This window comes from Streptomyces monomycini, assembly GCF_022271435.1.
Classification (GTDB): Bacteria; Actinomycetota; Actinomycetes; order Streptomycetales; family Streptomycetaceae; genus Streptomyces; species Streptomyces monomycini.
Genome location: NZ_JAFIQY010000031.1, coordinates 55,218 through 103,301, shown reverse-complemented (window position 1 = coordinate 103,301; position 48,084 = coordinate 55,218). Strand labels below are relative to the sequence as shown.

Below are 48,084 nucleotides of genomic sequence, written 5' to 3'. Positions count from 1 at the left end.
GGGCGGGCTGCCGCGCCGGGGGCGGCCGCCGAAGGCCGCCGGGCCGGAGGGCCCGGCAGGCACGGCGGGCGCGGCGGGCGCGGCGGACGGCGGGGAGCCGGAGCCGCCGGAACCGGAAGCAGCCAGTCCGGGCGGGTGAACACGAGGGGTGCCGGAGGCCCGGTCCGTACGCGGGCCTGGCCTCCGGCCGCTTCCGGCGTGGGTATACACCACAGGTATACACACCATGTAGAGTGGCGGACACGTCCTGCCGGGAAGCTCTCCGGGCGCCGTACCCGGCCCCCGCACCGCTCCCGCCGGCGGAGCCCCGTCCCCGCCGCCCGGACCGTCCCCGTCCGCACTTCCGGAGGCCCTCGTATGACCCCGGCCGGTTCCCTGCTCAAGGCCAGCGCGCTGTACAAGGCGTACGGCTCGACCAACGCGCTCGACGGCGCCGAGTTCTCCATCCACCCCGGCGAGGTCGTCGCCGTCATGGGCCCGTCCGGCTCCGGCAAGTCGACCCTGCTGCACTGCCTGGCCGGGATCGTCCGCCCGGACTCCGGCAGCGTCCTGTACGGCTCGCGCGACCTGACGCAGATGAGCGACGCCCAGCGCAGCGCCCTGCGCCGCGCCGACTTCGGCTTCGTCTTCCAGTTCGGCCAGCTCGTCCCCGAACTGACCTGCCTGGAGAACGTGGCCCTGCCGCTGCGTCTGAACGGCACCAAGCGCAAGGAGGCCGAGCAGCGCTCCCAGGAGTGGCTGGAGCGGCTGGAGGTCGGCGCGGTGGCGGCCAAACGGCCCGGCGAGGTCTCCGGCGGCCAGGGCCAGCGCGTCGCGGTGGCCCGCGCCCTCGCCGCCCGGCCCCGCGTGATCTTCGCCGACGAGCCCACCGGCGCCCTCGACAGCCTCAACGGCGAGCGTGTGATGACCCTGCTGACCGAGGCGGCCCGGGACACCAACGCCGCCGTCGTCCTGGTCACCCACGAGGCCCGGGTCGCCGCCTACTCCGACCGCGAGATCGTCGTCCGCGACGGGCAGGCCCGGGAAATGGCGGGCACCGTATGACCGCCGTCGAGAACCGCCCCGGCCCCACGGACCAGGAGGAGTCCCGGGCCAAGGCACCGGCCGGGATCGCCGTCTGGTTCCGCGACCTCGTCATGGGGATGCGCTTCGCGGTCGGCAGCGGCCGCGAGGGCTGGACCCGTACGCTGCTGACCGCCGTCGGTGTCGGCCTGGGCGTGGCCCTGCTGCTGGGCGCCTCCTCCGTACCGAGCCTGCTGGGCAACCGCACCGAGCGCAGCAACGCGCGGAACCTTCAGTTCGGAGAGCAGCCGCCGAAGCCCTCCGACAGCTCCTTCCTCTTCCACCGCGTGGGCTCCCAGTTCCGCGGCGAGAGCGTGGACGGCGTCCTGCTGCGTCCGGACGGCGGCCACCCGGTGCTGCCGCCCGGCGTGGACTCGATGCCCGGTCCGGGCGAGGCGGTCGTCTCCCCCTCGCTGAAGAAGCTGCTGGACTCCCCGGACGGCAGGCTGCTGCACGACCGGCTCCCCTACCGCGTGGTCGGCACCATCGGCCAAGCGGGCGTGATCGGTCCCAGCGAGCACTACTACTACGCGGGCAGCGACCAGCTGTCCCTGAAGGACAGCGGCACCAGCCGCGCCTCCGCCTACGGATGGCAGCTCCGGTCCTCCGACATGGATCCCATCCTGCTGGTCCTGATCCTGATCGGCTGCGTCGTCCTGCTGATGCCGGTGGCCATCTTCATCGCCACCGCCGTCCGCTTCGGCGGCGAGCGCCGCGACCGGCGGCTGGCCGCGCTGCGTCTGGTGGGCGCGGACAACCACATGGTGCGCCGGATCGCCGCCGGGGAGGCCCTGCTCGGCTCGCTGTTCGGGCTGGTCGTCGGCGCCGGGCTGTTCCTGTTCGGCCGGCAGTTCATCGGCGCGGTCGACATCAGCAGCCTCAACGCCTTCCCCACCGACCTGTCGCCGGTGCCCGCCCTGGCCGTCCTGATCCTGCTGGCCGTACCGGCGTCGGCCGTCGTCGTGACGCTCCTGGCGCTGCGCGGCATCGCCATCGAGCCGCTGGGCGTCGTCCGCAGCGCGGTACCGCGCCGCCGGCGCCTGTGGTGGCGGCTGCCGATCCCGGTCGTCGGGCTGGTGCTGCTGGCGATGTTCGGGACGGTCGACAAGGAGTCGGGGTCCGTCAACACGTACGCGATCGCCGGCGGCGCGGCACTGACGCTGCTGGGCCTGACCATGCTGCTGCCCTGGCTGGTGGAGGCGGTCGTGGCGCGCTTCAAGGGCGGCCCGGTCCCCTGGCAGCTGGCGGCCCGCCGGCTCCAGCTGAGCAGCAGCAGCGCGGCCCGCGCGGTCAGCGGCATCACGGTCGCCGTGGCCGGTGCCATCGCCCTGCAAATGCTGTTCTTCGCGGTCGGAGAGGACTTCACCAAGGACACCGGACAGGACACGTCCCGTGCGCAGATGCAGGCGATGCTGCCCGCCCGCGACGGCGCCACGACGCAGAAGATGATCGACGCGTTCGAGCACACCCAGGGCGTCAGCGGCGTCATCGCGACCATCGCGTCGCGGGTCTCCTCCCCCGGCCCGGAGCGCGGCGAGGGCGGCTATCCGCTGAACACCTCGGTCACGGTCGGCACCTGCGAGACGCTGCAGGAGGTCAGCCGGCCCGGCCCGTGCAAGGACGGCGACGTCTTCGTGATCAAGGGCAGCGGTCCCGACGCGTTCGTGGACGAGGACCTGCCCAAGGTCGTCCGTCCCGGCGCCCAGGTGCTGCTCAACGGCTTCGACGACGACGGCAAGATCAAGGGCAAGCCCAGCCGGTGGACCCTGCCCCGGACGATCCGCCCCGTCCAGGGCCGGCCCGACCCGACCGGCGAGCACGCCACCGGCCTGTACGCCACCATGGGCGCGGTCGACATCAAGAAGCTGGACGACCCCACGACCAAGGCCATGGTGCGGCTGGACCCGTCCGTCCCGGACGCCGCCGAGCACGCGCGCAACACCGCGGCCCGTTTCGACGTGACGGCCAGCGTCTTCCAGCTCACGGACACCACCGACGACCGGCGCTTCGTCAGCGTGCGCAACGGCCTGCTGATCGCTTCCGTCGCCACCATGACGCTGATCGCCGCCAGCATGCTGGTCACCACCCTGGAGCAGCTGCGCGAACGCCGCCGCCTGCTGTCGGTCCTGGTGGCCTTCGGCACCCGGCGCGGCACCCTCGCCTGGTCCGTGCTGTGGCAGACCGCCGTCCCGATGGTCCTCGGCCTGGCGCTCGCGGTGGCCGGCGGTCTCGGGCTCGGCCGGGTGCTGCTGAGTCTGGCGGACAAGACCGGCGTCGCATGGTCGGTGGTCTGGCCGCTGCCGCTGTTCGGCGCCGGTCTGATCCTGCTCGTGACGCTGCTCAGCATGCCGCCGCTGTGGCGGATGATGCGCGCGGACGGGCTGCGTTCGGAGTGATCCGGCACCGCCGTGTCCCGGGGCCCGCCACGGGCCCCGGGGCACGGCGACGCTATGCACGACGCGTATACACCACGGCTGTAGCGACGAAGTAAGGTGGTCGGCATGTCAATCGGTCATACGCTTCTGGGCCTCCTGGAATCCGGGCCCCGCCATGGCTACGACCTGAAGCGGGCGTTCGACGAGCACTTCGGCCACGACCGCCCGCTGCACTACGGACAGGTCTACTCGACCATGTCCCGCCTGCTGAAGAACGGCCTCGTCGAGGTGGACGGCGTCGAGGCGGGCGCGGGTCCGGAGCGCAAGCGGTACGCCATCACGGACGCCGGCGTCACCGACGTCGCCCAGTGGCTGGCCCGCCCCGAGAAGCCCGAACCGTACCTCCAGTCCACGCTCTACACGAAGGTGGTCCTGGCCCTGCTCACCGAGCGGGACGCCGCCGAGCTGCTCGACACCCAGCGCACCGAGCACCTGCGCCTGATGCGCGGCCTGACCGAGCGCAAGCGCAAGGGCGACCTCGCCGACCAGCTCATCTGCGACCACGCCCTGTTCCACCTGGAAGCCGACCTGCGCTGGCTGGAGCTGACCGCCGCCCGCCTGGACAAACTGGCCGCGGTGATCGGCCGGTGACGCCCGCGGGTTCGCTGCTGGTCGCCGAGGCCCTGCACAAGTCGTTCGGACAGACGCACGCGCTGGACGGGGTGGACTTCTCCATCCACCCCGGCGAGGTCGTCGCCGTCATGGGCCCGTCCGGCTCCGGCAAGTCGACCCTGCTGCACTGCCTGGCGGGCATCGTCCTGCCGGACTCCGGCACGGTCCGTTACGGCGACCACGAGGTGACGGGGATGAACGACGCCCAGCGCAGCGCCCTGCGCCGCGCCGACTTCGGCTTCGTCTTCCAATTCGGCCAGCTCGTCCCCGAACTGACCTGCCTGGAGAACGTCGCCCTCCCGCTGCGCCTGAACGGCGTCAAGCGCAAGGAGGCGCAGCGGCACGCCCGTGAGTGGCTGGAGCGCCTGGAGGTCGAGGACACCGGCGGCAAGCGGCCCGGCGAGGTCTCCGGCGGGCAGGGCCAGCGCGTCGCGGTGGCCCGCGCCCTCGCCGCCCGGCCCCGCGTGATCTTCGCCGACGAACCCACCGGCGCCCTCGACTCCCTCAACGGCGAACGCGTGATGACCCTGCTCACGGACGCCGCCCGGGACACCAACGCCGCCGTCGTCCTGGTCACCCACGAGGCCCGGGTCGCCGCCTACTCCGACCGCGAGATCGTCGTCCGCGACGGCAAGGTGAAGGACATGCTGGCGGGCCTGCGGTGACTCCGCCCGCCGCCCCCGCCGCACCCGGTCCGGGCAGGACCGCTGCCCCGATCGGCACCATCGGATGACGCTGCTCGGCCCGCGTACCAGGAACGGCCCCGCAGGTCCCGGCGGCCCGTCGGCCGCCCCCGGGGAGGCGGCCGTCTCCGGCTCACCTCCCGCCGGGCCCGCCGTCTGGGCCCGCGACCTCGTCACCGGGCTGCGCTTCGCCGCGGGCGGCGGCCGGGAGGGCTGGATCCGTACGGCGCTGACCGCCGTCGGCGTCGGTCTCGGCGTCGCCGTCCTGCTGCTCGGCTCGTCCGTGCCGTCCCTGATCGACTCCTGGCACGGCCGGGAGAAGGCCCGCGAGAACCTGGGCCAGGCGAACCCGCCGCGCCCCGCCGACGACACGCTGCTGTACGCCCACGCCGACACCCGGTACCACCACCAGAACATCCGCGGCCGACTCGTCGAACCCGACGGGAAGCACCCGCCGAAGCCGCCGGGCGTCGCCGCGCTCCCCGCCCCGGGGACCATGCTGGTCTCCCCTCGCCTCAAGGAGCTGCTGGACTCGCCCGACGGTACGGCGCTGCGCGAACGGCTCCCGTACCGCGTCGTGGGCACCGTCGGCGACGCCGGGCTCCAGGGGCCGGCCGAACTGACCTTCCTCGCGGGCAGCTCCGCACTGGACGAACGGCTCGGCGCCGACCGCATCGACCACTTCGGGCTGGAGTTCGTCCAGCGCCCGCTGCGGGCCCCCGCGGTGGTGCTGGTCATCATGACGTGCGTGGCGCTGCTGACGCCGGTCATGGTCTTCATCGGCACCTCCGTACGGTTCGGCAACGAACGCCGCGAACTGCGGCTCGCCGCGCTGCGCCTGGTCGGCGCCGACATCCGCACGACCCGGCGGATCGCCGCCGGGGAGACGCTGCTCGGCTCGCTGGCGGGCCTGGTGCTGGGCGCCGGGTTCTTCCTCGGCGGACGGCAGTTCGCCTCGCTGGTGACCCTGTGGGACATCAACGTCTTCCCCTCGGACATCACCCCGGACCCGGTGCTGGCCGCGCTGATCGCGGTGCTGGTGCCGTCCGCCGCCGTCCTGGTGACGCTGTTCGCGCAGCGCGGGGTGACGGTCGAGCCGCTGGGTGTCGTACGCAGCCGGCCGCCCGTCCGGCGCCGGCTGTGGTGGCGGCCGCTGGTGCCGCTGGCCGGGGCCGGGCTGCTGCTGACCGTCTCCCGGGACGCCGGCCAGGTGGACAGCGCGCTGAACACCACCCGGCTCGCCGTCGGCGCGACCCTGCTGCTGCTCGGCGTCACGGCGCTGCTGCCGTGGCTGGTCGACGCGGTGGTGCGGCGGCTGCACGGCGGCCCGGTGCCCTGGCAGCTGGCCACCCGGCGGCTCCAGCTGCACAGCGGGGCGGCCACCCGCGCGGTCGCCGGCATCACCGTCGCGGTCGCCGGGGCCATCGCCGTCCACATGACCTTCACCGGGATGCAGGCCGGGTTCGCCGCGAGCTACGCCCGCAACGGCCGCCCGGTGGTCGAGATGACCGGGGGCACGGAGGGCTGGGAGCAGACCCGGCAGGCGCTCGCGGTGCTGCGCGGCACCGAAGGGGTCAGCCGGGCGGACGGCGCGCTCGAATCCTCGGTGTCGGCCGCGGGCGACCCGGGCCGGCTGATGGAGGGCAGCGACTTCCGCATGGTGGACGGCGTGTTCGCCACCGTCGCCGACTGCGCCGGGCTGGCCCGGCTCGCCGAGATCGGCTCCTGCCGGGACGGTGACGTCTTCCGCACCGACAACCTCCCGGACGACACCTTCGCCACACCGGGCGCCCGGCTCAACCTCGACCCGCCCGAGGGCTTCCGCCCCACCCGCCCGCCGCAGGTGTGGACGCTGCCCGCCACGACCCGTACCGTCCGCGCGAAGACCGCCGACGACGGCCTGCCCGCCCGCGGCATCCTGATCACCCCGTCCGCGGTGGACGTGCACCGGATGCACCGCCCCCTGCTGCACCTGACGGTCCGCTACGACCCCGCCGCACCGGACGCGGTGGAGCGCATCCGTACCGCGGCGGCGCGCATCAACCCGTCGATGGCCGTGGTCTCGCTGGCCGAGAACCGGCACGACGGGCAGTACGACAGCCTGCGCACCGGCCTGTTCCTCGGCGCGGTGGTCACCCTGCTGCTGATCGGCGCGGGCCTGGTGATCTCCACCGTGGAGCAGCTGTACGAGCACCGGCGGCTGCTGTCGGTGCTGGACGCGTTCGGCACCCGGCGCCGCACGCTGGGCTGGTCCGTCCTGTGGCAGACCGCGATCCCCGTCGCGCTGGGCCTGGTGCTCGCCGTCGGGAGCGGGCTGGCCCTGGGCTCGCTGCTGCTGTGGCTGATCGACAGCGCGGTGTTCGTGGACTGGCCGGTGGTGGCGGCGATGGCGGGCGCCGGAGCCGGGGTGATCCTGCTGGTGACGGTGGCCAGTCTGCCGCCGCTGTGGCGCATGATGCGGCCGGACGGCCTACGGACGGAGTGAACGCAGGTGGAGAAGGACCGACGGCACCTGGTCGGGCGCTGGTGCCGTGACCTCGGCATGGGCGTGCGGTTCGCGGTCGGCGGCGGGCGCGAGGGATGGATCCGTACGGCGCTGACCGCGCTCGGCGTGGGGCTGGGCGTCGCGGTCCTGCTGACCGCCGCCGCCGTCCCGCACGCCGTGTCCACCGCCGTCGCCCGCGACCAGGCCCGCTCCGACACGTTCAGCCCCCGCTCGACCGCCGCCACCGACCGCACGCTGCTGGTCGCCCAGACCGACACCGCCTACCGGGACCGGTCCGTCCGCGGGCGCCTGGTGCGCCCGGACGGGGACCGGCCCGCCACCCCGCCCGGTGTGCCGCGCCTGCCGGGGCCCGGCGAGATGGTCGTCTCGCCCGCCCTCGCGGACCTGCTGGCCTCCTCGGACGGCGCGGACCTGCGCGACCGTTTCCGGGGCGTCCGTACGGTGGGACGGATCGGCGCCGAGGGACTGACCGGCCCGGACGAACTGGCGTACTACCAGGGGTCCGACCGGCTCACCGGTGTCCGCGCGGGCACCACGCGGATCACCTCCTTCGGCGGCGGTCCCGAGGCCGCCTTCCCCGCCACCGATCCCCAGCTGCTGCTGTCGGTCCTCGTCGGCAGCGTGGCTCTGCTGGTGCCCGTGGCCGTGTTCATCGCCGCCGCCGTGCGCTTCGGCGGGGAGCGCCGGGACCGGCGGCTGGCGGCGCTGCGGCTGGTGGGCACCGACCGTGCCACCACCCGGCGCATCGCGGCCGGCGAGGCGCTGGCCGGGGCGCTGCTGGGCCTGCTCATCGGCGCCGCCGTCTTCCTGGCCGCCCGTTATCCGCTGTCGGGGATACGGGTGCTGGACTTCGGGGTCTTCCCCTCCGACGTCGTACCCGACTGGCGGCTGGCCGCCCTCGTCGCGCTGGCCGTCCCCGCCTGCTCGGTGGGGGTCGCCCTGCTGACGATGCGCCGGATCACGGTCGAACCGCTCGGGGTGACGCGCTCGGCGCCGCCGGTGCGCCGGCGCCTGTGGTGGCGGCTGCTGCTGCCCGTCGCGGGTGCCGCGCTGCTGTGGCCCATGGCGGTCGGCGGCGTGGCGATGGTGGGCGTCTGGGCCGCGGCCCAGGTGGTCGCGGGCACCTCGCTGCTCCTGCTGGGTGTCGCGGCGCTGCTGCCGTGGCTGCTGGACGCGGTGGTCTCCCGGCTCGGCGCGGGCGGCGGGCCGTCGTGGCAGCTGGCCGTGCGGCGGCTCCAGCTGAGCACCACCGCGGCGGCGCGCTCGGTCAGCGGCATCACGGTGGCGGTCGCCGGTGTCGTCGCGGTGCAGCTGCTGCTGGCCGGCGTCCAGACCAACGAGCTGCCGGACCCGCTCCCGGCGCCCCGCGAGCACCAGATGGTGGTCGCGGACCGGGACGGGGAGCTGCCGGTGGCCGGCGCTCCCGGGATGTTCGAGCGGCTGCGGGAGACCAGGGGCGTGCGGAGCGTGTACGGCGCGCTGCTCAGCTATGCGGGGCCGCTGCCGTCCGAGGGGCACCGGGCACCCGCGGGGGGCGCCCCGGACGAGGAGTCCTACCCCGTGCGCTACCGGCTGGTCGTGGCCGACTGCGACGCGCTGCGCCAGATGGTCCGTACCGACCGGTGTGTCGACGGCGACACGTTCTACGCCCCTCCCAAAGTCTCCCGGGAGGACGGCACGGAAACCGGCCTGCTCGCCGCCGACGCACCCCCGGTCCCCCGTCCCGGCACCCGGCTGGCCGTCTCCCCGGACGCCGGAAACCGTCCGGCCGCCTGGACGGTTCCGCGCACCGTACGCACCGTCGACACGCTCCCCAACTTCTTCTCCCTGCACGAGGCCAACCTCCTCGCTACGCCCGGCGCCCTGGACCCCGCGCTGCTGCGGTCTCCCTCCACCGAGTTCGAGGTCCACCTCGACCCCGACCGGCCGGAAGCCGTCGAGTACGTACGCAACACGGCGGCGCAGACCGACCCGCGCCTGCAAGCCATGCCTCTGTGGGACACCTCCACCAGGAGCAGCGAGCGGCAACCCGAGCTGTACGACATCGTCCGCGCGGCGCTCCAGGCCGGTGCGGTGGGGGTGCTGTGCCTCATCGGGGCCGGCCTGCTCATCTCCGTACTGGAACAACTGCGCGAGCGACGGCTGTTGTTGTCGGCCCTGGACGCCTTCGGCACACCGCGCCGCACGCTCGGCCGGTCGGTGCTGTGGCAGACCGCCATACCCGTCGTCCTCGGCCTGGCCCTCGCGGTCGGCTGCGGCCTGTCGGCCGGTCTCCTGCTGCTGCACCTGGTGCACAAGCCGATGCTGCCGGACTGGCCGGGCATCGCCGCCCTCGCCGGTACGGCCGGGGCGGTGGTCCTCACGGTGACCGCGCTCAGCCTGCCGCTGCTGTGGCGGCTGATGCGGCCGGACGGGCTGCGTACGGAGTAGGCGGGGCGCCGGGGCGGGGGCTGTTAGGCCGGGCGCCGGCCACCGTACGCCCGGTCCGGCTCACTCGGCGATCCGTACCGGAAGGCCCTTCATCGCCTCGCGCAGCGCCGCCGCGAACTCCTCGAACTCGCCCTGGCGCGCCGCACCCGACCGCATGGCCAGCGCGATCCGCCGGGACGGCGCCGGGTCGGCGAAGTACCCGGTCGTGAGCTGGTCGTTGCGGGCCGTCTCGACCCGCAGCGCGGTGCGCGGCAGCAGCGTGACGCCCAGGCCGCCCGCGACCAGCTGGACCAGGGTCGACAGCCCGGCCGCGCTGGTGGTCACCGGCGCGCCCTCGTCGCGGCCCGCCTCCCGGCAGATGTCCAGCGCCTGGTCGCGCAGGCAGTGCCCCTCGTCCAGCAGCAGCAGGTCCATGTCCTTGAGCGCCTCGCGCGGGATGTCGCCGCGCCCGCCCAGCCAGTGGTCCGTCGGCGCGACCAGCACGAAGTCCTCGTCGAACAGCGGGAGTTCGGTGATGGTCGGGGCGCCCAGCGGCACGGCGAGCAGCAGCAGGTCCAGCCGCCCCTGCTGGAGGCCGTCCAGCAGCGACCCGGTCTGCTCCTCGTGGACCTGGAGCTCCAGGTCGGGGTACGTGTCGTGCACCAGTCGCAGGACGGTCGGCAGCAGGTACGGGGCGACGGTCGGGATCACCCCGAGCCGCAGTACGCCGGTGAACGGCGCACGGGCCGCCTCCGCCTCCTCCATCAGGTCACCCACCGCTTCCAGTACGGTACGGGCGCGGGCGGCGACCCGCTCCCCGGCGGGCGAGAGCAGCACCTTACGAGTCGTCCGCTCCAGCAGCTGCACCCCGAGAGTCTCCTCCAGGGCCGACACGGCACCGGACAGGGCGGGCTGGCTCATGCCGATCTCCGCCGCGGCCTCCCGGAAGTGCAGGTGCTCGGCCACCGCCGCAAAGGCCCGCAGCTGCGCCAGACTGGGCTGCCGCGGCCGGGCCCCGGGATTCGTGGGGGATGCCACCGATAGCCACCTCCGATCAGAGTGATCCAGTCTAATCGCGGGGCAGGCCCCTCCCCGGGGAAGGACTTTTCGGCGCAAGGGTCAGGAGCGCGGCGGCCGGGGTAATGCCCCTCCGTGTTACCGACGGGTTTCGGCGCGGGCGCCGGCGGGCACCTTCCAGCGGGCGCGCGGCGCGCATTTGGGGGCCGGGAATCCCGTCACCCTATTTCGGCGGCCGCCCGCGGGATTGCGGACCGGACGCCCGGTCGGATTCTCCCGGCCCGACAGCGTTTTCCTGCGCAGGGCACCGCAGGCGTCACACGGACACCCGCCGCCGACAGGATCGGGGATACGGCTCCGCGGGGATACCGCCGGAAGGGATACGGCCGCAGCGGGATACACCCTGTTCCCGGCAGCCGTGCCGCCGCATTTCCGGCAGCCGCGATCAGCCGCCGTCCGGAGGGCGGCAGCCGACGCCGAGAATCCGGCGCACCGGCTGCCACCAGCACCGTTCTCCAGGCCAGGGGCCTGGACCGGCCGAAATCCGTCCGCCGTCACGACGTCTTCGGCCGGCTCGGGCAACGCCTACTTGGTGGCGTTCTGGTACGCCTCACGGATATCTGCGGACACCCGGCCGCGCTCGTTCACCTCGTAGCCGTTCTCCTTGGCCCAGGCGCGGATCTTCGCGGTCTCACCCGAACCTGAAGCCGCGGCGGAGCCGCTCGCCTTGCGCGCCCCGGCGCCCGCCTTCACCCGTCCGGTACGGCGTCCGGCCTTCAGGAAGGGACCGATCGCCTCCAGCAGCTTGTCGTAGCTGTCCGGGGCGAGGTCGACCTCGTATGCAATACCGTCGACCGCGAGTGCGTGCGTGGCGACCTCCGTGGATTCTTCCCCGGTGAGGTCATCCGTGTAAATAGTGACGATCTTCTGTGCCATGCGGGTGATTGTACGTCTCGCGGCTCGCGCTGGGGCCATTCTTTGGCGAGGTGCGTGAACCGGGGAACATCGTTTCGGAGATAGCCGGTGGATTCCCCGGAATCCCGCCCCTTTTCGACCGATCCGGCATTGTTGTGCACGGCCGCGCATACCCCACGACGGCCCGGCCCGCCAGCGGAGCAGATCACTCCCGGCCGGATCGCCGCCGCCGGCCGCGCCCCGCCCACTGATAGCCAGCACCGATCAACACTTCTCGATCTGGCTATTTCCCCGATCAATGACCCCTGTGGCAGTGTAGGGAACCGTCCAACCCCTCGCGTAAGCCCTGTATCAGGACTTACGGCACACGAAGGAGAGCCTGTGCTCACTGTCGGTGACAAGTTCCCCGAGTTCGATCTGACCGCCTGCGTGTCGCTGGAGAGCGGCAAGGAGTTCGACCAGATCAACCACAAGACCTACGAAGGCAAGTGGAAGATCGTCTTCGCCTGGCCCAAGGACTTCACCTTCGTGTGCCCCACGGAGATCGCCGCCTTCGGCAAGCTGAACGACGAGTTCGCCGACCGCGACGCCCAGATCCTCGGCTTCTCCGGTGACTCCGAGTTCGTGCACCACGCCTGGCGCAAGGACCACCCGGACCTGACCGACCTGCCCTTCCCGATGCTGGCCGACTCCAAGCACGAGCTGATGCGCGCGCTCGGCATCGAGGGCGAGGACGGCTTCGCGCAGCGTGCCGTCTTCATCGTGGACCAGAACAACGAGATCCAGTTCACCATGGTGACCGCCGGTTCCGTCGGCCGTAACCCCAAGGAGGTCCTGCGGGTCCTCGACGCGCTGCAGACCGACGAGCTGTGCCCCTGCAACTGGAGCAAGGGCGACGAGACCCTCGACCCGGTCGCGCTGCTCTCGGGCGAGTGAAGCGCGGCTAGCAGCGAACCGGAAGGAGATCCGTCATGGCTCTCGATGAACTGAAGTCCGCCGTCCCGGACTTCGCCAAGGACCTGAAGCTGAACCTCGGTTCGGTGATCGGCAACAGCGAGCTGCCCAAGCAGCAGCTCTGGGGCACCGTCCTGGCCTGCGCGATCGCCTCGCGCTCGCCGAAGGTGCTGCGCGAGCTGGAGCCGGAGGCCAAGGCCAACCTCTCCGACGAGGCCTACGCCGCGGCCAAGTCCGCCGCCGCCATCATGGCGATGAACAACGTGTTCTACCGGACCCGGCACCTGCTGTCGGACCCGGAGTACGGCACGATGCGCGCCGGCCTGCGGATGAACGTCATCGGCAACCCGGGCGTGGAGAAGGTCGACTTCGAGCTGTGGTCGCTGGCCGTCTCGGCCATCAACGGCTGCGGCATGTGCCTGGACTCGCACGAGCAGGTGCTGCGCAAGGCGGGCGTGGACCGCGAGACGATCCTTGAGGCCATCAAGATCGCTTCCGTCCTCCAGGCCGTCGGCGCGACCCTCGACTCCGAGGCCACCCTCGCCGAATAGGTGAACCGGAGGCGTCCCCGCCGGGGCGCCCGGCCGGTACGGCAGAGCCCCGTGGACCACGTGTCCGCGGGGCTCTGCGCATAATGAGAGCACATGTCCGTTCTGCACCTCGTCGTCCGGTGGCTCAGACGTCCGTACTGGGACGCGCCGGACCCCGCCTGGGTCGTCCGCCGCTGGCCCGACCTCACCGCCTGCTGCGTCGCGGCGCTCTTCTTCTGGCTCTCCCTCACCCCGTCGCTGCTCCCCCGCCCCTGGTACCTCCAGGGGCTGATCGGCGGCATCACCGCGGCCATCGGCTACGCCGCGGGAGCCGCGGCGAGCGCCCTCTTCCGCGCCCTGTGCCGGTACCGCCCCGCCGAACGCACCCGCGCCCGCTGCTGGCTGGCCTTCCATGTCCTGGGCCTCGTGCTGTCCACGGCGGCCGTCTCCTGGAGCGCGCACGCCCAGCGCCGGCTGCGCCGCCTCCAGGAGGTCGAGCCCTCGCTGGTCTGGCACACCCCGATGATCATTTTGATCGCGGTGGCGGTCTGCGCGCTGTTCGTGCTGCTCGCCCGCTGCGTACGGCTGGTGGCCCGGCGGCTCGCCCGGTTCTTCGGCCGCTGGGTGCCGCGTCCGGCCGCGTACGTGATCGGTGCGGCGCTGACCGCCCTGCTGGTCGCCGTCGGCTCCAAGGACGTCCTGTACGAGCGCGGCTTCATCGACCTCGTCGACCGGATCTCCAAGGCCGCGAACCTGAGCACCGCCGACGGCATCACCCAGCCCGCCTCCGCGTACGTCTCCGGCGGCCCCACCTCCGTCGTCGACTGGGAAGAACTCGGGGCCGAGGGCCGCAACTTCATCGGCTCGGTGCCCCGCAAGCAGGACATCACCGCCTTCACCGGCCGCCCGGCCAAGGACCCGGTCCGCGTGTACATCGGCGAACAGGAGGGCGGTGACGCGCACTTCCGGCGCACCGCCGACCTCGCCGTACAGGAGCTGGAGCGCACCGGCGGCTTCGACCGCGAGGTGCTGGCCCTGCTGGGCACCACGGGCAGCGGCTGGGTGGACCCGCGGATGCCGGAGCCGCTGGAGTACATGTACGGCGGCGACTCCGCGATCGTCGCGACCCAGTACTCGTACCTGCCGTCCTGGATCTCCTTCCTCGTCGACAAGGAGAAGGCGGCGCGGGACGCCCGCGCGGTGTTCGACGCGGTGTACGCGAAGTGGTCCGCGCTGCCCGCCGACGACCGTCCCAAGCTGGTGGTGGGCGGCGAGAGTCTCGGCACGTACGCGACCGAGGCGGGCTTCGGCAGTCTGGACGACATGCTCGGCAAGGTGGACGGCGCGCTGCTGGCCGGGCCGCCCAACGTCAGTCCCGTCTGGCGGGAGGTGACCGCCGGGCGCGACCCCGGCAGCCCGGTGTGGCGTCCGGTGTACGACCACGGGCGGCACGTCCGCTTCGCGCAGTACCCGGAACGCGATCTGCGGCGCCCCGACGGCCCGTGGGAGCACCCCCGGGTGGTCTATCTCCAGAACGCCTCGGACCCGGTGGTGTGGTGGTCCCCCGACCTGCTCTTCCACCGTCCCGCGTGGCTGGACCGCCCGCTCGGCCCGGATGTCACCGACGAGATGCGCTTCTGGCCGGTCATCACCTTCTGGCAGACCACCGTCGATCTGGCGGTCTCCTTCGGCGCGCCGCCGCCGCACGGCCACCGCTACGGAACGGGCGCGGTGGACGGCTGGGCGGCGGTCGTCCCGCCGCCGGGCTGGACCGACCGGGACACGGCCCGGCTGCGGGCGTACGAGGGCGCGAAGGACGCGCCGTACTGAGACCGCCGTGCTGAGACCGCCGTACCGAGACGCCCCGTGCCGGGCGGGCGGCCGGCCGCCGTACCGAGCGGCCGGCCCGGGTCGCGGGTGTCCGGGGCCCGGGTGTCCGGGCCCCGGGTGTCCGGGGCCCGCCGCCGGGTCAGTCCTGCGGTGCGCTCCCCTTCGGCGGGGTCGGCGCGACGTCCAGCGCCGTGGCGCCGTGCGGGGACGGCGCCATCCGCAGGGCCTGTTCCCGTGAGTACGAGCGCAGATAGCCGACGACCGTGTTGGTGACCGCGACCAGCGGGACCGCGACGACCGCGCCGCCGATGCCGGCCACCAGGCCGCCCGCGGCCACCGACAGGATGACGGCGAGCGGGTGGACCCGTACCGCACGGCCCAGGATGAACGGCTGGAGGATGTGGCCCTCGATCTGCTGCACCGCCAGGACGACCGCGAGCACCATCAGCGCGGCGAAGACGCCCTGGGTCACCAGCGCGACCACGCACGCCAGCGCGCCCGAGACGACCGCGCCCACCAGCGGGATGAAGGCGAACAGGAAGATGAAGACGGCGAGCGGCACGGCCAGCGGCACGTCGAGGAAGTAGATGCCGATGCCGATGAAGATGGCGTCGATCAGCGCCACTATCACCGTCCCGCGCACATAGGCGGTCAGGGTGCGCCAGGCGCGCGGCCCGGCGCCCGCCACGCCCTCGCGCGCCGCACTCGGTACCAGCCTGAGCACCCAGTTCCAGATGCGCCGGCCGTCGTACAGCAGGAAGAGCGTGGTGAACATCGCCAGCAGGATGCCGGTGAGCACCTCCAGCACGACGGTGACACCCTCCAGGCCGGCCGAGGTGATGGCCTGTGTGTTGGCGCCGACGGCGTCCTGGAGGTTCTTGGCGATGTGGTTGATCTGGTCCTCGGTGACGTGGAACGGGCTCTTGAGGAGCCAGCCCTTCAGCTCGGTGATGCCTTCCTGGATCCGGCTGGACACCGAGTCAATGTTGTCCTGAACCTGCCATACGACGAACCATCCGACCAGGCCCATGATGACAAACCCGGCGATGAACGTGAGCGCCGTGGCGAGCCCCCGCGGCACGCCCCGGCGCTTGAGCCAGGCGACGGTCGGCTGGAGCAGCGCGGTGATCAGCAGCGCGGCGACGAACGCCAGCACGACGAGCTGGATGGAGGTGATGACCTTGGCCAGCACCCAGATCGCCGCGGCCAGGATCAGCAGCCGCCAGCTCGCCTCGGCCGCGACCCGGACACCCCACGGCACCGCGGCCACCGGGTCGGGGCGGGGCGCGACGGCGGGCGCGTACGTCGGCGGGGCCGGGACCGAGTCCGGCGGCCGGTGCGCGTCCTCCGGCGCGTCGGGCGCGACGGACGCGTCAGCCGCTTCGGGCGCGTGCGGCGCGTGGGGCGCGTGCGGCGCGTGCGGCGCGTTGGTGCCGCCGGACGGCCCGCCGTCGGGCTGCGCGCCGGTGTACGTACCGGCGTACGCGTCGTCGTGCGGCGCACGGGACCCGGCCGCGCGCCCGACAGGCCTCAGCTCTTCCGGGTCGCTCTCTTCCTCCGCCGCCTCCGCACGGCGGCGCTGGTCCTCCAGCCGCTGCGCGATCCGCGTCAGACCGGCGCCGAGGCCACCGACCCACTGAGGCAATCTGGACATGTCACTTCCTCTTCCCCTCCCGCCCCCCGGTGCTGTCAGGACGACGTTACCGGTGCGGGACGCACGAAACCCCCGACGCCGTCGCGGCCGGGGGTTTCGCGTACGAAGCGGAGAGGCGGACCACCTTACGCGGTGGTCCGCCCTCACGTTCCGGTACCTGCGGCTGTGCTCCGGAACCAGCGGTTCATCGCCGGTGCCGGTGGCCGTTCTAGTACCAGTGGTTGTTCTGCCAGAAGCCCCAGGCACCACAGGGGCTGTCGTAGCGGCTGTTCATGTAGTTCAGCCCCCACTTGATCTGGGTGGCCGGGTTGGTCCGCCAGTCGGAACCCGCGGAGGCCATCTTGGTGCCGGGCAGCGCCTGGACCAGGCCGTAGGCGCCGGAGGAGGCGTTGGTGGCGCGGTAGTTCCAGCCGGACTCGTGGTCCACGATGTTGCTGAAGCACTGGAACTGGTCGGCCGGCAGCATCTGCCGGGCGATGGCCTGCGTCTCGGCGATCGAGTACGACGCCTTGGCGGTGAAGGTGGACGCGTCGCGCGCGGCGGAGCGGGAGGCTTCCTTCTCCTTCTCGCGCTCCTTGGCGTCCTTCTCGGCCTTCGCCTTCTTGTCGGCCGCGTCCTTCTTGTCCTGCGCGTCCTGGGCGGCGGCCTTGCGGGCCGACTCCTGCGCGGACTTCAGCGCGGCGGCGTCCGCCTGGGTGGACGCCTCGTCCGCCTGCTGCGTAAGGGAGGCCGTCTGCACCTGGGCCTGGAGGCCCGCGGGTACGTCGGCGATCGTCGCGTCGGCCGCGGCGGCCTCGGTGTGGGCGACCGAGCCCTGCTCCTGGCCTGACGCGACGCCGACGACGGCGCCGACGGTGGTGACCGCGGTGGCGGAGGCCACGGCGAATCCCCGGACCGAAATCCGGCTCACACGCTTTCCTTCCAGCATCGTCCGCATAGGTGACCTCGCGGACGCAATCGTGCCCCTGGCGCTGGCCTCCCCTTGTTCCGCCCCCGTTTGAGCGGCGGGAACGGCTGGTCACGGGAGGCACGGGCCCGGTACGTCCCCCTCGGGGTCCGCGTGGTGCTCGGGCGGCATACGGCGACGCTATGCAGTTCTGGGGTTCCGCACCGCTGGGGGTGCTGGTGTGCCGTATGCGGGGCCTGACAGGACCCAGACTCTGCCCGAACCGGACGCGCGGAATCAATTCATCGTTGCGTGTGAAAGCTCACACCCCGTTTGCCGCGCGCGATCTGCGGAAAACCCCGCGCGACGCGGCGCCGCCCGGCTAAGCTCCTGCGCTTCTGCCGGGCGGCGCCGCGTTCGACAAACGGTCAGATCCTGCCGTCCTCCAGCATTTCGGTCACCAGGGCCGCGATCGGCGACCGCTCCGAGCGGGTGAGGGTGACGTGCGCGAACAGCGGATGGCCCTTCAGTTTCTCGACGACCGCCACCACCCCGTCGTACCGGCCGACCCGCAGGTTGTCGCGCTGCGCGACGTCATGGGTGAGCACGACACGCGAGTTGGCGCCGATCCGGGACAGCACCGTCAGCAGCACGTTGCGTTCCAGCGACTGCGCCTCATCGACGATGACGAACGCGTCGTGCAGGGACCGGCCGCGGATGTGGGTCAGCGGCAGTACCTCCAACATGCCGCGGCCCACCACCTCTTCGATGACGTCCGAGGTGGTCACCGCCGACAGCGTGTCGAAGACGGCCTGGGCCCACGGGCTCATCTTCTCCGCCTCGGTGCCCGGCAGATAGCCCAGCTCCTGCCCGCCGACCGCGTACAGCGGACGGAAGACCATCACCTTGCGGTGCTGCTGCCGCTCCAGCACCGCCTCCAGGCCCGCGCACAGCGCCAGCGCCGACTTGCCCGTACCGGCGCGCCCGCCCATCGAGACGATGCCGACCTCCGGGTCCAGCAGCAGGTCGAGCGCGACCCGCTGTTCGGCGCTGCGGCCGTGGATGCCGAACGCCTCCCGGTCGCCGCGAACCAGCCGTACGCTGCCGTCCGCCGTGACCCGGCCGAGCGCCTTGCCGCGCTCGGACTGGAGCACCAGCCCGGTGTGCACGGGCAGCTCGGCGGCCTCGGGCAGATACGCGGTCTCCTCGGCGAAGAGGCCGTCGATCTGCTCCGGCGTCGCGGTCAGCTCCGCCATGCCCGTCCAGCCGGAGTCCGTGATGGCCAGTTCGGCGCGGTACTCCTCCGCCAGCAGGCCCACCGCGGACGCCTTGATGCGCAGCGGCAGGTCCTTGGAGACGACCGTGACGTCGTAGCCCTCGGCCTGGAGGTTGCGGGCCACCGCGAGGATCCGCGAGTCGTTGTCGCCCAGGCGGAAGCCGGCGGGCAGTACGCCCGGGTCGGCGTGGTTCAGCTCGACCCGGAGGGATCCCCCCAGGTCCCCGATGGGGATCGGGGCGTCCAGCCGTCCGTGCCGTACCCGGTACTCGTCCAGGAGGCGCAGGGCCTGCCGGGCGAAATAGCCGAGTTCGGGATGATGCCTCTTCGCCTCCAGTTCGGTGACCACGACGACCGGCAGCACGACTTCGTGCTCGTCGAAGCGGGACATGGAGCCTGGATCCGCCAGCAGCACGCTGGTGTCGAGGACATAGGTGCGCCGGCCGTTCTCACGGCGCTGCTTGCTGTTCACCACGGGTGGACGTACCCCCTCGGATGAGGTCGGGGTGCGACGGCGTCGCGGAAGTGGAGCCGCCGCGCCGTCAGGCGGCGGGCGACGGGACCGGGCTCGGGCCACGCTGCACGGGCCGAACGCCGGCCCTCCGCGTCGTCCGTGCGGTCCGCACGGTCGTCCGTGATGTGCAAAGGGCCTCCCGGGCGGACGGCCCCGTGCCGTCCGCTGAGATACGGCATCCGATGACTGGTACTGCCGGATACCGACCTGGAAGGGATATTCCCGCGAACGTGCGCACCCATGCAATGGCATATGACGCACGGTCGGTGAACGCTTGGTTACGGATTTGGCGCGGGTGTGCTCCCGCGCCTGGAGGGGCGCCCCGGTTGGCCTAAAACCCGTAACGCCGGTGACGGGCGGCGTAGTCGCGCAGGGCGCGCAGGAAGTCCACCTTGCGGAAGGCCGGCCAGAAGACCTCGCAGAAGTAGTACTCCGAGTGGGCGCTCTGCCAGAGCATGAAGCCGGACAGCCGCTGCTCGCCGCTGGTGCGGATCACCAGGTCCGGGTCCGGCTGGCCGCGGGTGTAGAGGTGCTCGGAGATCAGGTCGATGTCGACGATGTCGGCCAGTTCCTCGAAGGAGGTGCCGCGCTCGGCGTGCTCCAGGAGCAGCGAGCGCACCGCGTCCGCGATCTCCTGCCGGCCTCCGTAGCCGACAGCGACGTTGACCAGGATGCCGGTGTGGTCGGCGGTGGCCTGCTCGGCCTCCTTGAGCACCTTCTGCGTGCCGTCGGGCAGCAGGTCGCGGTTGCCGACGTGGTGGACCCGCCAACGGCCGTCGGCGGCCAGGCCGCGCACGGTGTTCTCGATGATCCCCAGCAGCGGGTCGAGTTCCTTCGCGGGCCGGTCGAGGTTGTCCGTCGACAGCATCCAGAGCGTGACCACCTCGACGTCGGTCTCGGCGCACCAGCCCAGCAGCTCGCTGATCTTTTCGGCGCCGGCCTGGTGCCCCTGCACGGTGGTCCGGCCGTCGGCCCGCGCCCAGCGGCGGTTGCCGTCGAGGATGACGCCGATGTGCTTGGGGACCTGGTCATGGTCGAGGCGGCCTTCGACCCGGCGGGCGTAGAGCCTGTAGACGAGGTTGCGCAAAGCGGGCGGGTACGGGATGCGCACCCCGGAAGATCGCAGCATGTGTGGTCAAGCCCCTCCGTGCAAATGGCGGTCGCCCCCGTCGCCTCAAGTCGGCAACTTTACGTCGCTCACGTCCCGGCGGCCCAATCAGGTGTGTCACAACTCCGTGATAAGGAGATGACCATGACTGACGCCTCTGTCCACATTGCCGCGAATACGCGCTACGACTCCATGGAGTACCGCCGCACCGGCCGCAGCGGTCTCAAACTCCCCGCCGTCTCCCTGGGCCTGTGGCACAACTTCGGTGACGACCGTGCCCTGGCGTCCCAGCGGGCGATCCTGCGCCGCGCCTTCGACCTGGGCGTGACCCACTTCGACCTGGCGAACAACTACGGGCCGCCGCCCGGCTCGGCCGAGCTGAACTTCGGAAAGATCTTCGCGCAGGACTTCCGGCCCTACCGCGACGAGATCGTCCTCTCCACCAAGGCCGGATATCTCATGCACCCCGGCCCGTACGGCGAATGGGGTTCGCGCAAATATCTCCTCTCGTCGCTGGATGCCTCACTGAAGCGGATGGGTGTCGATTACGTCGACATCTTCTATTCGCACCGTTTCGACCCGGACACCCCGCTGGAGGAGACGATGGGCGCCCTGGCGTCCGCCGTCCAGCAGGGCAAGGCGCTGTACGTGGGCGTCTCGTCCTACTCCGCCGAGCAGACCCGCGAAGCCGCCCGCATCCTCAAGGAGATGGGCGTCCGGCCGCTGATCCACCAGCCTTCCTACTCGATGATCAACCGGTGGACGGAGGAGGACGCCCTCCTCGACACCCTGGAGGCGGAAGGCATGGGCTGCATCTCCTTCGCCCCCCTCGCCCAGGGCCTGCTCACCGACAAGTACCTGGACGGCATCCCGGAGGGCTCGCGCGCGTCGCAGGGCAAGTCGCTCGATCCGGGCCTGCTCTCGGACGACGTACGGCGGCGGCTGCGCGGCCTGAACGAGATCGCCGCACGCCGCGGCCAGTCCCTCGCCCAGCTGGCGCTCTCCTGGGTGCTGCGGGACGAGCGGATGACCTCGGCGCTGATCGGGGCGAGCAGCGTGGCGCAGCTGGAGGCCAATGTGGCGGCGGTGGGCGCTCCGAAGATCACGGATGCGGAGCTGTCCGAGATCGAAGAGTTCGCGAAGTCGACCGACGGTGTGAACATCTGGGCCAAGCGCGGCTGATTCTGTTCGGTCTCTGACGCCTTCGCGGGGCGCTCCCCGCGCCCCGCAGAGACGTTCGCACGATCCGTGTACGAAACCCGTCCCGCCATGATCATGGCGAGATCCGTACCAGGGGACAAAAAGCGGGCCGGTCCGTGGGGGGGATACGGACCGGCCCGAGGGGGGGGTTTCCACCATAACCCCGAAGAGGGGGTGCTCAGTGCAACTTCCGGTGGAACGGCGCGTCCGGTTTCTGGATCAAGGCGCCGCCGCGGCCCCGAGAAGCACCCCGAGCAACGCCCCGATGATCATGAAAGGGCCGTACGGCATGGCCGGTTCAGGCCCATCATCACGGGCTTCCGCGCCCCTGGCGCGCCGCAGCAGCAAGCCGCATCCGTAGAGCGCGCCGAGCAGCAACCCCAGGAATGCGCCAGTGATCAGAATTGCCCAGCCGTACCACCCAAGAGTGACCCCCAGCCCGATCGCCAGCTTGACGTCACCCAGCCCCATTCCCGCAGGATTGACCAAATATAGGACGAAATAAAATCCCCCGAGCCCGAGCCCCCCGAGCAGCGCCCCGCCCCACACCCCCGCCCCTCTCCCACCCAGCGCGACAAGCCCCAGCATCACCACGACACCGGCCGCCAGCGGCAGCGTCAGCACATCGGGCAGCCGCCGCACCCGCCAGTCCACGACGGCGAGCAGTACCGTCACAGGAACCACCGCGAGCCAGACCACCAATTCGGGCCGCGCACCGGTGGCGGCGGCGAGCAGTGCGCCGGCCAGCGCACCGGCCAGGGCAGTCCCCACCGCCCCAGGCCCGTACGGCCCACACCCGCGGCAACGCCCCGGCCCCGCCCAACCCCGCAGCGGCCCGCCGATGGACCGCCCGCACGGACACCGGCCACGCCACCCCTCCCCCGGCTCGACAGCCAGCCGATAGGCGGGCCGAGGCACGAGCACCCCGACCGCGCCCCCGTACACAGCGGCGAGAACCATCAACATCACAGCCACACGGCCGACCCTAGGCTGATAAAACGCTTCCCATGCCCCGCTGGCAGAACGGATCAGGAACGCTCCGCTTCGTACAGACCGACGCCGGAGAAACGACGCCCGCGAACGAACCACCGCCCCCCGGAACGACCGCCCCGACCACTCCCTCGGCCCCCGTGGCCATCCCCTTGGAGATCGCCGCCTCCTACCGGGCGCGCTCCCGCGGCCTGCTGGGCCGCGACGGCATCGACGGCGCCCTGCTCCTCACCCCGGCGAGCGGCGTACACACCTTCCGTATGCGCTTCGCCATCGACGTCGCGTACCTCACCCGCGACCTCACCGTGCTCGCCGTACACACCATGCGGCCGGGACGGCTCGGCCGCCCCCGCCTCCGCGCCCGGCACGTACTGGAGGCGGAAGCCGGCGCGATGCCCCGCTGGGGCCTGCGCCCCGGCACCCGCCTCACGATCGACACCCCCTGACCCTCCAGCCCGGCCTACCGGTCCGGCCCTTCGGCCCGACCCTCCGCCCACCCGACAATTCGGCACCGCCCGGACGCCGCATCAGCTGGTGGCTCGTCTCCCTGCCGCGGACCGGCCTCTCCCAGGGCAGGAGCAGGCAGGCAGGCCCGCGCGATGCGCTTCCAGCTGATCGCGTATGAGCGGTGCGAAAACGACCATAGGGCACATACCCGCATATGTACTATCTTCCAGCCCCAACTCACCTGCCTTAGCCACCCCAATTACCCCTTCCAGGCGCCACCCCCACCCACAACCCCCGGAAACAGCGCCCTCAGCCCGTCAACACGACCCTGACCACGCCACTCCGACCCGCATGGCGCGCCCGCCGGTACGCCTGTAGGACTATGCGCACACCGACCGCGCCGGAGTCCGCGACCTCATCGACCGATCACGTCACTCCGAACGGACCCGCACCAGTCCATCAAGCGCGACGGAGCTGACGCTGACTATTACCGGAGGGATCGTCGCTCTCGCGGATGAGCGCCGCGTCAGCAGTCGGCGCCGCGACTTCGACACAGTTGCTCGCGTTGCCACTGTACGAACTTCTGCCAGTTGGGTACGGACACGTTCGCTTCCTCTCAGAGGTCGTTGACGATGGTGTGGATGACGCCCCGTGAAGCGGACGCATCAAGCGCCATGGCTTCGAAGCGCCGCATGAACGTGCGGTACCTGTCCAGCTGGGCATCCGCGTACTCGAACATCGCCCCGTGCTCGGTGTCGAGTTGCACCGTGTCCAGCTGCGGGACCTGCCCCTCCGCGTAGGTCACCGTCTGTCCCGCACCCGGAAAGATCCCCGCCGAGAACGGAATCACCAGCACCGTGATCCGCTCTCGCTCGCCCATGGCGAGGATGTGTTCAAGCTGCTTCCGCGTAAGGGAGCGCCCACCGAACTCCATGCGCAACGCGGCCTCGTGAATGATTGCCGTGTATGGCACCGGAGACTGTCGATACAGAACCTCCTGCCGCTTGATCCGATGGGACACAAGGTGCTCCACATGCGGCGGAGAGGGCTCGGGAACATTCTGCAGAAAGGTCAGGCGAGCATAGTCAGCCGTCTGCAACAAGCCGGGCAGGTGCGACACTTGCGCAGTTCTTATGGCAGTCGCATTCTGCTCCATCTCCGCGAGGTCGAGCAGGCCCGGAAGCAACTTTTCCCGGTAATCCTCCCACCAGCCGCGCTTCCCGCCGGCCGCCACGGCGGCAAGCGCCTCCACAAGCGCGGCGTCGGCACAGCCGTAGGCTCGCGAATACAGCCTTCGGCTCCCTCAAAACCCCCTCAGCCCTGGCATCGCCCGCAGTACCGTGCGTCTCGTACTGGACCGGTACTCGCTCGACGAACTCGGCGACCGCGCACAGCTCCTGGCCTCGGAGCTCGCCACGAACTGCCACCTGCACGCACCCGGACCGGCGCAGCTTCGGCTCTCCTGGGAGGACGGCGTGGTGCGTATGAGCATGTGGGACACCGGCCGCACCCTGCCCGGCATCGCCGAGCGCCCGACGCCGGCCCAGGTCGGCGCCGGACACGGCCTGCGGCTCGTGGGGGCGAGCGCCGACGACTGGGGCTGGTACGCGCTCGACCCGAACCGGCTCGGCGTGGACGGCAAGATCGTGTGGTGCGAGCTGTACCGCTGACCGTGCCGTTCAGTCGGCCGCCGTCAGCGCCTCCCGTCGGGTATCGACCGCGACCGGCGCCCGATCCGTCACCGTACGAGCCTGCGTACGGCGCTGGAGAACCGCCGCCCAGAGCGCAGCCCCCAGGGCCGCCACGCCCACCACCGCTCCCACCCACGCCACCGACGTGTAGCCGAAGCCCGCGTCGATCGTCAGGCCGCCCAGCATCGGGGTGAGGGTGATGCCGACGTTGAAGGCGGAGGTGTTGACCGCGGGGGCCAGGGTCGGGGCGTTCGGGGTGAGGGTGAAGACGCGGGACTGGACCACCGGGTTGGTGATGTAGCCGGTGAGGCCGAGGGCGAAGACCAGGGCGATGGTCACGGGCAGGTTCTCGGCCGTCAGGGCGAGCAGGGCGGAGGCGGCGGTCAGTCCGCCGATGCCCAGGAAGAGGGTGCGGAGCGGGTGGCGGTCGGCGGTGCGTCCGCCGAGGGTCATGCCGAGGAGGCCGCCGACCCCGTACAGCGCGAGGACGGCCGGGACCAGGCTCGCCGGCAGGCCGCTCACCTCGGTCAGCAGGGGCGTGAGATAGCTGAAGGTGACGATGGCGGCGCCGAAGCTCAAGGTGGTGAGGAGGTAGGAGACCCACAGGGCGGGACGGGACATGGCCGCGATCTCGCGCCGCACGGAGGGGAGTTCACCTGCGGCCGGACGGGTGGCGGGCAGTGCGGCCAGCAGCGAGGCCAGGCTGGCGGCGGTCAGGGCGACCACGCCCCAGAAGGCCGCGCGCCACCCGGCGTGCTGGCTCAGCACCGTGCCGGCCGGTACGCCGACGATCGTGGCGAGGGCGAGTCCGGTGCCGACGACCGACAGCGCCTTGCCCTTGGCGTCGGCGGGCACCAGGCTCACCGCCGCCGCGGCGGCCACCGCCCAGAAGCCCGCGTACGCGAAGGCGCTGACGACCCGCGTCGCGAACAGCACCCCGTATCCCGGGGCCAGCGCGCCGACCACGTGCCCGGCCACGAAGACGAGCTGGAAGGCGATCAGCGCGGTGCGGCGCGGCAGGCGCAGGGTGCCGATGGCGAGGACGGGCGCGCCCACCACCATGCCGATGGCGAACGCGGACACCAGGAGCCCGGCGTCGGGGATGGAGACGCCGAGGTCGGCGGCCACGTTGGGCAGCAGTCCGGCGAGCATGAACTCGGAGGTTCCCTGGGCGAAGATCCCCAGGCCGAGGAGGTAGACGGCTATGGGCATGACGTGCGTACTCCCGATGAGGGTTGGGTATTGGATAGGTCGGTCCAAAACGGAGCCAAAAGGAAGCGGCCCGGTCGGGCCGCGAGTGGAGCAGCACGTCACAACGCTGCCATGAAGCCCTCCACGACTCCTTCGAGCGCCACGCGGTCGGCCCCGCAGCGCGCCGAGACGCGCAGGCCGCCGACGGCCGCGATGACCAGATGGGCGAGTGTGCGCGCATCCTTGCCCGCGTCGATGTCGCCGTCCCGCTGCCCGGACGCGATCGCGGCGCGGATCGCCTCCAGCCGCAGCCGGTAGTCCCGCGCCAGCTCGCCCGCGACCTCCTCGTCGCGGGCTGCGATCTCGACGGCGGTGTTCACGACCAGGCAGCCGCGCCGGACATCCTCGCCGTCGCACTCCTCGTCCACGACGCGCCGGAGGTGCGTACGGATCTTCTCCCGCACCGGCAGGTCGCTCTCCAGCAACGCGAACAGCTCGCCGTTCCGTTCCGCCATGTAACGGTCCAGCGCCCGCTCGAAGAGATCGTGCTTGCTCTTGAACGTGTTGTAGATACTGCTGCGCCCGAGGCCGGTCGCCTCGCACAGGTCCTGCGTGGACGTGGCTTCGTAGCCGGCGGTCCGGAACGCGTCCATCGCGGCACCGACCGCCCGCTCCTCGTCGAACTTCCTGGGGCGGGGCATGGGGAGGACGGTACAGGTATTGGATCGGTCAGTTCAATACTCGGGTCCGGGCCGGCGATCGCCCGGTGGGGGGCGGCCCTCCAACCAGTACGCTGATGCGATGGTCGATGTGGGGGTCAGCGAGCTGCGGCGAAGCCGCGAGCGGCTCGCGAAACAGGGGGAGTTTGCCGAGCAGGCAGGAGACTGCGCGAGCAGCGGATTACTGCTCTTCTACGCTGCCGAGTGCGGGCTGAAGGCCGAGGTACTGCGGTGGATCCTGCAGCGTGAGGACACTTCCGCCCTGCCTGTCGACCTGCGATCGCACAATCTGCGCCGCTTGGCCAAGGCGCTGAACCTCCAGGACCCCACCGCCGGGCAGGACCCGTTGCGCTGCCGTCGGCACAAGGACAACGCCTGGATCGAGAGCCATCAGCTCCACGAGGCGTGGCGCTATGGTGCGGAACTGTGCGCAGCTGATCAGAAGGCTGCACTGGAAGCCTTGAAGTCACTGGTGAAGGACGCCAGGAAAGGATCTTGAGCGTTATGGCCGGCAAGCTCTTCACCTGGGTGGACATCGACTCCCGACTGGCAGAGGCTGCCACCGAAGGCCAGTGGCCGCAGTGGTTGCTGGAGGTCGATGCCTGGTGGGACGCACTGGAACTGACTGTCCGCCCGGGAACGGAGAACCGGACCGTTCGCGACTGGCTGGACGGCCAGTTCGGCCTCGGGTCGACCGTCGGGCACGACGCGGGCCTGGAGCTCCTCCTCGACCGTCCTGTGGCTCACGCCCCCCAGTCACTGCCCGTCCGACTGGTCGAAGCTCTCGGTTCCGGATCGGCCCCGCGCCGCCCGAAACTCACCGAGCGCCGCGTCACCTCGGATCTGGGAGATGCGCTGCCCCGGCCGGGGGACCCGCAGTTCGCCGGCGACAAGCAACTCATCGCGTTCCACTCCTTCAAGGGCGGCGTGGGACGCACGTTGCACTCCGTCGCGCTGGCCGACTTCCTGGCGTCCCAGGGCCAGCACGTCCTCCTCGTGGACGCCGACCTGGAAGCTCCCGGCATCACCTGGATGTACCAGGCGCAGGGCGGGCGATGCGACATCGCGTACGAGGACGTCCTCGCTCTCCTGCACTCCTCCCGACAGGGTGACCCCACGCCGGCCGTGAAGATCGCCGCCGCGTACCTTCCCAACCAGAGCGTCTCGCGCTACCCGGGGCCGGGCCGCATCACCGTGCTCCCGGTCAGCCGGCGTACCCGGCTCGGCCCGCCGCGCATCGGCCCGACGGACCTGCTGACCGAGGACCGCTCACCGTACTTCCTCAGCGAATCACTCGCCGCCCTGGCCGTCGCGGCCGAGGCCGACACCGTCGTGATGGACTTGCGGGCCGGAGCCTCCGAGCTGTCGGCACCCGTGCTGCTGGACCCCCGCGTGACGCGGATCTTCGTCACCACGGTCAGCAGCCAGTCCCTGCAAGGGACCGAAGCGATGATCCGGCAATTGGGCTGCCAGTCCCCGGCAGTGGCACGTACGGACCCGACTCCCGGCGCGATCGTGACGCAGTACCGGCTCGACACCCATGACCTCCATGCCGAGGAGGCGCGCCGGACCTTGTCCGCGGCCCTGTCGTCCACCATCGCCATGGCGGCAACCGACGAGTACACCTCGGAAGATCTCGCCGTGGACGAACAAGTGCTGACCGCACCACTGTTGAGCCCGTTCCGGGAGGAACTGCTCGCGCTTCCGCAGGGCTGGGACGCGGTGGTGGAGGTCATCCGACGCTGCGGTCTTCCCGGCTTGCTGAGCGAATTCGCCCCCAGCCTCACCCAGACAGCAGCGACGCCTTCGGACGAACCGTCGAGCCTGGACGAACGCCGCCGAACGCTGAAGAGCACAGCGGGCCGTCTCATCTTCGCCGAGCGGCAGGGCATGGACTCCAGCCTCGGATTCCTCACGACCGAGCCGGTGCGCCGGCTGATCGCGGACCACAGCACCGACCTTCCCGTAGCGATCGTCGTCGGGGCGAAAGGCGCGGGCAAGACCTTCACGTTCGCCCGCATGTGCAGTGCGGAGACCTGGGATGCTTTCGCGCACGAGAACGGTCAGAGCGTGGACCGGACCGCCATGGTCATTCCTGTCCTGGACCCGGCCAACATCGCGGAGCCGAGGACCGGCATGCTTTCTCCGCAAGCACTCAGGGACCGCGCGGCAGGAGGACAAGGCGTCACCGCCGACGAAATCCGCAGTCATCTGAACGCCGGCCTCGGGGACTCCCGGGCTCAGGACGCGGAGTTCTGGAGACAACGCTGGCTGGAATGTCTGGCCTGGTCAGCCGGTGCCGAACGGGAGGTATCGGCCGAGGAATTCCTCGTCCGGCGGACACTGGACTCGACCGAAGCCTGCCTTTTCGTTCTCGACGGCCTGGAGGACTGGCTGGAGACCCTGGACGCGGAGCCTCGGCGTATGGCCCTGCGCACCCTGCTCATCGAGGTCCCGGCCTGGCTCCGCCGCCTCCGCAATCGCTCGCTCGGCCTCGTGGTATTCGTACGGCAGGACCTGGTCCGCTCGGCGATCAAACAGAATCTCGGGCAGTTCCTCGACCGCTACGCCCCTTACGAGCTGCGCTGGGACACCGAGGACGCGCTCAGGCTCTCCCTGTGGATCGCGTCGAATGCCGAAGCGGTGGAGGCATCGGCGTCTCCGATCGCGGACATGTCCTACGAAGAAATCGTCCATGCGCTCACCCCTCTCTGGGGCGCGAAGCTCGGTACCGAGAAATCACGTGAAGCATGGACGGAGCGTTGGGTTCCTGCCGCGCTCGCGGACTTCAACGAGCAGATCCAGGCCCGCGACGTCGTCCGGTTCCTGTGCGAGGCGGCCGATGCTTCCATCGGTGACGAACGCTGGCCGGACCGCGTGCTGGCACCGGCGGCCATGCGTCGCGCTCTGGGCGCGTGCAGCCGCGCGAAGGTGGATGAGATCAACCAGGAGAATCCCCGCCTCGGGAAACTCCTGCGGCAGATGGGCACCTTCTCCGACGACGTCAGAATGCCTTTCTACGCGGAGGACCTGAACCTGTCCCCGGATGATGTCGAGGCTTTGGAGCAGTGGGGCGCCCTGGCCCGGGACGCCGACGGGCGCTACCGCATGCCGGAAATCTACCGGCATGCCCTCGGCTTCCGTACCCAGGGCAGGGCGCGCGTGGTGCGGACTTCGTGAGCGGAACCCGGCGACTTCCCTACTTCCCCGTACGCGGAAAGCTCACCTCGACCCGGCGGTTCTTCTTGCGGCCGTCCTCCGTGGCGTTGTCGGCGATCGGGTACTGCTCGCCGTAGCCCCGGATCTGGAAGGTGACCGCCGCGCCGAGGCCGTCGGCCAGTTCGCGCTGGACCGCGTTGGCGCGTTCCTTGGAGAGGACCAGGCCGTGCGTGTCCGAGCCCAGGTTGTCGGTGAAGCCGAAGACGCGCAGGTTGGTGGCGTGCTGTTTTTTGATCTCGGTGGTGATGGCGGTGATGCGGAACAGCGCGTCGGAGGAGAGTTCGGCGCTGTCCTTGGCGAAGAGGACTTCGGCCTGGAGGGCGAAGGTCACGTTGGAGTTGGTGTCCTGCCGCCGTTCGGCGCCGTCGTCGGTCTCGACGATGGACTTGATGTTGAGCACCTTGGCGGGGGCGAGGGTGGCGCCCTGGACCATCCGGAGGTCGGGGTCCTTCGGGTCGATCTCCACCGGGGCGGCGGTGTCCTCGGAGACGCCGGGCGGGTCGTCGGCGTGGGCGGCCGGCGGGGACGGGGTGAAGGTGAGCAGGAGGGCGGCGGCCGCGGTGACGGTGGCGCGTGCCGTGCGGGTCACGGTCCCGGACGTGGTGGTCATGGGTCAGTCCGAGATCGAGACGGTGGCGGGCGGCATGGTCGGCAGCTGGAAGTCGACCTCGGTCACCTTCGCGGGCGGGGCCGGGAACTGCGCGAAGACGGGCCGGCTCTCGCCCGGTTTCAGGCCGCTCAGCCCGGTGGTGCACAGACACTCGCCCTCGGTGTCCCGCAGCACCAGGTAGCGCTTCTTGCCGGCCTTGTCGACCAGGGTGGCGCCGGAGACCGAGGAGCGGGAGCGCATGCCGGTCTCGTTGGAGCGCCAGTTGATCGCGTTGAAGATCTTGCTGCCGTTGTTGGTGACGGTGCCGCTGACCGTGACGAAGCCGCCGGTGTCCCGGACGGCGGAGTGCAGGGTGACGACCACCCCGTCCGCCCCCTTCACCTCGCCGATGGCCTGCCGGGAGTCGGCGGCCGGGGTACCGCGCCCGGTGTCCTTCGGGGCGGAGGCCCGCGCGGACGGCTTGCCGTCGGCCGCGCCGCTGCCGCCGCCCTCCCCGCCGCAGCCGCCGACGACGAGAGGGAGGGCCGCGGCGATCGCCGCGGCGGCGACTCTCCTGGTGGCCTTCGAAGGGCGCCCAGTGTCCATGGATGCGATTCCCTCTGCTCGTCGTCGGCTGGTCATTCGGCAAGGCGTACGGAGAACAGGTCGGCGGCTTCGGGCAGGTCGCGGGGGTCGGCCGGGTCGACGGTCCACTCCTTGCCGTCCTCGCAGGTGAGGTTCACGGTGGGGGGACCGGGGGGCGGGTCGTTGGCAGGTGCATCGCCGCCGGGCGGGTCATCGGTGGGTCGGTCGTCGGCGGGTGGATCGCTGCCGTCGTCCTGACCAGGCCCGTCGCCCCCCGGCGCCGGTGTCGGCTCCGGCTCCGGCCCCGGTGTGCAGCGCGGTTCGACCACCGCCCTGGCCCGCGCCGAAGCGTGCGTGTTCTCGGTGCCGGGGATCACCGAACGGCCCACGGTCTTACGGGTGCCGGCCTCGACGGCGAACGACGTGGGGTAGGAGCCGGCCGTGCACGTCGCGTCGGCGTCGTTGCGGCCCGCGAACCACTGGGCGTTGGCGCACGCCTCGGCCCCGGGAACGCCGCGGCCGCCCAGGAGGTCCCGCCAGGGCGCGCCCGTACGGATCGCGTCGAGGAGTTCCGTGCTCAGCTGGTCCCGGTACTTCTGCCCGGCGGCCAGCGCGGCCGCGTCGGCCGCGGTCTGCGCGGAGTTGCGCGTCGCGGCGGCCTGCCCGACCGCGAAGAACGCGAAGGCGAGCAGGAGCAGGCCGGCCACGGCCACGATGTACAGGGGAAACGCCTGGCCGGCGTCCCCGTTCCGGCGGCGGGAGGCCGCCCGGGTCAGATCCCCACGACCTCGGAGATCTTGTTGGAGATGGCCGTCGCGATCTGACTGCCGAAGTCCGTGGTCGACAGGACGAGCACGATCGCCACGACCACGGCGATGATGCCCAGGTACTCGATCGAGGTCTGTCCCCGGTCGTCGCCCTTTCCCCACAACCGCTTCGCCATCGTGTTCCCCTCCATGGGCGGCCGGGCCGCTCCGGTCCGGATGGTCTGCCCCCGTGGTGTCGCCCCGCGCGTACACGGCGTACGGCGCGGCACCGTACGGGCGAGAGCCGTACGGGCACACACCGAACACGCGTACACCGGACGTGAGCACGCTACGCACACGCACGCTCGCGACACGAGAAAAGTACGCCGGAACACCGGTCCCGGAACAGGGCACCCGACCGCATTCCTTTCCCGTGGGGGCGGGTTGAAGCATCGGCCGGTGGCGGCGGACGGAAATATCTCCCGGTTCAACCGGTAAGAGAGGTTTTCCTGGTACGGCCGGCTCAAGGGAGGCGGCCGGACCGTCCGGTACAGCCGGACCCTCTGGTACGGCCGACTCCTCCGGTGCGCCCGTCCCGTCCGACGGCATCCTTCCCACCCCCGCCCGTCCTCGCCGGCGGCGCCGTCGCCGCCCGTCCCGGTGTGCCCGGCGGTGCGGCCGGGGCCGGGGAACACATGGATGCCGACTGTCCCACATACCGTTGCGTACGCGAAGGGTGTTTGCCCAACAGGAGCCGTTTCGAGACGCGTAAGGGGGCGTGGAGGTACGGAAGTTGACCCGTTCGCCTGACGTACCGCCCGCCCCGCCCGGCGCGCGTCAGTCGCCCATCAGCGAACCGAAGTCGGTGCCGGAGCCGAGGAAGAAGCCCGCGACGAGCAGGATCATCGTGGCGGGGACCATGAACGTGGTGACCACCATGGTCGCCTTGGGCACCGCCCGGGCCGCGCGGCGCCGGGCGTTCTGCGCGTCGGTGCGGCGCATGTCGTCGGCGATCTGGATGAGCGTGTCGACGATCGGCGAGCCGAGTTCCTCGCCCTGCTGGAGCGCGGTGACGAACTGGGCGACCTGCTCGGAGTCGTTGCGTCTGCGCAGTTCCTCGAACGCCTCGCGGCGGCTGACGCCCATGTCCAGCTGCCGCAGGGTGATGCGCAGTTCGTCGGCCCAGGGCCCTTCGTACTTGTCGGCCACCCGGTCCAGGGCCTGCCGGAAGCCCAGCCCGGCGCTGACCACGACGGCCAGGACGTCGAGGAAGTCGGGCAACGTGCGTTCGATGGTGTCCTTGCGTTGGCGAATCGCGGCCCAGATGCCGACCTCGTTCCAGAACAGGCCGAAGGCGACCAGGAGGAGGGCGAGCAGGTACTGGGAGCGCAGCAGCATGACGAGCGCGCCGCCGAAGCCGAGGAAGCCGTACACCGCGCGGCGGGCGGCGTAGCGGTCCACGGTCAGGCCGCCGGGGTTGCCCGCCCGATCGATGCGTCTGCGCACCTTGGCCACCCGCTTCTCGCCCATCAGGCATAGGACGAGGGGCGCGTACCGCATGCCCGCCCGGTCCACCGCCGATCCGACGACGGTGGTACGGGTCGCGCCGACCTCCAGGGCGACGGCGATGTCCGGGGGCAGCCGGGCCTCGCGGCGGTAGAGGGCGACGCCGTAGCAGATGCCCGCCACGGAGAGGGCGAGCGCGAGGGCGAGGAGGAGTCCGGTCGTTCCGATTCCCATGGTGTCGTGCCTTCGAGGTGGGGGCCGGGGCAGGGGCGGCGGCCGGCCGGGGGCCGTCAGATGTCGATCTTGGAGATGCGGCGGATCACGAAGAAGCCGGCGGCGTACAGCACGAAGGCGACGACCACCGCGGCCTGGCCCAGGAAGGTGGCCGTCATCCGGTCGATGGCCCCGGGCGCGATGCGGTTCATCAGCAGCAGCGTGCCCAGGCCGAGGAACGGCACGACGTACGCCGTGACGACGACCTGGGAGAGCTGGGTGCGCACCTCGCGCCGGGTCTCCTTGCGCTCCTCCAGGGTCTTGGTGAGGTTGCGCAGCGAGCCGACGACCGTGCCGCCCGCGCGGTTGGACAGCACCAGGGTGGTGACGAGCACGACGAGTTCGCGCGAGGGCAGGCGGTCGGCGAGCTCGTCCAGGGCCTCGTCGAGGGAGTGGCCGACGGCCAGCTTGTCGGAGACCTTGGCCAGTTCCTCCCCGGCGGGCGCCTCCAGTTCCTCGGCGGCCATGCCCAGGGCCGTCCGCAGCGCCAGCCCGGCCTGGGTGGCGTTGGCGAGGATGCGGGACAGCTCGGGCAGCTGGTTGATGAACCGCTCGATACGTTTCTGCCGCTGCCAGTTGAGGAAGGCGTACGCGGACCAGACGGCCGCCAGGGCCGCGATGGGGCCGAAGAAGGGCGCCAGTACCGCCTGCGCGACGATCCAGACCCCGGCGACCACGGCGAGCAGGCCGATGAAGAACTCGCCGGGGGTCACGTCCAGGCCGGTGGCGGCCAGCCGCCGTTCCAGGCCGCGTCCGAGCCGGGTGGCGCGCAGCCGGCGGTCGGCGGCGGCGAAGCGGCGGCCGTGGCCGGGCCGGGGCAGGCCGTGGTCGTCGGAGAGCCGGTCGACGAGGGCCCGGTGCCGCTCGCGTCCGGTCGCGTACAGCCGCAGGCCCACGACGGCCAGCACCGCGCAGAGCAGGGTGACGCCGAGGGTGAGCAGGGCGATGTCGTCCAGGGGCATGGGCGCGGGTCCGTCCTCCGTGGGTGTGCCGCTACGAGGTGTGACGCGTGGTTACGAGGCTTCTCGGGTGGCGAGTCGGTCGTCGGTGGCCGCGACGCCGAAGGCCGGGGGTACGGGTTCGTCGGCGAGGTAGAGGCGTTCGGCGACGCGGCGCGGCAGCGGGTGGTAGCGGAAGCGGCCGCGTACGGTGCGGTCGGCGCCGCTCGGCTCGGCCTCGAAGCGGCAGACGGTGGCGAGGCGGTAGTCGGCGTGGCCGTGCGAGTCGAGGATGGCGATCTCGCCGATGCGGCGGGAGCCGTCGGCGTGCCGGGTGATCTGGACGATGCAGTCCACGGCACTGTTGATCTGGTCCCGCAGCGCCTCGAAGGGCACTTTCACGTCGGACATGGAGGCGAGTGTCTGGAGCCGCATCAGCGCGTCCTCGGCGCTGTTGGCGTGCACGGTGGCGAGCGAGCCGTCGTGGCCGGTGGACATCGCCTGGAGCATGTCGAGGGTCTCGCCGCCGCGGACCTCGCCGACGATGATGCGGTCGGGGCGCATGCGCAGGGAGTTGCGTACGAGGTCGCGGATGGTGATCCGGCCCTTGCCCTCCACGTTGGGCGGCCGGGACTCCAGCCGGATCACATGGGCCTGCTGGAGCTGGAGTTCGGCGGCGTCCTCGACGGTGATGATCCGCTCGCCCTCGGGGATGAGGCCGGACAGGGCGTTGAGCAGGGTCGTCTTGCCGGCGCCGGTGGGCCCGGAGACGACGACGTTGAACTTGGCCCGGACCAGCCCGGCGAGCAGCATCACCATCTGGTCGTCGAGCGTGCCCATGCCGATCAGTTCGGGCAGCGTGTAGGCGCGGGGGAAGCGGCGGATGGTGAGGGTGGCGCCGTTCAGGGCGAGCGGCGGGATGATGACGTTGACGCGCTCCCCGGAGGGCAGCCGCGCGTCGACCATCGGGTTGGACTCGTCCACCCGGCGGTTGACGGTGGAGACGATGCGTTCGATCGTCTGCATGAGCTGTTCGTGGGAGGCGAAGCGGACGGGGACCAGCTCCACCCGGCCGTGCCGCTCGACGTACACCTGGTCGGGTCCGTTGACCATGATCTCGGTGACCGAGGCGTCTTCGAGCAGCGGTTCCAGGACGCCGAGGCCGAGCGCCTCGTCCACCACGCGGCGGATGAGCTGGGCGCGTTCGGCGGTGGACAGGACCGGGCCCTCGCGGCTGATGATGTGGCCGAGGACGCGCTCCAGCCGGGTACGGCGCTCGGCCGCGGCGAGCGCCGACATCTCGGCGAGGTCGATCTCCTCCAGCAGCTTGGCGCGGTAGACCGCGACGAGGTGGCCGTCCTCCCGGCCCGCCGGGGGAGCCTCCGGCGCGGTGATACGGGCTTTGAGACTCATGGGGCGGTGCTTCCTCCGGGTTCGGCGGGCAGGGCCATGGCGGCACGGCGGGTGGCGGACCCGAAGTCGACGCCGGGGACGACGGAGGGGATCTTGACCGTCGCGGTCGCCTCGACCTCGCCGCCGCCTTCGGCCGCCTGGACGTCGGCGTCCGCGGCGACCCAGCCGCTCATGGCCGCCTTGCCCGCCGCCTCCGGGCTCGTCTTCCGGTCGGCCTCGTCGAGGGTGGCCGTACGGGCGGCGGCGCGCGCTCCCGTACCGGCCTGCTGGACGGCGTACGCGGCCAGCCCGAGCTGGACCACGGCGAGGGCGAGGACCAGCAGGATCGGCAGGAAGCCGAGGAATTCGACGGAGACCTGGCCGCGGTCGTCGCGTCGGCGGCGCGGCCTTCGCGGTCCCCGGATGCGCACCGTCGTCGTCACGCCCCCTCCTCCTCCGCCGCGCCCGCCGTGCCCACGACGCGCCCCGGGAAGTTCACCGCGCCGGGGAAGAGCAACGGCACCTGGAGGCCCACCCGGGCCTTCCACAGGCCGCCCTCGGGAGCGCACGAGATCTCGGCATCGCCCGCCCACGCGCCGGGCAGGTCCTTCCTGGCGGCCGCCTCGCACGCGGCCGGACCGCCCGTCTCGGTCGCGGTGCCCGCCCGGGCACCCTTGTCGGCCGAGTTGGCGGCGAGCGTGAACGTGTAGCCGACGAGCACGAACTGCCAGAGCAGGACGAGGACGGCCAGGATCAGCGGAGCCAGTCCGAGGAGTTCGACGGAGACCTGGCCGCGGTCGTCGCCCAGCCGGGACCGGCGCGTCCCTCGGCCGTCACCCAGCCGGAACCGGCGCATTCCTCGGCCGTCGCCCACCCGGAAGCGGCGCATCCCTCAGCCCTCCTCGTACGGGCCGGCCGGGCCGAAGGCCCCCGCGGCCCTCGGGGCGCCCTGGGCGCCCGGCACCCCCGGCATCCCCGGCTCCCCGGCGGCGGTCCCGGCCGTCAGCGCCTTGCGCCGCCGCCCGGTCAGCGGCGTACGGGCGCGGTGGCTGCCCCGCCCCTGCCGGGCCGCGGCCGGCCCGTCGACCAGGCCCAGCTCACCGGCCAGCGCCCAGAGCGCCTGCCGGACCGCGGACCGGGCGTCCAGGTCCTGCATCCGGCCGGCGTCGACGTACGGCTGGAGTTCCTTGAAGGCGGCCGGTACAGGCGTGCGGGCGACCCGGGTGCCGGTGGCCTTGCCGACCAGCGGCGGCTGGATCTCGGTGTTACGGGTGAGGCGGTTGACGACGGTCGTGGTGTCCTCCGCCTTGCGGATCTGAAGCCGGTCCCACAGCCGTACGAGGCGCTTGGCGGCCCGTACACAGATCACGTCCGGTGTCGTCACGAGCAGGGCCGTGTCGGAGAGTTCGACGGCGGCGGCGTTGGCGGACTGCATCTGGGAGCCGCAGTCCACCACCACCAGCTCGTAGCGCGAGCGCAGCGCCGCCAGGACCGTACGGGCGGCCCGGTCGTCCACCTCCTCGCCGCGCTCCCCCTCCTCCGGCGCCAGCAGCAGGCCCAGGCCGGTGTGGTGGGCGTGCACGGCGTCCTGGAGGACGCGTACGGAGATGTCCTGGATACCGGCGAGGTCGACGATCGAACGGCGGAACTGGACGTCCAGGTAGGAGGCCACGTCGCCGGACTGAAGGTCCATGTCCACCAGCGCGACGCTACGTCCGGCAGCGCGCGCGGCGAGCGCGAGCTGCACGGCGGTGACCGTCGTACCGACACCGCCCTTGGCCCCGGTGACGGTGACGAGCGTGCCCGCCGGGCCGAACGCTGCTTCCTGTCCGCCGCCCAGGTGCACTCGTACCCCGGCGGCCCACTGGGCCGCGGCCTGCACCCGGGCCGACAGTTCGTCGTAGCCGAGCGGCAGGCCGACGATGCCGCGCGCGCCCGCGTCCATGGCGGCGGCGAACAGGGCCGGGCCCGCGTCGGTGGTGATCAGTACGACGCCGACGGCGGGGAAGCGCAGCGCGATGTCGCGGATCAGCTCCAGCGCGGGCACCGGGCCGATGCGCTCGTGGACGAGGACGACCTCGGGCAGCTCGTCCACCGCGGACGGCGGCCCCGGCCGGTCCGGGGAGCCGGCGGTGGCCCGGGACACGGCCTGGTCGAGCGCGTTGAGCAGGGCGGTGGAGTCGGTGACCGGCGGCCCGGGCTCGGCGCCCGGCAACTGGCTGAGCAGCGACGACACGGCACGTGCGGCGTCGGGTTCGCCGACCGCCGGGAGGATGCGGATGGTCACCAGGGCCTCCGGGTCATTTGTCGCCGTCGAGCGTGTAGGTGCGCTCCGTGGGCGGGATGTCGGCCTCGGTGCCGGGGGCGACGAGGGCGAGCCGTACGTGGGTGGCGAAGGACTCCGCGTAGGCGACGCGCTGGGCGTCCTGGGTGCTCAGCGCGAAGGTGATCGGTACGGCGTCGGTGGCGCGGCGGGTGCTGGAGGAACGGGTGTCACCGGGGTCCTTGTGCTCCAGCGGGGTGAGCTTGCCCCGGTCGATGACCTGGGCGTTCGCCACGATCACCTTGGATACGGGCCGGTCCTGGGAGCGTTTGCCCTCGAAGGTGGCGTAGATGTTCACCCGGGCCCCGGGGTTGATCTTCCCGGCCACGCCGGTGGCCGCGTCGATCATGATGGCGATCTCCTGCTGCCCCGGCTTGAGCGCGGGGCGGTCGACGACCATGTCGTCCTGGAGGAGCGAGCCCTTGTGCAGCGGTGTCACGGCGATCTTCCCGCGGACCCGGGCCAGGTCCCTGACAGCGGTGGACGGCAGCCAGCGCTCCGGTATCTCCACCTTCTCGAACTGGCCGGGATCGAGCGTCTGATAGGCGGCCACGTCCGTTTTCAGCCGATACGCGGTGCGCTCGGGGCCGACCTTGGACTCCACGGTGCGTATCACCGACAGCACGCCGACGAACGCGCCGAGCGCGCAGAGGACCGACAGGAGCAGCAGGATCACTCCGCGGCGCTGGCGTGAGTTCATGGGTGCGGGACCTCGTCGGGATCGGTGCGGGCGGGGGCGGAGGCGGGAAGGGGGACGGGAACGGGGACGGAAGAGGGGACGGGGCAGCCAGGGCCGGGCGGGTCGGTGTCCGGTGGGGCCGTCTCGCGCGGGGCGGTCCGCACAGGCGGGACGGAGCCGGTACGGGACGGGGCCGGTACGGAGCGGATCAGCGTGCCCGTACGGCCGTCCGCCGCCCCGGCTCGGGTCCGGGGACCCCGCCCGGAGCCACCGGCGCCAGGCCCCGTCGCCGCAGCAGGGACGAAGCGGGCGCGGCGGATTCCTCCAGTGCCGGGCCGGGCCCGATTCCGGTGCGGGACCGCGCGGCCCCGCCCGTACGGCGCCCGGCGTCCGCCGCCGCGCCCGGTACAGCGGTCGGCGCACAGCAGAACGCGCACCGGTCGCCGATGAGTTCGAGACCGCACCAGCGGCACTCCTCTCTCCGTACGGACGCCACGAGCTGGTAGAGCACCGAAAGATCCGGAATGGCCGCCGCGAACTCGGCGGCCTTGTGCGTGCCCCACCACACCGCCGACTCGGCGGGCAGCGGCACCTCGTACGTCCCCTGCACCTGCCAGGAACGCGCCAGGACACCGCCGACCCACTCGCCGGACAGCTGGCCGCGCGCCCAGACGAGGCGGGTGGCGAAGCCGGGTGCGCGCAGGCCCGCTTCGGCGGCCCGTTCGGCGTGCCGGTCGAGGTGGACCAGCTGCGGCTCCGGGTTGGCGAGCACCGCGAAGTGCGCGCCGGGCACCCAGGAGCGCAGGTGGGAACGGAGGTCCGTCGCCACCCTGTCGAGACGGGCGACGCTGCCCAGCAGGGCGCCCGCGTGCACGTAGTGCGCCAGCAGGCGGGCGGCGCAGGCGAGCAGCCCGGGGCTGAAGTCGCACAGGGACAACTGCCGGAGCTGGTGGGCCAGCACGGCCAGGCCGAGCGGCGGCAGGTCCATCGGCAGGATCGCGAACCGGTCGCTCTCCAGGACCGCGCGCAGGGTGTGCAGCCGCCGGACGTGGTCCGGCGGGCAGGCGGTGGAGTAGAGCGCCACGAGATGGCCGTGGTGCTCCAGCACCGCGCCCAGTTCGTTGAGCGCCTCGTCCAGCGGCTGGGCGTGCGGGGGCCGGACGACGACGGCGGCCGGGGTCTGCCGGTCGGTGGCGGGCAGCGCGAGATCGGCGCTGGTGACTGCAATCGCGGTCGGCACGTCGCGTCCCCCACTGCGCTGCTGGCGCTGTCGGCACTGTTGGCGCTGTCGGCACTGCTGTTGGCTCAGCACCTTATCCACGAGTTCCGCCCGGGAGAACACGTTCTGGGGTACTGGCCGCCCGTCTTGGCGTCCGCCCTCCCCCGACGCGCCCCGCCGCCCGCGGAATTCCCGGTTCCGCTCGCCCCCTTGACACGCACATTGGTCCGGACCAGCTTGTACGCCCGTACGAAGCACCACCCGCAACATCAGCACCACAGCAGCTCAGGGGCCCCTGAACGCGCAGCAGCACCACCCTGCCCAACTCCCCCCACGGAGGCACCAGTGGTACGCGCACGATCAGGAAGAGCAGCACACGCGGACGCCCCGCACGGCGCGCCGTCAGGGCCCTGGCAGGACTGGCCGCCGCGGCACTGACCTCAGCCGGCCTCGTCGCGGCGGGCGCCCCGCCCCGCACCACCGCCGTACCGGAGCACGCCGTCACCGGCTACCGGCAGAACTTTCGACAACGGCGCCACGGTCCAGAAGCTCAAGGACGTCCCGGACGCCTACGACATCATCGCGGTCTCCTTCGCCGAGGCGACGAGCACGCCCGGCGGTCTGGACTTCCACCTCGATCCGGCGGTCGGCTACGGTTCCGCGGACGACTTCACGGCGGACATCAAGGCCCAGCAGGCGGCCGGCAAGTCGGTGATCATCTCGGTCGGCGGCGAGAAGGGGGCGGTGTCACCTCGCTCGCCTGCGTCCAGCTGGAGGGCGGGCTCGCCCCGTCGCAGGTCGGCATCGGCGTCCCGGCGTCGTCCCGGGCGGCGGGCGGCGGTTACGCGCCGCCGTCCGTGGTGAACGCGGCGCTGGACTGTCTGACGCAGGGCGAGAACTGCGGCTCGTTCAAGCCGTCGAAGACCTGTCCGGGGCTGCGGGGCGCGATGGCCTGGTCCACGAACTGGGACGCGGCGAACGGCGACGCGTTCGCGGGCCAGGTGGGGGCGCACGCGCACGGCCTGCCGTGACCGACCGTACGAACCCGGAAGACGACCGGCCGCGCGGCGCCCGGAGCGCCGCGCGGCAGGCTCACGTCTCAAGGACTGTGCGTCTCAAGGACTGTGCGGGTCAAGGACTGTGCGGGTCAAGGGCTGTACGGGCCCTCAGCCTTCGGCCGTCACGGCTTCGGCAGGACACACCCCGCGCGCCCCAGGTCCAGCTTGTTGCCGGTCCCGAAGCACTTGGGGATGGTGTAGATCTGCTGCGCGTAGTTGATGCCCTTGCGGACGGTGACCTTGCCGTTCTCGTCGATCTCGCACGGGTTGTTCATCGTGCAGCGGCCGCCGCTCTCGTTGCCCGTGTTGTTGATCGCGGTGACCTTGCCGGTGGCGTTGTCGATGACCGGCGAGCCGGACGTACCGCCGATCGTCTTGCAGGCCGGGGTGTAGCGGACCGAGTCCTTCATCAGGTATCCGCCCTCCTTCAACTGGGGGACGAACCCGTCGATGTTGCAGGAGTACGTCTTCTTCCAGTAACCGGACACGACGGTGATGGCGGTGCCCTTGACCGGGTGGCTGGTGGCGATGTCCAGCGCCTTGATGCCGTAACGCTGCTTTATCTGGGCGTAGGTGGAGGAAAGTTCGTAGAAGGACACGTCGGTGTCGGTCATCGTGCCGTAGACGACCTTGGTGGCGCGTACGGTGCCGAGGTTGCCGGCCGAGGCGTTCAGCACGGTGAAGCTGCGGCTGGAGGGCTGGTCGACGACGACCTCGCCCGGGTCGGGCATGCCGCTCTCCAGGCAGTGGCCGTTGGACATGACCAGAGCCGGGTCGTTGTCGGCCGAAGTGGGCATCCGGACGATCGAACCCGAGCAGTTGCTGAGCGCGACCGTACCCGCGAAGTTCACGGCCTTGGGCCTGGCCTGCGCCGCGGCCTGGGCGCTCTGCACCGGCTGGAGCTGCGGCGCCGACACGGTCCGGGCCGCACCCCGGTCCGCCGTGGCCGTCGCGTCCGCCGTCGTGGCGGCGCCCGCCGTGCCGGTGGCGCCCATCAGCGCCGTGGCGCTCAGGACGGCCGTGGCCAGGGCGCCGACGAGAGGTCTGTTCATGTGGGGGTCCTCTCACACTGGTGAGTCCGGCGTGGCGCCGGACTTGTCGTGCGCATTGTTGGTGCGGCACAGGCCGCTGGCAAGAATCTTCCGGAAACCCGCGCGAAATTGGCGTGTTTGTGTCAACGCAAAGCATTGACCGAGCCATGCCAAGGCAAAACACTGGCGCCGTCGCCAGCCTCACACCCCCACGGAGGTCACACCATGCGACCACGGTTACGCGGCAGACGGACCACCGTCCTCACCGCGCTCGTCTCCCTCGCACTGGCCGCACCCCTCGCCGCCCGTGCGGAGGACTCCCCTCGTCAGTCCCCGTCCACCCGGACCGCCGCGGCCGGCACCGCGGCGGCCGACACCGGCACACCCCGCCAGTACGAGATCACCGGCCTCGCCACCGCGGCCGAGCGCAGCGCCCTCGCCTCGACAGGTGTGTCCATCGACGAGGTGCACGGCCGCACCGTCGTCATCACCGCGGACACCGCGCAGGCCGCCCTCGTACGCAAGCTCGGCCACCGGCTGCGGGCCCTGCCCGCGCCCCCCTCGGGCACCGGCGACCGGGTCAAGGACTTCCCCTCCGGCTACGGCAAGTACCACAACAACGCCGAGGCCACCGCCGAGATCAACGCGCTCGTCGCCAAGTACCCGGCCATCCTCGCCAAGCGCGTCATCGGCAAGACCTACGAGGGCCGCGACATCCTCGCCCTCAAGCTCAGCAAGAACGTCGCCCAGGACGAGAACGAACCCGAGGTCCTGTTCACCGCGCACCAGCACGCGCGCGAACACCTCACCGTCGAGATGGCCCTCTACCTGCTCAACGACTACACGTCCAAGTACGGCAGCGACCCGCGCGTCACCAAGATGCTCGACTCCCGCGAGATCTGGGTCGTCCCGGACGTCAACCCGGACGGCGGCGCCTACGACATCGCCACCGGCAGCTTCCGCAGCTGGCGCAAGAACCGCCAGCCCAACAGCGGCTCCGCGAACGTCGGCACCGACCTGAACCGCAACTGGGACTACAAGTGGGGCTGCTGCGGCGGCTCCTCGGGCAGCACCGGCTCCGAGACCTACCGCGGCCGGGCCCCGGCCTCCGCGCCGGAGGTCAAGGTCGTCGCCGACTTCGTCCGCAGCCGGATCGTCGGCGGCGTCCAGCAGATCAAGACCGCCATCGACTTCCACACGTACAGCGAACTGGTCCTGTGGCCGTTCGGCTGGACCTACAACGACACCGCCCCCGGCATGACCCAGGACGACCGCGACGCCTTCGCCGCCGTCGGCAAGTCCATGGCGGCCAGCAACGGCTACACCCCCGAGCAGTCCAGCGATCTCTACATCACCGACGGCTCCATCGACGACTGGCTCTGGGGCAACCAGAAGATCTTCGGCTACACCTTCGAGATGTACCCCTCCTCGGCGGGCCAGGGCGGCTTCTACCCCCGCGACTCGGTCATCGCCCGCGAAACCTCCCGCAACCGCGACGCGGTCCTGCAACTCCTGGAGAACAGCGACTGCATGTACCGGTCGATCGGCAAGGAGGCGCAGTACTGCAAGACGGGCTGACCTCGGCAGCCACGCGCCGGGCCGCGGTCGTCACCGCGGGCCGGCGTCGCGCCACCCGGCGCCGCGCCGCCCGGCCGGACTCGCCCGTGACGACTTAAGGTGAACCGGCCCGGAACGCCTTGAGGAGACCGTTGACCGCCCCACCCCGCGCCACGGGCCAGCCCGCCCCCGTGGACGTCGAGCGTGTCATCAGCCGCGCCACCCGGCGCCTGCTCGGGGACCTGACCCTGCGGCTCGTGATCATCGCCGCACTCGTCGCCGCCCCTGCCGTCCTGACCAGGACCGGTACGTCGGACTCCCCCGCCCTCGGCCTGTTCGCCGTCGCCGCGGTCCTCCTGGCGCTCTTCACCGTCTACCGCTTCGCGTTCTCCATCCGCCTCGGCACGTTGCGCGCGATGCTCCGCACCTACCCCTTGGAATTCTGGCCGCGCGTCGCGAAGAGGGACGCGGACGACTGGTCCAAGTACGGGACCTCCTTCACGCTGAAGATCAGCGGCGGCGGCCGGGGCCCGGTGCCGTGGCTGCGGGCCGTCAACGTACTCGGCCGCCGCCGCTGGCCGAAGGAGGCCGAGAACGGCGCATGGGTCGCGGGCGACCTGGCCTTCGGCGGCATCCTCGTGGTGCCCGGCAGCGAGGAGGCCTTGTTCCTGGAGATCGCCAAGCGCGACAAGGCGACACGGGCCCGCGCGGAGGCCGCCCCGGCCCGCCACGCCCGCGCGAAGCAGGCCGGCCTGATCGGAAAGCGCCGCTGAACCGTCAGGATTCCCCGGTACACCTCGTCGCGCCCCGTGGCCAGCCGGTCCAACTGCTCCTGCATCACCGCGGGGTCGCGCACGCGCGCTTGCAGTTCGGCTTCGATCACGCCCCTGCCTCCGGTCGCCGTACCGTACAGCCCCGGAAGCGTCTGGCCTACACCACCAGACTCACCACCGCCGCCACCGCGAACCCCACCACCGACAGCACCGTCTCCAGCACCGTCCACGACTTCAGCGTGTCACGTTCGGAGATGCCGAAGTACTTGGCGACCATCCAGAAGCCGCCGTCGTTGACGTGGGAGGCGAAGATCGAGCCGGCCGAGATGGCCATGATGATCAGGGCGAGGTGGGCCTGCGACAGGCCCTGGCCGTCCACCAGGGGGAGGACGATGCCCGCGGTCGTCACGATGGCGACGGTTGCCGAGCCCTGGGCGACGCGGAGGACGACGGAGACCAGCCAGGCGAGCAGGATGACGGGGAGTCCGACGTTGTGGAAGGTGTCGGAGAGGGCGTCGGCGACGCCGCTGCCCTTGAGGACGGCGCCGAAGATGCCGCCCGCGCCGACCACCAGCAGGATGTTGCCGACCGGCTTGAGGGAGGCGGTGGAGACGGTCTCCAGGGACTTGCGGGACCAGCCGCGGCGGATGCCGAGGAGGTAGTAGGCGAGGAGGAGGGCGATCGTCAGGGCCACGAAGGGGTTGCCGAAGAACTCGACGACCGAGCGGAGGGTGGAGGGGGCCAGGGCGATCGAGGAGAAGGTGGCGAGGAGGATGAGGACGAGGGGGGTGCCGATGATGGTGAGGACGGTGCCGAGGGCGACCGGCTTCTCGTGGGGCTGGACGCCTGCCGCGGACTGTTCGGCGATCACCGCTGCGCGGGCCTCCTCCGCGGCCTCGACCATGTCCTGCGGTACGGGGACGAAGAGGCGCTTGCCGATCCACGCGGCGTAGGCCCACGCGGCCAGGACGGCGGGGATGCCGCAGACGAGGCCCATGAGGATGATCCAGCCGAGGTCCACCTTGAACAGGCCGGCGGCGGCGACCGGGCCGGGGTGCGGCGGGAGGAAGGCGTGGGTCATGGAGAGGCCGGCGAGCAGCGGCATGCAGTAGAGGAGGATCGATTTGCCGCTTCGCTTCGCTGCTGCGTAGACGATGGGGGCCAGGACGAAGATGCCTACGTCGAAGAAGACCGGGATGCCGAAGATCAGGCCGGTCAGGCCCATCGCCAGGGGCGCTCGGCGTTCGCCGAAGAGGCCCAGCAGGCGCGCGCTCAGGACTTCCGCGCCGCCGGAGACTTCGAGGATGGCGCCGAGCATGGTGCCCAGGCCGATGATGATGGCGACGTGGCCCAGGATGCCTCCCATACCGCTCTCTATGAGGGAGGGGAGGGACGACTTCTGGACCGTGCCGAAGAGTTCGGTGACCGAGAGGCCTGCTGCCAGGCCTACGGCTATGGAGACGCCCAGCAGCGCCACGAAGGGCTGGAGGCGGACTTTGATGATGAGGAAGAGGAGAAGCAGGATTCCCAGGGCGGCGACCGTGAGGAGGCCGGGGGTGCCCGGTATGAGGGCCAGCAGGCCGCCGGTGTGGGGTGGGGTTGGTGGTGCGGCGGGGGCCGCGACAGCGGTAAGAGCAGCGTGGACCATGTGATGACTCCGTTGTCAGACAGGGAAGTTCCAGGCAGGGGGGACCGCGGCACGGCGCCCCGGGCGGGTGGGGCGCCGTGCCGTGCGGCGGGTTCAGCGGCGGTAACGGCAAGGGGAGGTCCCGGTCAGCCCAGTACCGCGAGGGCGTCGATCTCGATGAGGAGGCCCTTGGGGAGGCCGACGTACACCGTCGTACGGGCGGCCGGCGCCTCCTTGAGGCCCTCGGCCTCGAAGTAGGCGTTGTAGATCTCGTTCATCTCGGCGAAGTGGTCGACGTCGGTGAGGTAGACGCGCATCATCATCACGTCGTCCCAGCTCGCGCCGCCCTCTTCGAGGATCGCCTTGACGTTGGCGAAGGTCTGGAGGGTCTGCTCGCGCAGGGTGGGGCCTGCCGGGGTGGGGGCCTGGCCCTCGACGGCGGGCAGGAAACCGACCTGGCCGGCGACCTGGAGGATGTTGCCCTTCTTGACGCCGTGGGAGAACTTGGCGGGCGGGGTGGTGTGGGTGGCCGGGGTGAGGGCGGTCTTCTCGGTCATGGGCGGGCTTCCTTCTGGTCTTGCGTGTCGGGTACGCGGGTGTTTCCGGAGTACTCCCGGCTGATGGCGTCCGCGGTGCGGCGTACCAGCGGGAGCAGGGTGAGGAGTTCCTCGGCCGTGACGACGACGTTCGGCGCGGAGACCGACATGGCGGCGACGAGCCGGCCGTCCGCGCCGCGGACGGGGGCCCCGACGCAGTTGATGGACTCCTCGTGGCCACCGAGGTCGGTGGCCCAGCCCTGTTCGCGCACCTTGGCCAGCTCGGCCAGGAAGGCCTGGGCGTGGGGTGTCGAACGGGACGTGTAGAGGGGGTAGTCGAGCTTTTCGGCGAGCGCGCGGCGCTCGGGCTCGGGCAGGTCGGCCAGCAGCAGCTTGGCGACGGCCGCGACGGTGATGGCGACCGGCTTGCCGATGCGCGAGTACATCCGTACGGGATAGCGGCTCTCGACCTTGTCGATGTAGAGGACCTCGTTCTCCTCGTACACCGCGAGATGCACGGTGTGTCCGCACTTCTCGTTCAGTTCGACGAGATGCGGGTGCGCGATCTCGCGGACGTCCAGGTTCTCCACGGCCTGCTGGGCGAGGGCGAAGAGCCGGGCGCCGAGGCGGTAACGCTGGTCGCTCTGGCGGTAGACCATGCCGTGCTCGTGGAGTGTGCGCAGCAGGCGCAGGGCGGTGGACTTGTGCACGCCGAGCCGGCCCGCCACCTGTTCGAGGTTGGCCGGGCCTTCCGCCAGCAGGGGCAGGATGCTCAGTGCGCGGTCGACTGTCTGACTCATGGGGTACGGACCTCCACCCGTGGGTTGTGCACCCCGTGGCTGGTGGTGCCGCTGCTGCGGTCAGTGGGTGCGTCACCGTCGGTGGTCCAGCCGGGGCCGAGACGCAGTCTCCCCCAGGCGGCGGGGTCGAGGCCCGCAAGGTGGTCGGCGAGGTCGCGGCACGGGGGCGTGCCGAGGTCGCCGGGGACGGTGAGGGAGGCGGCGGCCATCAGGTGGCCGTGCCGGAGGCGGGTGAAGACGGGCAGGTCGCGGAGGGTGGCGGAGAGGAATCCGGCGGCGAAGGCGTCGCCCGCGCCGACGGGGGCGACGACGTCGACGGCGAGGGCGGGCGCGGTGGTGACCGTGTCGCTGCCGTCGGCCTGGCGGGCGTACGCGGTGGCCCCGTCGGCGCCCTGCTTGACGACGAGGACGGCGGGCTCGGGCAGGGCGTCACGTACGGCGTCGGGTCCGTGCAGGTCCCAGGCGGCCGCCGCCTCGTCCTCGCCGACGAAGACCAGGTCGCAGTGGCGGGCGAGGTCGAGGAGGAGTCCGGGGCCGCGTACGGCGCGGTCGCGCCAGAGGCCGACGCGGTAGTTCACGTCGAAGGAGACGAGGGGCCGTCCGG

Annotated in this window: 44 protein-coding genes and 1 pseudogene (1 of these 45 cut by a window edge); 17 read left to right on the top strand and 28 right to left on the bottom strand. The window is 71.6% G+C overall.

Annotated elements, in window-relative coordinates; translation table 11 throughout:
- The first annotated feature begins 357 nt into the window (after positions 1–357).
- The 6 genes from JXZ78_RS28495 (at position 358) to JXZ78_RS28470 (ending at position 9,728) form a co-directional block, all read left to right on the top strand.
- Positions 358–1,044, top strand: a complete 687-nt coding sequence (locus tag JXZ78_RS28495) for an ABC transporter ATP-binding protein (protein WP_238783436.1) — start codon at positions 358–360, stop codon at positions 1,042–1,044.
- Positions 1,041–3,458, top strand: a complete 2,418-nt coding sequence (locus JXZ78_RS28490) for an ABC transporter permease (protein ID WP_078624320.1) — start codon at positions 1,041–1,043, stop codon at positions 3,456–3,458. The genes JXZ78_RS28495 and JXZ78_RS28490 overlap by 4 nt, the downstream gene beginning before the upstream one ends.
- A 105-nt stretch (positions 3,459–3,563) precedes the next feature.
- Positions 3,564–4,088: a PadR family transcriptional regulator gene (locus JXZ78_RS28485; protein WP_030020700.1), complete on the top strand. Its 525-nt coding sequence runs from the start codon at positions 3,564–3,566 to the stop codon at positions 4,086–4,088.
- The gene (locus JXZ78_RS28480) at positions 4,085–4,774 is read left to right on the top strand and encodes an ABC transporter ATP-binding protein (protein ID WP_238783435.1); all 690 of its coding nucleotides are present in this window, start codon (positions 4,085–4,087) and stop codon (positions 4,772–4,774) included. The genes JXZ78_RS28485 and JXZ78_RS28480 overlap by 4 nt, the downstream gene beginning before the upstream one ends.
- Positions 4,775–4,838: 64 nt before the next feature.
- Positions 4,839–7,277 carry an ABC transporter permease gene (locus JXZ78_RS28475; protein WP_030020697.1) on the top strand — a complete coding sequence of 813 codons (2,439 nt, stop codon included), beginning with the start codon at positions 4,839–4,841 and terminating at the stop codon, positions 7,275–7,277.
- Between the two features lie 57 nt (positions 7,278–7,334).
- Positions 7,335–9,728, top strand: a complete 2,394-nt coding sequence (locus JXZ78_RS28470) for an FtsX-like permease family protein (RefSeq protein ID WP_030020696.1) — start codon at positions 7,335–7,337, stop codon at positions 9,726–9,728.
- Between the two features lie 60 nt (positions 9,729–9,788).
- Here JXZ78_RS28470 and JXZ78_RS28465 read toward each other — a convergent pair whose 3' ends face one another.
- Positions 9,789–10,745, bottom strand: a complete 957-nt coding sequence (locus JXZ78_RS28465) for a LysR substrate-binding domain-containing protein (RefSeq protein WP_078624319.1) — start codon at positions 10,743–10,745, stop codon at positions 9,789–9,791.
- Positions 10,746–11,309: 564 nt separating this feature from the next.
- Positions 11,310–11,660 carry a histone-like nucleoid-structuring protein Lsr2 gene (locus JXZ78_RS28460; protein WP_030020694.1) on the bottom strand — a complete coding sequence of 117 codons (351 nt, stop codon included), beginning with the start codon at positions 11,658–11,660 and terminating at the stop codon, positions 11,310–11,312.
- Between the two features lie 360 nt (positions 11,661–12,020).
- Here JXZ78_RS28460 and JXZ78_RS28455 point away from each other — a divergent pair, with 360 nt between their 5' ends.
- The 3 genes from JXZ78_RS28455 to JXZ78_RS28445 all read left to right on the top strand — a co-directional run bounded on the left by JXZ78_RS28455 (position 12,021) and on the right by JXZ78_RS28445 (position 14,953).
- Complete coding sequence (locus JXZ78_RS28455; protein WP_030020693.1) at positions 12,021–12,575, top strand: peroxiredoxin; 555 nt, start codon at positions 12,021–12,023, stop codon at positions 12,573–12,575.
- A 35-nt stretch (positions 12,576–12,610) separates the two neighbouring features.
- The gene (locus tag JXZ78_RS28450; RefSeq protein ID WP_030020692.1) at positions 12,611–13,144 is read left to right on the top strand and encodes an alkyl hydroperoxide reductase; all 534 of its coding nucleotides are present in this window, start codon (positions 12,611–12,613) and stop codon (positions 13,142–13,144) included.
- 93 nt (positions 13,145–13,237) lie between these two features.
- Complete coding sequence (locus JXZ78_RS28445) at positions 13,238–14,953, top strand: alpha/beta hydrolase (RefSeq protein WP_030020691.1); 1,716 nt, start codon at positions 13,238–13,240, stop codon at positions 14,951–14,953.
- 139 nt (positions 14,954–15,092) lie between these two features.
- Here the strand turns inward: JXZ78_RS28445 and JXZ78_RS28440 are convergent, their stop codons facing one another.
- The 4 genes from JXZ78_RS28440 to JXZ78_RS28425 all read right to left on the bottom strand — a co-directional run bounded on the left by JXZ78_RS28440 (position 15,093) and on the right by JXZ78_RS28425 (position 20,412).
- The gene (locus JXZ78_RS28440; RefSeq protein WP_238783434.1) at positions 15,093–16,607 is read right to left on the bottom strand and encodes an AI-2E family transporter; all 1,515 of its coding nucleotides are present in this window, start codon (positions 16,605–16,607) and stop codon (positions 15,093–15,095) included.
- Positions 16,608–16,815: 208 nt separating this feature from the next.
- Complete coding sequence (locus JXZ78_RS28435) at positions 16,816–17,517, bottom strand: aggregation-promoting factor C-terminal-like domain-containing protein (RefSeq protein WP_030020689.1); 702 nt, start codon at positions 17,515–17,517, stop codon at positions 16,816–16,818.
- Positions 17,518–17,921: 404 nt separating this feature from the next.
- Positions 17,922–19,244 carry an RNA 5'-3' helicase PhoH2 gene (gene phoH2, locus JXZ78_RS28430; protein WP_030020688.1) on the bottom strand — a complete coding sequence of 441 codons (1,323 nt, stop codon included), beginning with the start codon at positions 19,242–19,244 and terminating at the stop codon, positions 17,922–17,924.
- A gap of 370 nt (positions 19,245–19,614) precedes the next feature.
- Positions 19,615–20,412, bottom strand: a complete 798-nt coding sequence (locus JXZ78_RS28425) for an isoprenyl transferase (protein WP_050502551.1) — start codon at positions 20,410–20,412, stop codon at positions 19,615–19,617.
- Positions 20,413–20,529: 117 nt separating this feature from the next.
- Between JXZ78_RS28425 and mgrA the strand changes: the two genes are divergently transcribed.
- Positions 20,530–21,573 carry an L-glyceraldehyde 3-phosphate reductase gene (mgrA, locus tag JXZ78_RS28420; RefSeq protein ID WP_372498453.1) on the top strand — a complete coding sequence of 348 codons (1,044 nt, stop codon included), beginning with the start codon at positions 20,530–20,532 and terminating at the stop codon, positions 21,571–21,573.
- Positions 21,574–21,810: 237 nt separating this feature from the next.
- Here mgrA and JXZ78_RS28415 read toward each other — a convergent pair whose 3' ends face one another.
- A complete protein-coding gene (locus JXZ78_RS28415) occupies positions 21,811–22,362 on the bottom strand; it encodes a prepilin peptidase (protein ID WP_308281066.1) in 552 nt (183 codons plus the stop codon).
- Between the two features lie 236 nt (positions 22,363–22,598).
- Here JXZ78_RS28415 and JXZ78_RS28410 point away from each other — a divergent pair, with 236 nt between their 5' ends.
- On the top strand, positions 22,599–23,027 hold the full coding sequence (locus JXZ78_RS28410) for a DUF192 domain-containing protein (RefSeq protein WP_078624318.1): 429 nt from the start codon (positions 22,599–22,601) through the stop codon (positions 23,025–23,027).
- 460 nt (positions 23,028–23,487) lie between these two features.
- Here JXZ78_RS28410 and JXZ78_RS28405 read toward each other — a convergent pair whose 3' ends face one another.
- Together JXZ78_RS28405 and JXZ78_RS28400 are read right to left on the bottom strand one after the other, a co-directional pair.
- Entirely contained in the window at positions 23,488–23,694 is a 207-nt protein-coding gene (locus tag JXZ78_RS28405) for a DUF397 domain-containing protein (protein WP_106968807.1), read from the bottom strand.
- Complete coding sequence (locus tag JXZ78_RS28400) at positions 23,645–24,280, bottom strand: DUF5753 domain-containing protein (protein WP_050502550.1); 636 nt, start codon at positions 24,278–24,280, stop codon at positions 23,645–23,647. Before JXZ78_RS28400 ends, JXZ78_RS28405 begins: the two co-directional genes overlap by 50 nt.
- Before the next feature lie 88 nt (positions 24,281–24,368).
- On the opposite strand from JXZ78_RS28400, the gene JXZ78_RS28395 reads away from it, so the two are divergent.
- Positions 24,369–24,698, top strand: a complete 330-nt coding sequence (locus JXZ78_RS28395) for an ATP-binding protein (RefSeq protein WP_050502549.1) — start codon at positions 24,369–24,371, stop codon at positions 24,696–24,698.
- 9 nt (positions 24,699–24,707) lie between these two features.
- Here the strand turns inward: JXZ78_RS28395 and JXZ78_RS28390 are convergent, their stop codons facing one another.
- Positions 24,708–25,931, bottom strand: a complete 1,224-nt coding sequence (locus JXZ78_RS28390; protein WP_033038051.1) for a Cmx/CmrA family chloramphenicol efflux MFS transporter — start codon at positions 25,929–25,931, stop codon at positions 24,708–24,710.
- Between the two features lie 98 nt (positions 25,932–26,029).
- Positions 26,030–26,611, bottom strand: coding sequence for a TetR/AcrR family transcriptional regulator (locus JXZ78_RS28385; protein ID WP_030020680.1), 582 nt, complete (start codon positions 26,609–26,611; stop codon positions 26,030–26,032).
- Between the two features lie 100 nt (positions 26,612–26,711).
- Between JXZ78_RS28385 and JXZ78_RS28380 the strand changes: the two genes are divergently transcribed.
- A complete protein-coding gene (locus JXZ78_RS28380) occupies positions 26,712–27,128 on the top strand; it encodes a hypothetical protein (RefSeq protein WP_030020679.1) in 417 nt (138 codons plus the stop codon).
- 5 nt (positions 27,129–27,133) lie between these two features.
- Positions 27,134–29,809, top strand: coding sequence for a KGGVGR-motif variant AAA ATPase (locus JXZ78_RS28370; RefSeq protein WP_030020678.1), 2,676 nt, complete (start codon positions 27,134–27,136; stop codon positions 29,807–29,809).
- A gap of 19 nt (positions 29,810–29,828) precedes the next feature.
- Here JXZ78_RS28370 and JXZ78_RS28365 read toward each other — a convergent pair whose 3' ends face one another.
- The 12 genes from JXZ78_RS28365 to JXZ78_RS28310 form a co-directional block, all read right to left on the bottom strand.
- Complete coding sequence (locus JXZ78_RS28365; RefSeq protein ID WP_030020677.1) at positions 29,829–30,458, bottom strand: OmpA family protein; 630 nt, start codon at positions 30,456–30,458, stop codon at positions 29,829–29,831.
- 3 nt (positions 30,459–30,461) lie between these two features.
- Positions 30,462–31,043 (bottom strand): hypothetical protein, encoded by a 582-nt coding sequence (locus JXZ78_RS28360; protein WP_030020676.1) that lies wholly within the window; start codon positions 31,041–31,043, stop codon positions 30,462–30,464.
- Positions 31,044–31,075: 32 nt separating this feature from the next.
- Complete coding sequence (locus JXZ78_RS28355; RefSeq protein WP_030020675.1) at positions 31,076–31,798, bottom strand: pilus assembly protein TadG-related protein; 723 nt, start codon at positions 31,796–31,798, stop codon at positions 31,076–31,078.
- Positions 31,795–31,965 (bottom strand): membrane protein, encoded by a 171-nt coding sequence (locus JXZ78_RS28350; protein ID WP_030020674.1) that lies wholly within the window; start codon positions 31,963–31,965, stop codon positions 31,795–31,797. Before JXZ78_RS28350 ends, JXZ78_RS28355 begins: the two co-directional genes overlap by 4 nt.
- Before the next feature lie 640 nt (positions 31,966–32,605).
- The gene (locus JXZ78_RS28345; RefSeq protein WP_030020673.1) at positions 32,606–33,508 is read right to left on the bottom strand and encodes a DUF5936 domain-containing protein; all 903 of its coding nucleotides are present in this window, start codon (positions 33,506–33,508) and stop codon (positions 32,606–32,608) included.
- A gap of 56 nt (positions 33,509–33,564) precedes the next feature.
- Positions 33,565–34,509, bottom strand: a complete 945-nt coding sequence (locus JXZ78_RS28340; RefSeq protein ID WP_030020672.1) for a type II secretion system F family protein — start codon at positions 34,507–34,509, stop codon at positions 33,565–33,567.
- Positions 34,510–34,560: 51 nt separating this feature from the next.
- The gene (locus JXZ78_RS28335; RefSeq protein WP_030020671.1) at positions 34,561–35,898 is read right to left on the bottom strand and encodes a TadA family conjugal transfer-associated ATPase; all 1,338 of its coding nucleotides are present in this window, start codon (positions 35,896–35,898) and stop codon (positions 34,561–34,563) included.
- A complete protein-coding gene (locus JXZ78_RS28330) occupies positions 35,895–36,320 on the bottom strand; it encodes a TadE/TadG family type IV pilus assembly protein (protein ID WP_030020670.1) in 426 nt (141 codons plus the stop codon). Before JXZ78_RS28330 ends, JXZ78_RS28335 begins: the two co-directional genes overlap by 4 nt.
- Entirely contained in the window at positions 36,317–36,733 is a 417-nt protein-coding gene (locus JXZ78_RS28325; protein ID WP_030020669.1) for a TadE family protein, read from the bottom strand. Before JXZ78_RS28325 ends, JXZ78_RS28330 begins: the two co-directional genes overlap by 4 nt.
- Before the next feature lie 36 nt (positions 36,734–36,769).
- Positions 36,770–38,164, bottom strand: coding sequence for a CpaE/TadZ family protein (locus JXZ78_RS28320; RefSeq protein WP_030020668.1), 1,395 nt, complete (start codon positions 38,162–38,164; stop codon positions 36,770–36,772).
- A 13-nt stretch (positions 38,165–38,177) separates the two neighbouring features.
- Positions 38,178–38,900: a Flp pilus assembly protein CpaB gene (gene cpaB, locus JXZ78_RS28315; RefSeq protein WP_030020667.1), complete on the bottom strand. Its 723-nt coding sequence runs from the start codon at positions 38,898–38,900 to the stop codon at positions 38,178–38,180.
- A 187-nt stretch (positions 38,901–39,087) separates the two neighbouring features.
- Entirely contained in the window at positions 39,088–40,119 is a 1,032-nt protein-coding gene (locus JXZ78_RS28310; RefSeq protein WP_063726099.1) for a hypothetical protein, read from the bottom strand.
- Between the two features lie 338 nt (positions 40,120–40,457).
- Here JXZ78_RS28310 and JXZ78_RS28305 point away from each other — a divergent pair.
- Positions 40,458–41,129, top strand: a pseudogene (locus JXZ78_RS28305) (hypothetical protein).
- A 149-nt stretch (positions 41,130–41,278) separates the two neighbouring features.
- Here the strand turns inward: JXZ78_RS28305 and JXZ78_RS28300 are convergent.
- A complete protein-coding gene (locus JXZ78_RS28300; RefSeq protein ID WP_030020664.1) occupies positions 41,279–42,208 on the bottom strand; it encodes a S1 family peptidase in 930 nt (309 codons plus the stop codon).
- Positions 42,209–42,412: 204 nt separating this feature from the next.
- On the opposite strand from JXZ78_RS28300, the gene JXZ78_RS28295 reads away from it, so the two are divergent.
- Positions 42,413–43,765, top strand: a complete 1,353-nt coding sequence (locus JXZ78_RS28295) for a M14 family metallopeptidase (protein WP_030020663.1) — start codon at positions 42,413–42,415, stop codon at positions 43,763–43,765.
- A 131-nt stretch (positions 43,766–43,896) separates the two neighbouring features.
- On the top strand, positions 43,897–44,517 hold the full coding sequence (locus JXZ78_RS28290) for a hypothetical protein (RefSeq protein WP_030020662.1): 621 nt from the start codon (positions 43,897–43,899) through the stop codon (positions 44,515–44,517).
- Positions 44,518–44,674: 157 nt separating this feature from the next.
- Here JXZ78_RS28290 and JXZ78_RS28285 read toward each other — a convergent pair whose 3' ends face one another.
- From JXZ78_RS28285 to JXZ78_RS28270, 4 genes are all read right to left on the bottom strand, one after another.
- On the bottom strand, positions 44,675–46,165 hold the full coding sequence (locus JXZ78_RS28285) for a GntP family permease (protein ID WP_030020661.1): 1,491 nt from the start codon (positions 46,163–46,165) through the stop codon (positions 44,675–44,677).
- 125 nt (positions 46,166–46,290) lie between these two features.
- A complete protein-coding gene (locus JXZ78_RS28280) occupies positions 46,291–46,701 on the bottom strand; it encodes a RidA family protein (protein WP_030020660.1) in 411 nt (136 codons plus the stop codon).
- A complete protein-coding gene (locus JXZ78_RS28275) occupies positions 46,698–47,480 on the bottom strand; it encodes an IclR family transcriptional regulator (RefSeq protein WP_030020659.1) in 783 nt (260 codons plus the stop codon). Before JXZ78_RS28275 ends, JXZ78_RS28280 begins: the two co-directional genes overlap by 4 nt.
- Positions 47,477–48,084 carry the 3' portion of a sugar kinase gene (locus JXZ78_RS28270; RefSeq protein WP_238783437.1) on the bottom strand. It continues 457 nt past the right edge of the window, so the window shows 608 of its 1,065 coding nt (coding positions 458–1,065); its start codon lies off the right edge, out of view — the gene reads right to left on this strand; it ends in the stop codon at positions 47,477–47,479. The genes JXZ78_RS28275 and JXZ78_RS28270 overlap by 4 nt, the downstream gene beginning before the upstream one ends.

What these genes read in the sequence shown, in the direction of transcription:
- JXZ78_RS28460 (WP_030020694.1), bottom strand. Translation starts at nt 11,660, where the DNA reads ATGGCACAGAAGATCGTCACTATTTACACGGATGACCTCACCGGGGAA.
- cpaB (WP_030020667.1), bottom strand. Translation starts at nt 38,900, where the DNA reads ATGAACTCACGCCAGCGCCGCGGAGTGATCCTGCTGCTCCTGTCGGTC.
- JXZ78_RS28335 (WP_030020671.1), bottom strand. Translation starts at nt 35,898, where the DNA reads ATGAGTCTCAAAGCCCGTATCACCGCGCCGGAGGCTCCCCCGGCGGGC.
- JXZ78_RS28470 (WP_030020696.1), top strand. Translation starts at nt 7,335, where the DNA reads ATGGGCGTGCGGTTCGCGGTCGGCGGCGGGCGCGAGGGATGGATCCGT.
- JXZ78_RS28495 (WP_238783436.1), top strand. Translation starts at nt 358, where the DNA reads ATGACCCCGGCCGGTTCCCTGCTCAAGGCCAGCGCGCTGTACAAGGCG.
- JXZ78_RS28490 (WP_078624320.1), top strand. Translation starts at nt 1,041, where the DNA reads ATGACCGCCGTCGAGAACCGCCCCGGCCCCACGGACCAGGAGGAGTCC.
- JXZ78_RS28350 (WP_030020674.1), bottom strand. Translation starts at nt 31,965, where the DNA reads ATGGCGAAGCGGTTGTGGGGAAAGGGCGACGACCGGGGACAGACCTCG.
- JXZ78_RS28410 (WP_078624318.1), top strand. Translation starts at nt 22,599, where the DNA reads ATGCCCCGCTGGCAGAACGGATCAGGAACGCTCCGCTTCGTACAGACC.
- JXZ78_RS28405 (WP_106968807.1), bottom strand. Translation starts at nt 23,694, where the DNA reads ATGCGTCCGCTTCACGGGGCGTCATCCACACCATCGTCAACGACCTCT.
- JXZ78_RS28300 (WP_030020664.1), bottom strand. Translation starts at nt 42,208, where the DNA reads ATGAACAGACCTCTCGTCGGCGCCCTGGCCACGGCCGTCCTGAGCGCC.
- JXZ78_RS28285 (WP_030020661.1), bottom strand. Translation starts at nt 46,165, where the DNA reads ATGGTCCACGCTGCTCTTACCGCTGTCGCGGCCCCCGCCGCACCACCA.
- JXZ78_RS28340 (WP_030020672.1), bottom strand. Translation starts at nt 34,509, where the DNA reads ATGCCCCTGGACGACATCGCCCTGCTCACCCTCGGCGTCACCCTGCTC.
- JXZ78_RS28275 (WP_030020659.1), bottom strand. Translation starts at nt 47,480, where the DNA reads ATGAGTCAGACAGTCGACCGCGCACTGAGCATCCTGCCCCTGCTGGCG.
- JXZ78_RS28360 (WP_030020676.1), bottom strand. Translation starts at nt 31,043, where the DNA reads ATGGACACTGGGCGCCCTTCGAAGGCCACCAGGAGAGTCGCCGCCGCG.
- JXZ78_RS28485 (WP_030020700.1), top strand. Translation starts at nt 3,564, where the DNA reads ATGTCAATCGGTCATACGCTTCTGGGCCTCCTGGAATCCGGGCCCCGC.
- JXZ78_RS28440 (WP_238783434.1), bottom strand. Translation starts at nt 16,607, where the DNA reads ATGTCCAGATTGCCTCAGTGGGTCGGTGGCCTCGGCGCCGGTCTGACG.
- JXZ78_RS28445 (WP_030020691.1), top strand. Translation starts at nt 13,238, where the DNA reads ATGTCCGTTCTGCACCTCGTCGTCCGGTGGCTCAGACGTCCGTACTGG.
- JXZ78_RS28425 (WP_050502551.1), bottom strand. Translation starts at nt 20,412, where the DNA reads ATGCTGCGATCTTCCGGGGTGCGCATCCCGTACCCGCCCGCTTTGCGC.
- JXZ78_RS28370 (WP_030020678.1), top strand. Translation starts at nt 27,134, where the DNA reads ATGGCCGGCAAGCTCTTCACCTGGGTGGACATCGACTCCCGACTGGCA.
- JXZ78_RS28450 (WP_030020692.1), top strand. Translation starts at nt 12,611, where the DNA reads ATGGCTCTCGATGAACTGAAGTCCGCCGTCCCGGACTTCGCCAAGGAC.
- JXZ78_RS28345 (WP_030020673.1), bottom strand. Translation starts at nt 33,508, where the DNA reads ATGGGAATCGGAACGACCGGACTCCTCCTCGCCCTCGCGCTCGCCCTC.
- JXZ78_RS28390 (WP_033038051.1), bottom strand. Translation starts at nt 25,931, where the DNA reads ATGCCCATAGCCGTCTACCTCCTCGGCCTGGGGATCTTCGCCCAGGGA.
- JXZ78_RS28295 (WP_030020663.1), top strand. Translation starts at nt 42,413, where the DNA reads ATGCGACCACGGTTACGCGGCAGACGGACCACCGTCCTCACCGCGCTC.
- JXZ78_RS28385 (WP_030020680.1), bottom strand. Translation starts at nt 26,611, where the DNA reads ATGCCCCGCCCCAGGAAGTTCGACGAGGAGCGGGCGGTCGGTGCCGCG.
- JXZ78_RS28365 (WP_030020677.1), bottom strand. Translation starts at nt 30,458, where the DNA reads ATGACCACCACGTCCGGGACCGTGACCCGCACGGCACGCGCCACCGTC.
- JXZ78_RS28325 (WP_030020669.1), bottom strand. Translation starts at nt 36,733, where the DNA reads ATGCGCCGGTTCCGGCTGGGTGACGGCCGAGGGACGCGCCGGTCCCGG.
- mgrA (WP_372498453.1), top strand. Translation starts at nt 20,530, where the DNA reads ATGACCATGACTGACGCCTCTGTCCACATTGCCGCGAATACGCGCTAC.
- JXZ78_RS28475 (WP_030020697.1), top strand. Translation starts at nt 4,839, where the DNA reads ATGACGCTGCTCGGCCCGCGTACCAGGAACGGCCCCGCAGGTCCCGGC.
- JXZ78_RS28280 (WP_030020660.1), bottom strand. Translation starts at nt 46,701, where the DNA reads ATGACCGAGAAGACCGCCCTCACCCCGGCCACCCACACCACCCCGCCC.
- JXZ78_RS28380 (WP_030020679.1), top strand. Translation starts at nt 26,712, where the DNA reads ATGGTCGATGTGGGGGTCAGCGAGCTGCGGCGAAGCCGCGAGCGGCTC.